At 58.4% G+C, this 54,682-nt stretch carries 60 protein-coding genes (2 of these 60 only partly in view); 24 read left to right on the top strand and 36 right to left on the bottom strand.

Annotated features, from left to right (window positions below):
* The 3 genes from AC2FJZ_RS08310 to soxR all read right to left on the bottom strand — a co-directional run.
* Positions 1 to 882, bottom strand: the 5' portion of a protein-coding gene (locus AC2FJZ_RS08310; protein WP_496776976.1) for a tetratricopeptide repeat protein. Its footprint begins 831 nt before the window's first position; only the first 882 of its 1,713 coding nucleotides appear in the window; its start codon is at positions 880 to 882; its stop codon lies off the left edge, out of view.
* Between the two features lie 104 nt (positions 883 to 986).
* Positions 987 to 2,633, bottom strand: a complete 1,647-nt coding sequence (locus tag AC2FJZ_RS08305; protein ID WP_050604030.1) for an electron transfer flavoprotein-ubiquinone oxidoreductase — start codon at positions 2,631 to 2,633, stop codon at positions 987 to 989.
* 136 nt (positions 2,634 to 2,769) lie between these two features.
* The gene (gene soxR / locus AC2FJZ_RS08300) at positions 2,770 to 3,225 is read right to left on the bottom strand and encodes a redox-sensitive transcriptional activator SoxR (protein ID WP_050604029.1); all 456 of its coding nucleotides are present in this window, start codon (positions 3,223 to 3,225) and stop codon (positions 2,770 to 2,772) included.
* Between the two features lie 83 nt (positions 3,226 to 3,308).
* Here soxR and AC2FJZ_RS08295 point away from each other — a divergent pair, with 83 nt between their 5' ends.
* The 3 genes from AC2FJZ_RS08295 to AC2FJZ_RS08285 all read left to right on the top strand — a co-directional run bounded on the left by AC2FJZ_RS08295 (position 3,309) and on the right by AC2FJZ_RS08285 (position 5,401).
* Entirely contained in the window at positions 3,309 to 3,689 is a 381-nt protein-coding gene (locus tag AC2FJZ_RS08295) for a VOC family protein (RefSeq protein ID WP_496776974.1), read from the top strand.
* Positions 3,690 to 3,920: 231 nt separating this feature from the next.
* Positions 3,921 to 4,391 (top strand): transcription elongation factor GreA, encoded by a 471-nt coding sequence (gene greA, locus AC2FJZ_RS08290; protein ID WP_050604027.1) that lies wholly within the window; start codon positions 3,921 to 3,923, stop codon positions 4,389 to 4,391.
* Positions 4,392 to 4,405: 14 nt separating this feature from the next.
* Positions 4,406 to 5,401 carry a hypothetical protein gene (locus tag AC2FJZ_RS08285; protein ID WP_496776973.1) on the top strand — a complete coding sequence of 332 codons (996 nt, stop codon included), beginning with the start codon at positions 4,406 to 4,408 and terminating at the stop codon, positions 5,399 to 5,401.
* Here AC2FJZ_RS08285 and AC2FJZ_RS08280 read toward each other — a convergent pair.
* The 5 genes from AC2FJZ_RS08280 to AC2FJZ_RS08260 are packed head-to-tail and all read right to left on the bottom strand — an operon-like array spanning position 5,398 to position 10,132.
* Positions 5,398 to 5,991, bottom strand: coding sequence for a GNAT family N-acetyltransferase (locus AC2FJZ_RS08280; protein ID WP_496668534.1), 594 nt, complete (start codon positions 5,989 to 5,991; stop codon positions 5,398 to 5,400). The two genes, AC2FJZ_RS08285 and AC2FJZ_RS08280, sit on opposite strands and share 4 nt — an antisense overlap.
* Positions 5,988 to 8,033, bottom strand: a complete 2,046-nt coding sequence (locus tag AC2FJZ_RS08275; protein ID WP_496668871.1) for a molybdopterin-binding protein — start codon at positions 8,031 to 8,033, stop codon at positions 5,988 to 5,990. Before AC2FJZ_RS08275 ends, AC2FJZ_RS08280 begins: the two co-directional genes overlap by 4 nt.
* Positions 8,034 to 8,053: 20 nt before the next feature.
* The gene (gene mobB, locus AC2FJZ_RS08270) at positions 8,054 to 8,545 is read right to left on the bottom strand and encodes a molybdopterin-guanine dinucleotide biosynthesis protein B (RefSeq protein WP_496668532.1); all 492 of its coding nucleotides are present in this window, start codon (positions 8,543 to 8,545) and stop codon (positions 8,054 to 8,056) included.
* A complete protein-coding gene (gene mobA / locus AC2FJZ_RS08265) occupies positions 8,542 to 9,198 on the bottom strand; it encodes a molybdenum cofactor guanylyltransferase MobA (protein WP_496776971.1) in 657 nt (218 codons plus the stop codon). Before mobA ends, mobB begins: the two co-directional genes overlap by 4 nt.
* Positions 9,191 to 10,132: a formate dehydrogenase accessory sulfurtransferase FdhD gene (locus tag AC2FJZ_RS08260; protein WP_496776969.1), complete on the bottom strand. Its 942-nt coding sequence runs from the start codon at positions 10,130 to 10,132 to the stop codon at positions 9,191 to 9,193. The genes mobA and AC2FJZ_RS08260 overlap by 8 nt, the downstream gene beginning before the upstream one ends.
* On the opposite strand from AC2FJZ_RS08260, the gene AC2FJZ_RS08255 reads away from it, so the two are divergent.
* On the top strand, positions 10,131 to 10,847 hold the full coding sequence (locus AC2FJZ_RS08255) for an AzlC family ABC transporter permease (protein ID WP_496776968.1): 717 nt from the start codon (positions 10,131 to 10,133) through the stop codon (positions 10,845 to 10,847). The genes AC2FJZ_RS08260 and AC2FJZ_RS08255 overlap by 2 nt on opposite strands.
* Positions 10,844 to 11,176, top strand: a complete 333-nt coding sequence (locus AC2FJZ_RS08250; protein ID WP_496776966.1) for an AzlD domain-containing protein — start codon at positions 10,844 to 10,846, stop codon at positions 11,174 to 11,176. Before AC2FJZ_RS08255 ends, AC2FJZ_RS08250 begins: the two co-directional genes overlap by 4 nt.
* On the opposite strand, the gene AC2FJZ_RS08245 is transcribed toward AC2FJZ_RS08250, so the two are convergent.
* The 7 genes from AC2FJZ_RS08245 to AC2FJZ_RS08215 all read right to left on the bottom strand — a co-directional run bounded on the left by AC2FJZ_RS08245 (position 11,165) and on the right by AC2FJZ_RS08215 (position 17,671).
* Positions 11,165 to 11,797 (bottom strand): hypothetical protein, encoded by a 633-nt coding sequence (locus AC2FJZ_RS08245; RefSeq protein ID WP_496776964.1) that lies wholly within the window; start codon positions 11,795 to 11,797, stop codon positions 11,165 to 11,167. The two genes, AC2FJZ_RS08250 and AC2FJZ_RS08245, sit on opposite strands and share 12 nt — an antisense overlap.
* Positions 11,798 to 11,814: 17 nt before the next feature.
* Positions 11,815 to 11,949 carry an aa3-type cytochrome c oxidase subunit IV gene (locus tag AC2FJZ_RS08240; protein WP_050604020.1) on the bottom strand — a complete coding sequence of 45 codons (135 nt, stop codon included), beginning with the start codon at positions 11,947 to 11,949 and terminating at the stop codon, positions 11,815 to 11,817.
* A gap of 89 nt (positions 11,950 to 12,038) precedes the next feature.
* On the bottom strand, positions 12,039 to 12,578 hold the full coding sequence (locus tag AC2FJZ_RS08235; protein ID WP_496668522.1) for a hypothetical protein: 540 nt from the start codon (positions 12,576 to 12,578) through the stop codon (positions 12,039 to 12,041).
* Positions 12,565 to 14,406, bottom strand: coding sequence for a glycerophosphodiester phosphodiesterase (locus tag AC2FJZ_RS08230; RefSeq protein ID WP_496776963.1), 1,842 nt, complete (start codon positions 14,404 to 14,406; stop codon positions 12,565 to 12,567). Before AC2FJZ_RS08230 ends, AC2FJZ_RS08235 begins: the two co-directional genes overlap by 14 nt.
* A 56-nt stretch (positions 14,407 to 14,462) precedes the next feature.
* The gene (locus AC2FJZ_RS08225) at positions 14,463 to 14,915 is read right to left on the bottom strand and encodes a DUF6173 family protein (RefSeq protein WP_496668518.1); all 453 of its coding nucleotides are present in this window, start codon (positions 14,913 to 14,915) and stop codon (positions 14,463 to 14,465) included.
* Positions 14,916 to 14,921: 6 nt separating this feature from the next.
* Positions 14,922 to 15,968, bottom strand: coding sequence for an MBL fold metallo-hydrolase (locus tag AC2FJZ_RS08220; RefSeq protein WP_496776961.1), 1,047 nt, complete (start codon positions 15,966 to 15,968; stop codon positions 14,922 to 14,924).
* Positions 15,968 to 17,671 carry an acyl-CoA dehydrogenase gene (locus AC2FJZ_RS08215; protein WP_496776959.1) on the bottom strand — a complete coding sequence of 568 codons (1,704 nt, stop codon included), beginning with the start codon at positions 17,669 to 17,671 and terminating at the stop codon, positions 15,968 to 15,970. Before AC2FJZ_RS08215 ends, AC2FJZ_RS08220 begins: the two co-directional genes overlap by 1 nt.
* 138 nt (positions 17,672 to 17,809) lie before the next feature.
* Here AC2FJZ_RS08215 and AC2FJZ_RS08210 point away from each other — a divergent pair, with 138 nt between their 5' ends.
* On the top strand, positions 17,810 to 18,760 hold the full coding sequence (locus tag AC2FJZ_RS08210) for an L-threonylcarbamoyladenylate synthase (RefSeq protein ID WP_496776958.1): 951 nt from the start codon (positions 17,810 to 17,812) through the stop codon (positions 18,758 to 18,760).
* Here the strand turns inward: AC2FJZ_RS08210 and AC2FJZ_RS08205 are convergent, their stop codons facing one another.
* On the bottom strand, positions 18,761 to 19,315 hold the full coding sequence (locus AC2FJZ_RS08205; protein WP_050604013.1) for a YqgE/AlgH family protein: 555 nt from the start codon (positions 19,313 to 19,315) through the stop codon (positions 18,761 to 18,763).
* A gap of 145 nt (positions 19,316 to 19,460) precedes the next feature.
* On the opposite strand from AC2FJZ_RS08205, the gene AC2FJZ_RS08200 reads away from it, so the two are divergent.
* Together AC2FJZ_RS08200 and AC2FJZ_RS08195 are read left to right on the top strand one after the other, a co-directional pair.
* Positions 19,461 to 20,273, top strand: a complete 813-nt coding sequence (locus tag AC2FJZ_RS08200; RefSeq protein WP_496776956.1) for a protein-disulfide reductase DsbD domain-containing protein — start codon at positions 19,461 to 19,463, stop codon at positions 20,271 to 20,273.
* A 4-nt stretch (positions 20,274 to 20,277) separates the two neighbouring features.
* Positions 20,278 to 20,697: an NUDIX hydrolase gene (locus tag AC2FJZ_RS08195; RefSeq protein WP_496776954.1), complete on the top strand. Its 420-nt coding sequence runs from the start codon at positions 20,278 to 20,280 to the stop codon at positions 20,695 to 20,697.
* Here AC2FJZ_RS08195 and AC2FJZ_RS08190 read toward each other — a convergent pair.
* The 6 genes from AC2FJZ_RS08190 to AC2FJZ_RS08165 all read right to left on the bottom strand — a co-directional run bounded on the left by AC2FJZ_RS08190 (position 20,694) and on the right by AC2FJZ_RS08165 (position 28,185).
* Positions 20,694 to 24,095, bottom strand: a complete 3,402-nt coding sequence (locus tag AC2FJZ_RS08190; protein WP_496776952.1) for an efflux RND transporter permease subunit — start codon at positions 24,093 to 24,095, stop codon at positions 20,694 to 20,696. The two genes, AC2FJZ_RS08195 and AC2FJZ_RS08190, sit on opposite strands and share 4 nt — an antisense overlap.
* A 5-nt stretch (positions 24,096 to 24,100) precedes the next feature.
* On the bottom strand, positions 24,101 to 25,549 hold the full coding sequence (locus AC2FJZ_RS08185; RefSeq protein WP_496776950.1) for an efflux RND transporter periplasmic adaptor subunit: 1,449 nt from the start codon (positions 25,547 to 25,549) through the stop codon (positions 24,101 to 24,103).
* A gap of 106 nt (positions 25,550 to 25,655) precedes the next feature.
* Positions 25,656 to 26,198, bottom strand: a complete 543-nt coding sequence (gene moaB / locus AC2FJZ_RS08180; RefSeq protein WP_496776949.1) for a molybdenum cofactor biosynthesis protein B — start codon at positions 26,196 to 26,198, stop codon at positions 25,656 to 25,658.
* A gap of 6 nt (positions 26,199 to 26,204) precedes the next feature.
* Positions 26,205 to 26,825 (bottom strand): LysE family translocator, encoded by a 621-nt coding sequence (locus AC2FJZ_RS08175; RefSeq protein ID WP_496668500.1) that lies wholly within the window; start codon positions 26,823 to 26,825, stop codon positions 26,205 to 26,207.
* A complete protein-coding gene (locus AC2FJZ_RS08170; RefSeq protein ID WP_496668498.1) occupies positions 26,822 to 27,421 on the bottom strand; it encodes a metallophosphoesterase family protein in 600 nt (199 codons plus the stop codon). The genes AC2FJZ_RS08175 and AC2FJZ_RS08170 overlap by 4 nt, the downstream gene beginning before the upstream one ends.
* Entirely contained in the window at positions 27,418 to 28,185 is a 768-nt protein-coding gene (locus AC2FJZ_RS08165) for a uracil-DNA glycosylase (RefSeq protein WP_496776948.1), read from the bottom strand. Before AC2FJZ_RS08165 ends, AC2FJZ_RS08170 begins: the two co-directional genes overlap by 4 nt.
* A gap of 83 nt (positions 28,186 to 28,268) precedes the next feature.
* On the opposite strand from AC2FJZ_RS08165, the gene AC2FJZ_RS08160 reads away from it, so the two are divergent.
* The 10 genes from AC2FJZ_RS08160 to AC2FJZ_RS08115 all read left to right on the top strand — a co-directional run bounded on the left by AC2FJZ_RS08160 (position 28,269) and on the right by AC2FJZ_RS08115 (position 34,810).
* Positions 28,269 to 28,883, top strand: a complete 615-nt coding sequence (locus AC2FJZ_RS08160; RefSeq protein WP_496776947.1) for a scavenger receptor class F, member 2 — start codon at positions 28,269 to 28,271, stop codon at positions 28,881 to 28,883.
* A 59-nt stretch (positions 28,884 to 28,942) separates the two neighbouring features.
* Positions 28,943 to 29,878 carry an aspartate carbamoyltransferase catalytic subunit gene (locus AC2FJZ_RS08155; RefSeq protein ID WP_050604003.1) on the top strand — a complete coding sequence of 312 codons (936 nt, stop codon included), beginning with the start codon at positions 28,943 to 28,945 and terminating at the stop codon, positions 29,876 to 29,878.
* Positions 29,875 to 30,393, top strand: coding sequence for a hypothetical protein (locus AC2FJZ_RS08150; protein ID WP_496776945.1), 519 nt, complete (start codon positions 29,875 to 29,877; stop codon positions 30,391 to 30,393). Before AC2FJZ_RS08155 ends, AC2FJZ_RS08150 begins: the two co-directional genes overlap by 4 nt.
* A complete protein-coding gene (locus AC2FJZ_RS08145) occupies positions 30,378 to 30,764 on the top strand; it encodes a hypothetical protein (RefSeq protein ID WP_496776943.1) in 387 nt (128 codons plus the stop codon). The genes AC2FJZ_RS08150 and AC2FJZ_RS08145 overlap by 16 nt, the downstream gene beginning before the upstream one ends.
* Positions 30,761 to 31,219 carry a hypothetical protein gene (locus AC2FJZ_RS08140; protein WP_496776941.1) on the top strand — a complete coding sequence of 153 codons (459 nt, stop codon included), beginning with the start codon at positions 30,761 to 30,763 and terminating at the stop codon, positions 31,217 to 31,219. The genes AC2FJZ_RS08145 and AC2FJZ_RS08140 overlap by 4 nt, the downstream gene beginning before the upstream one ends.
* The gene (pyrC, locus tag AC2FJZ_RS08135) at positions 31,216 to 32,496 is read left to right on the top strand and encodes a dihydroorotase (RefSeq protein ID WP_496776940.1); all 1,281 of its coding nucleotides are present in this window, start codon (positions 31,216 to 31,218) and stop codon (positions 32,494 to 32,496) included. Before AC2FJZ_RS08140 ends, pyrC begins: the two co-directional genes overlap by 4 nt.
* Positions 32,496 to 33,101: a glycerol-3-phosphate 1-O-acyltransferase PlsY gene (gene plsY, locus AC2FJZ_RS08130; protein WP_050603998.1), complete on the top strand. Its 606-nt coding sequence runs from the start codon at positions 32,496 to 32,498 to the stop codon at positions 33,099 to 33,101. Before pyrC ends, plsY begins: the two co-directional genes overlap by 1 nt.
* The gene (locus AC2FJZ_RS08125; RefSeq protein ID WP_496776938.1) at positions 33,098 to 33,373 is read left to right on the top strand and encodes a hypothetical protein; all 276 of its coding nucleotides are present in this window, start codon (positions 33,098 to 33,100) and stop codon (positions 33,371 to 33,373) included. The genes plsY and AC2FJZ_RS08125 overlap by 4 nt, the downstream gene beginning before the upstream one ends.
* Before the next feature lie 175 nt (positions 33,374 to 33,548).
* On the top strand, positions 33,549 to 34,025 hold the full coding sequence (locus AC2FJZ_RS08120) for a YHS domain-containing (seleno)protein (RefSeq protein ID WP_496776936.1): 477 nt from the start codon (positions 33,549 to 33,551) through the stop codon (positions 34,023 to 34,025).
* 248 nt (positions 34,026 to 34,273) lie between these two features.
* Positions 34,274 to 34,810 carry an outer membrane protein gene (locus tag AC2FJZ_RS08115; protein WP_050603995.1) on the top strand — a complete coding sequence of 179 codons (537 nt, stop codon included), beginning with the start codon at positions 34,274 to 34,276 and terminating at the stop codon, positions 34,808 to 34,810.
* A gap of 49 nt (positions 34,811 to 34,859) precedes the next feature.
* Here AC2FJZ_RS08115 and AC2FJZ_RS08110 read toward each other — a convergent pair whose 3' ends face one another.
* Positions 34,860 to 35,843 carry a quinone oxidoreductase family protein gene (locus AC2FJZ_RS08110; RefSeq protein ID WP_496776934.1) on the bottom strand — a complete coding sequence of 328 codons (984 nt, stop codon included), beginning with the start codon at positions 35,841 to 35,843 and terminating at the stop codon, positions 34,860 to 34,862.
* Positions 35,844 to 36,036: 193 nt separating this feature from the next.
* Here AC2FJZ_RS08110 and AC2FJZ_RS08105 point away from each other — a divergent pair, with 193 nt between their 5' ends.
* Positions 36,037 to 36,894 (top strand): DUF2189 domain-containing protein, encoded by an 858-nt coding sequence (locus tag AC2FJZ_RS08105; protein ID WP_496776932.1) that lies wholly within the window; start codon positions 36,037 to 36,039, stop codon positions 36,892 to 36,894.
* Between the two features lie 30 nt (positions 36,895 to 36,924).
* Here AC2FJZ_RS08105 and AC2FJZ_RS08100 read toward each other — a convergent pair whose 3' ends face one another.
* Together AC2FJZ_RS08100 and AC2FJZ_RS08095 are read right to left on the bottom strand one after the other, a co-directional pair.
* Complete coding sequence (locus tag AC2FJZ_RS08100) at positions 36,925 to 37,911, bottom strand: NAD(P)H-quinone oxidoreductase (protein ID WP_496776930.1); 987 nt, start codon at positions 37,909 to 37,911, stop codon at positions 36,925 to 36,927.
* A 61-nt stretch (positions 37,912 to 37,972) separates the two neighbouring features.
* Complete coding sequence (locus AC2FJZ_RS08095; protein ID WP_496668474.1) at positions 37,973 to 38,665, bottom strand: COQ9 family protein; 693 nt, start codon at positions 38,663 to 38,665, stop codon at positions 37,973 to 37,975.
* A 111-nt stretch (positions 38,666 to 38,776) separates the two neighbouring features.
* Here AC2FJZ_RS08095 and rpsU point away from each other — a divergent pair, with 111 nt between their 5' ends.
* Together rpsU and AC2FJZ_RS08085 are read left to right on the top strand one after the other, a co-directional pair.
* Positions 38,777 to 38,983 carry a 30S ribosomal protein S21 gene (rpsU, locus tag AC2FJZ_RS08090; protein WP_005614280.1) on the top strand — a complete coding sequence of 69 codons (207 nt, stop codon included), beginning with the start codon at positions 38,777 to 38,779 and terminating at the stop codon, positions 38,981 to 38,983.
* 295 nt (positions 38,984 to 39,278) lie between these two features.
* Entirely contained in the window at positions 39,279 to 40,433 is a 1,155-nt protein-coding gene (locus AC2FJZ_RS08085; protein ID WP_496776928.1) for a CAP domain-containing protein, read from the top strand.
* Positions 40,434 to 40,478: 45 nt separating this feature from the next.
* Here the strand turns inward: AC2FJZ_RS08085 and ppk2 are convergent, their stop codons facing one another.
* Positions 40,479 to 41,396 carry a polyphosphate kinase 2 gene (gene ppk2, locus AC2FJZ_RS08080; protein ID WP_050603989.1) on the bottom strand — a complete coding sequence of 306 codons (918 nt, stop codon included), beginning with the start codon at positions 41,394 to 41,396 and terminating at the stop codon, positions 40,479 to 40,481.
* A 290-nt stretch (positions 41,397 to 41,686) separates the two neighbouring features.
* Between ppk2 and AC2FJZ_RS08075 the strand changes: the two genes are divergently transcribed.
* Positions 41,687 to 42,526, top strand: a complete 840-nt coding sequence (locus AC2FJZ_RS08075; protein WP_496776926.1) for a CPBP family intramembrane glutamic endopeptidase — start codon at positions 41,687 to 41,689, stop codon at positions 42,524 to 42,526.
* A gap of 3 nt (positions 42,527 to 42,529) precedes the next feature.
* On the opposite strand, the gene AC2FJZ_RS08070 is transcribed toward AC2FJZ_RS08075, so the two are convergent.
* Positions 42,530 to 42,988 carry an Lrp/AsnC family transcriptional regulator gene (locus AC2FJZ_RS08070; RefSeq protein WP_050603987.1) on the bottom strand — a complete coding sequence of 153 codons (459 nt, stop codon included), beginning with the start codon at positions 42,986 to 42,988 and terminating at the stop codon, positions 42,530 to 42,532.
* 135 nt (positions 42,989 to 43,123) lie between these two features.
* Here AC2FJZ_RS08070 and ald point away from each other — a divergent pair, with 135 nt between their 5' ends.
* Entirely contained in the window at positions 43,124 to 44,239 is a 1,116-nt protein-coding gene (gene ald / locus AC2FJZ_RS08065; protein ID WP_496776924.1) for an alanine dehydrogenase, read from the top strand.
* A 188-nt stretch (positions 44,240 to 44,427) separates the two neighbouring features.
* On the opposite strand, the gene AC2FJZ_RS08060 is transcribed toward ald, so the two are convergent.
* Positions 44,428 to 45,240: a mechanosensitive ion channel family protein gene (locus AC2FJZ_RS08060; protein ID WP_371255968.1), complete on the bottom strand. Its 813-nt coding sequence runs from the start codon at positions 45,238 to 45,240 to the stop codon at positions 44,428 to 44,430.
* Positions 45,241 to 45,449: 209 nt separating this feature from the next.
* Here AC2FJZ_RS08060 and AC2FJZ_RS08055 point away from each other — a divergent pair, with 209 nt between their 5' ends.
* Complete coding sequence (locus AC2FJZ_RS08055) at positions 45,450 to 46,148, top strand: glutathione S-transferase family protein (RefSeq protein WP_496668462.1); 699 nt, start codon at positions 45,450 to 45,452, stop codon at positions 46,146 to 46,148.
* Positions 46,149 to 46,198: 50 nt separating this feature from the next.
* Here AC2FJZ_RS08055 and AC2FJZ_RS08050 read toward each other — a convergent pair whose 3' ends face one another.
* The 8 genes from AC2FJZ_RS08050 to AC2FJZ_RS08015 form a co-directional block, all read right to left on the bottom strand.
* A complete protein-coding gene (locus AC2FJZ_RS08050; protein WP_496776923.1) occupies positions 46,199 to 46,645 on the bottom strand; it encodes a YtoQ family protein in 447 nt (148 codons plus the stop codon).
* 81 nt (positions 46,646 to 46,726) lie between these two features.
* Positions 46,727 to 49,123: a phenylalanine--tRNA ligase subunit beta gene (gene pheT / locus AC2FJZ_RS08045; RefSeq protein ID WP_496776922.1), complete on the bottom strand. Its 2,397-nt coding sequence runs from the start codon at positions 49,121 to 49,123 to the stop codon at positions 46,727 to 46,729.
* A 78-nt stretch (positions 49,124 to 49,201) separates the two neighbouring features.
* The gene (locus AC2FJZ_RS08040) at positions 49,202 to 49,996 is read right to left on the bottom strand and encodes a CE1 family esterase (RefSeq protein WP_050603981.1); all 795 of its coding nucleotides are present in this window, start codon (positions 49,994 to 49,996) and stop codon (positions 49,202 to 49,204) included.
* 606 nt (positions 49,997 to 50,602) lie between these two features.
* Positions 50,603 to 51,676: a phenylalanine--tRNA ligase subunit alpha gene (gene pheS, locus AC2FJZ_RS08035; protein ID WP_496668452.1), complete on the bottom strand. Its 1,074-nt coding sequence runs from the start codon at positions 51,674 to 51,676 to the stop codon at positions 50,603 to 50,605.
* A gap of 71 nt (positions 51,677 to 51,747) precedes the next feature.
* On the bottom strand, positions 51,748 to 53,118 hold the full coding sequence (locus AC2FJZ_RS08030; RefSeq protein WP_496776921.1) for a glutamate--cysteine ligase: 1,371 nt from the start codon (positions 53,116 to 53,118) through the stop codon (positions 51,748 to 51,750).
* Positions 53,119 to 53,183: 65 nt separating this feature from the next.
* Positions 53,184 to 53,711 (bottom strand): hypothetical protein, encoded by a 528-nt coding sequence (locus AC2FJZ_RS08025; RefSeq protein ID WP_496668448.1) that lies wholly within the window; start codon positions 53,709 to 53,711, stop codon positions 53,184 to 53,186.
* The gene (locus tag AC2FJZ_RS08020; RefSeq protein WP_496776920.1) at positions 53,708 to 54,556 is read right to left on the bottom strand and encodes a GNAT family N-acetyltransferase; all 849 of its coding nucleotides are present in this window, start codon (positions 54,554 to 54,556) and stop codon (positions 53,708 to 53,710) included. Before AC2FJZ_RS08020 ends, AC2FJZ_RS08025 begins: the two co-directional genes overlap by 4 nt.
* A protein-coding gene (locus AC2FJZ_RS08015; RefSeq protein WP_496776919.1) for a 16S rRNA (uracil(1498)-N(3))-methyltransferase crosses the window boundary here: on the bottom strand, positions 54,556 to 54,682 show its 3' portion. It continues 599 nt past the right edge of the window; the window shows 127 of its 726 coding nt (coding positions 600–726); its start codon lies beyond the right edge, outside the window — the gene reads right to left on this strand; it ends in the stop codon at positions 54,556 to 54,558. Before AC2FJZ_RS08015 ends, AC2FJZ_RS08020 begins: the two co-directional genes overlap by 1 nt.

The following is a 54,682-nucleotide window of genomic DNA, read 5'->3' as shown; positions in this document are numbered from 1 at the left end:
AATGGCATCCACGTGACCTGGGCGCAGAAAACTGGCCAATCGTGTGTAAAGAAGAACATAGTCCGGCGACGCCTCAGCGTTCAGCGCGACACCAACGGAAAAGAAAACCTCGGCCATACCATCCTGAGCAGAACGGATATGGGTAAAGGGCAACGTTTCACCCGCCTCCAACTGGCTGGTATAGTTTTCGATGGTCGGGTCGCTGCCTGCGACGAAGACATCTTCTAGGAACTGAATTGCGTCTTCGTTCTGATCCAGTTGCGACAAGACCTCGGTTCGTGCCAAAGCCGCCCGACGCGTAAAGCGTGCAATCGCGCCGTCATTGGCTGCAAAGACCGCCTCGGCACCTTCAAAATCGCCGATTGAGGCCAAAGCCATAGCCTTGTGATACAGCGCAAATTCCGTCAGGCCCTCTTGCGTGGCAACGGCATCAAACTGCTCCATCGCCTTTGTCATCTCACCCTGCGCCAAGTGGGCCCAAGCGATCATCAACCCGTCCACCAATGGCCCGACACCCTGTGTTTCAGGGTCGCGGGCCAGAAGGACGTCATACTTGCCATCTGCAATCAGATTGGCCGCAATCACCATGCGTGCGCCCTGGCTGGGCAGGTTGGCTGCTTCGATCTGCTGGGCGATCGGCAATGCGCGTTCGATCTCGCCCAATGCAAGGCGCGCCACAACAACGCTTTCCAGCAAAAGGGGATTTTGGGAATCGAACTTCAGGGCTTGGGCATAATACCGCTCGGCTGCGGCATAATCACTTTCGTAGATTGCCTGTCGCCCGGCCAAATATGACCCTGCGCCCGAGTCTGAGTAAGCCGGTACTGCGACCGACGACATGAGCAGCACGGACAAAGCCGCGCGACGAACGAGGGAAACCACCGAAATCCTGCCTTGCTATCGTTGACTGACATTCAAGCTAGGGCTTTGGCTGGCAAGAGGCAATGGCAGAGCCTTCACGACCCTGCCAGTGCCCGCTTTTTCGCTTACATATTGGGGTAGTTCGGACCGTCCCCACCCTGCGGCGTTGTCCACGTGATATTTTGGCTGGGATCCTTGATGTCGCAGGTTTTGCAGTGCACGCAGTTCTGGAAGTTAATGACGAATCGCGGACCGCTTTCATCCTCCACCATCTCGTATACGCCCGCCGGGCAGTAGCGCTGCGCCGGTTCATCGAACTTGGGCAAGTTCACTTTGACCGGGATCTCGGGGTCGGCCAGCTTCAGGTGGCAGGGCTGGCTTTCCTCATGATTGGTCGCCGCGAAAGACACGTTGGTCAGGCGGTCGAAGGACAGCACACCATCAGGTTTCGGATAGTCGATCGGCTGGTGCTTGCTAGCATCCTCGGTCGACTCTGCGTCGTTCTTGCCATGGCCCAGTGTACCCAACACCGAGAAGCCCAGCGTGTTGGTCCACATGTCCATGCCGCCCAACACCAGTGAGGCGGTCAGGCCGTATTTTGACCACAGTGGCTTGACGTTGCGTACCTTCTTCAGGTCGCTGCCAATCGCGCCTTCGCGCACGTCGGCTTCATAGGCGGTCAGTTCGTCACCCGAACGATCGGCCTTGATCGCATCGAACGCGGCCTCGGCTGCGGCTTTACCGGACAGCATTGCGTTATGGTTGCCCTTGATGCGCGGCACGTTGACCATGCCGGCTGAGCAGCCCAGCAGCGCCACACCCGGAGCGACCAGTTTCGGCATCGACTGAAAGCCGCCCTCGGTGATCGCACGGGCACCGTATGAGACACGCTTGCCGCCTTTCAGCAGTTCGGCCACCATCGGGTGATGCTTGAAGCGCTGGAATTCCATGTAGGGGTACAGGTGCGGGTTCTTGTAGTTCAGGTGAACCACAAAACCGACATACACCTGATTGTTTTCAAGGTGATAGATGAACGACCCGCCACCTGCATTGCTGCCCAGCGGCCAGCCCATGGTGTGCGTGACACGGCCTTCCTTGTGCTTGGCAGGGTCGATCTCCCAGATCTCTTTCATTCCGACGCCGTACTTCTGCGGCTCTTTACCGGCAGACAGGTCATACTTGGCAATGACTTCTTTGGACAGCGAACCGCGCACACCTTCCGACAGGAAGACGTATTTGCCGTGCAACTCCATGCCCGGCTCGGTGTTGGGGCCGTAAGAGCCGTCAGCTTCCAGACCAAAGACACCGGCAACCACGCCTTTGACTTCGCCATTGTCGCCATAAACCATTTCCGAGCACGCCATGCCCGGGAAGATTTCGACGCCCAACTCTTCGGCTTGCTCGGCCATCCAGCGGCAGACATTGCCCATCGAGACGATATAGTTGCCGTGGTTGTTCATCAGTGGCGGCATCGGGAAATTGGGGATGCGAATCTTGCCCGCTTCACCCAGCATATAGAAGTTGTCTTCCTCAACTGGCACGTTCAGCGGTGCGCCTTTTTCTTTCCAGTCCGGGATAAGTGCATCCAGACCGCAGGGATCAAGAACCGCACCCGAAAGGATGTGCGCGCCAACTTCCGAGCCCTTTTCCAGCACCACGACGTTCAGGTCGGCATCCAGCTGTTTCAGACGAATGGCCGCAGACAGGCCCGCGGGGCCTGCACCCACGATCACCACATCGTATTCCATCGCTTCGCGTTCAATCTCGGCCATCGCGGGCTCCCTAGCTAACTTTCCGATTTGGCGCTGTCACCGCCTGATCTGCGCAATTTTGTTTCACGGCTGATTACATGCTCGGAAAGACTTTGGTCAATCGAAACACGGCGTAACAAGGGCGCTATTCGACACATCAGGCCTCTGGCGCATCCCCCATCAGGTATCTGGGACCGCTACCATGCGATTTTGCCCTGTCATCTGGGTTGTAGAGCGCACATTTCGGCAAGCTCAGGCACCCGCACCCGATGCAGCCATCCAGATTGTCGCGTAACCGCATCAGAGTATCGATTCGCTGATCCAGATGGGCGCGCAATTGCACACTAATGGCCTTCCAGTCCTGCGGCGTTGGCGTGCGACTTCCCGGCAGGCCCGACAAAACCTCACGGATTTCAGGCAGTGTCAGGCCAAACTGCTGCGCAATCATCACAAAGCTCAGCCGCCGGATGTCTGCCCGCTGATAACGCCGCTGCCCACCCGCGTTGCGCCACGGGGATATCAAACCCTGCGCTTCATAGTACCGGATGGCCGATACCGCCAACCCGGTGCGCCGGGCCAATGCGCCAATTGCAAGCCCCTCTGAAACAGCCATCAAAGCCTCAAAAAATTACCTTGACCTAAAGTTAGGTTTAGAAATTACGGTGAGTCGTGGCAAGCCAAAAAACAGGAGATCCCATGATGGCAACGCTTGAACATACCAATTTCACTGTCCGCGACCCGCAGGCTTCGGCTGCCTGGATGCAAAAGGTCTTTGATTGGAAAACCCGCTGGGAAGGCCCGGCAATTTCAGGCGGATACACTGTTCACGTCGGTTCCGCTCATACATATCTGGCACTGTACAAACCTGATGAGCCAAGACCGTCAGACGAAAGCAGCTATGATGTGATCGGCGGGCTGAACCACGTGGGAGTACTGGTCGAAAACATCGATGCCACCGAAGCCAAAGTGCGCAAAGCAGGATTCGAGCCCCACAACCATGCCGACTACGAACCAGGACGTCGGTTCTATTTCAGGGATGACAACGGTATCGAGTTTGAAGTTGTACAATATGATTGAGATGTTGTGGCTCAGCACCCCATCGCAGCGCTGGCGCAGGTCGCGGCATCCCGATCATCGCCGCAGGCCGCATCCCAAATCAAAACGGCGCGAAGTCGCGAATTGATCGCTGCTGACGCTGTCACCTCTTGCAATTCACGTGGCATTTGGGTCAGGTATTCGTCAACCTAACATTCGCCCCGACGCTTCTGTGCGGCGGGGCGACTCAATTTATGCGTGGACGTAGAGAGTATGGAAAAGATCCCAATGACGCCTGCGGGCAATGCCGCGCTCGCGGCTGAGCTGAAGAACCTCAAATCCGTTGAACGCCCGGCGATCATCGAGGCGATTGCATCGGCGCGCGAACTGGGCGACCTTAAGGAAAACGCTGAATATCATTCGGCTCGCGAAAAGCAGGGTTTCATTGAAGGGCGCATCAAGGAACTGGAAGGTATCCTTTCACTTGCCGATGTCATTGACCCGGCCAAGTTGACCGGCGCAGTCAAGTTTGGCGCAAAAGTTACATTGGTCGACGAAGACACCGATGAAGAAAAGACATGGCAGATTGTTGGTGAATACGAGGCCAATATCGAAAACGGCCTGCTGAACATCAAATCTCCCATCGCCCGCGCCCTGATCGGCAAGGACGAGGGGGACAGTGTAGAAGTACGCACGCCCGGTGGCGTGCGGTCTTATGAAATTCTGAGTATCGAGTACGCCTGACCGGAGCGCATGTCATGTCGGGGCCCAAACCTGACCCGGAAACAGAAAGACCGACCTCGCTGGGCATCTATGATCGCCCAAAGGCATCGGCTGTCACTGAAATTGAGATCGCCGCGTTGGTGCTCAGCCTGATCTGGCTGGTGGTGTCGGTTGTTTTTCTGGTGCTTCCGGAACAGGGTCAAAGCGGCGGCTTCATTGTCACCTTTCTGGCGATGTTCATGCCCGTGGCCATGATCTGGGTCGCGGCCACGGCAATGCGTGCCAGCCGGGTGATGCGCGAAGAAAGCGAACGGCTGCAAACGGCGATTGATGCCATTCGGCAGGCTTACGTTGCGCAGCAGCAGCGTGCCTCCAGCACCTATGAGCCTGCCGTGGCAAAAAAGCTGGACGAAATCGCAGCGGCCACCCGGAAAACGGAGAACGCACTGGCGACATTCTCAACCAAGCGCACCGCTCCGACGACCGCCTCGGCGCAATCCTCCGCTCCAGGCGACCAAACCTCGCTCGAACTGGGAACGCCTGCGGAGGAGATTGCGCCGCCGCTCAGCACCTCAGTTTTCATCCGTGCGCTGAACTTTCCGGAAACACAGGATGACACCGAAGGGTTCAATGCACTGCGCATTGCGCTGAAAGACCGCAAGACAGCGCAGATTGTCCAGGCTTCGCAGGATGTTCTGACCCTGCTGAGCCAAGAAGGCATCTATATGGATGACCTACGCCCTGATATGGCTCGGCCAGAAATCTGGCGTCAATTCGCCCAAGGCACACGCGGCCGCGCCGTCGCCGCGTTGGGGGGTGTCCGCGACAGGTCTTCACTGGCGCTGACAGCAGCCCGGATGAAACAGGATCCGATCTTCCGCGACGCGGCCCATCATTTCCTACGCCGTTTCGACAAGATGATGGCCGAGTTCGAACCCGCCGCAAGCGATGCGGAATTGAGCGCACTGGGGGAAACACGCACGGCGCGCGCGTTCATGTTGCTGGGCCGCGTGGCCGGAACCTTCGACTAGGAAGTTACGACCGGCCAGGACATCTTCGTCGCAATGCTGAAGCCGAACAGGTGTTTTAGTGGCCCGGTTTTTTCTTCACCAACAGGCCGAAACCCTTCACGCTCATACAAGGCACGGGCGCGGGGGTTTGTGTCAATCACATCCAGCTGAACCTCTGACATTCCTCTGTTGCAGGCCTCTTGCTTGACGGCACCCAAAAGGGCCGTGCCCACGCCCTTGCCACGTGCTTCGGCGGCGACAAAGATGCCATCCATCTGGAACACACCCGGTTTCAACTCACGCTCCAGCACGCTCAGAATAAGGGCGCGCCAAATGGCCCCAAACCAGCCATAGACCCCGGCGAGTTCAGACACGCTGCCTCCGGCCAAACCGCCAGCGCGCGTCTTGAACCCTGCCAGACCCAGCATCCGGCCCGTGTCATCCCGCGCAACCAGCGCAAAGTCCGGGTTCAATACAGTTTCAAAAAAGGCCAGACCCTTTTCGTCAGGGCCCATAACCTTGTTCAGTTTGGCCCGGAACGCCTGCCAGAACAGCGCCGCTGCCTGCGCGCGCTCTTGGTCAGCAAATCCGGGTGAAATTGCGATGGTCAATCACCAAAGCTCCCGTACGGTATGAAATGTACTGGGTCGCCCGGCTTGATGTGCCGCGCGCCATCTTCGATTTCGACCAAGCCTTCGGCCCAGCTGAGCCCACTGATCCGGCCCGATCCTTCCGAATGGAACACCTCGGCCCGCCCATTACGCATCCGGGCACGCAGGTATTCACGGCGGCCGGGTTTCTTGCGTTTCTCAAATGCGGCAGGCACCTCGAACCCTTGCGGTTCCACCCAACCTTCGCCCGACATCAGGCCCAGCGCGGGGCGTGCAAAGATCAGCGTGCAGACCATGGCAGCCACCGGGTTGCCCGGCAGGCCAAACACCGGCACGCCTGACCACAAGCCCAAGGCCAACGGACGTCCCGGCTTTAACGCAATCCGCCAGTGCTGCATCGCCCCCGCTTCACGCAACAGGGCGGACACGTGATCTTCGTCGCCAGCAGACGCACCTCCGCTGGTCAGAATCACGTCGGCCTGACCTGCGGCCTGGTCCAACCGGTCCCGCAAGGCATCCCGATCATCCGAAACACGCCCCATATCAACGGGCACGAACCCAATCCGCTCGATCAATGACAGCAACATCGGGCGGTTGGCGTCGAAAATCTGCCCTGGACCGGCAATGTCTCCGGGTTCGACCAGCTCATCACCGGTTGAAACCACCGCCACGCGCAGCGGCTTGCGCACATTTACCTCGGCGATTCCTACAGCGGACAGCAACGCAAGATCGGCAGGTGTCAATCGACGCCCGACGGGCAAAGCCATGTCACCGGCCGCAACATCTTCGCCCGCGCGCCGTGTGTTGGCCCCCTTTTTCAGCGGGCCATGGAAGGCAATATGGCCATCTTTGACCGTGACATCCTCTTCCAGAATAACCGTGTCCACCCCATCAGGCAGCGCCGCGCCCGTCAGGACACGCAAAGCCCGACCTTCGGGCACGTGACCCTCAAATGGAATCCCCGCCGCCGCGCGCCCGTCAACCAGAGGCATGACCTGCGTGCCAACTGGGACGGGGCCTGCGAACCCGAACCCGTCCACCGCAGTGTTGGGCTGGGGCGGGTTCGAACGCTGGGCGATCACATCCTCGGCCAGAATGCGCCCACTCGCCTTGGTCAGTGCAAGCGTTTCAACAGATGTGATCGGGTGCAATCTGTCGCGCAGAAAGGTCAAAGCCTCATCCACAGGTGTCCACTCGACCCCAGCGGGCAGCGCAAAGCAATCGTTGCGCAACGGGGGTGGGGCTATGTTCGGCTTGTCCTGAGCTACACCCAATATCCAACCTTCCTCTGCCGCTGAGACATTCAATTGCGCTTTCAACTCATTCTCTGACAGACGTGACAGAGTCAAGGCAACCTGTTCGACCTGCCAGGCATCCTTGATCCGCCCTGCTGGCGGCGCTCCAAGGGTCAGAGATGGCCAGATCTCTACAAAGGCGACGGGTGTTCCCAGCGGCTGGAAAGGCCAGGCCGCGACTTGCCCGGCAAAGCGATGACGCAGCCGATTCAGAACCGGTAGCCCCATCATCACCTGTCCACCAACAGCCCCCGCGCCTGCCATCTGCCAGCAGGTAAAGCTGCCCTTTGCCAGGGTTTCCACGACACGGCGGTCCGGGAAGGGGTTGGCATAGTCGGATTTCGTGCGTGGCAGACCGTCGATGTCACGACGCAGACCGTTCATCCAAAACGGGCCGTTGCCTCCGAAATTCAGGTTGATCTGACCTGCCAGATCAAAACGGTTGTTCGCCTTAGGCGTATCCTCAATATGCCGTTCGAACCAGTCCCACAAAGCCAGGGGATCGTCCGCACCCATCATCGCCCGGGCAAATCCGGCCGGATAACCAAACGGGAAATCGAACCCCAGAAACAGGCGGCGTCCTGCATCAAGCTCGGTGCGGATCAGGGCCTCAAGCCACTGTTCAGCAACTAACCTGTTTCGCAGGTATTCGGGTTCCAACAAGCACCCTTCGCGCACAATACAGGCCCAGATCGCATCTTTGCGCGGGGTCGGCCCGGTGTCGTTTCCGCCAGACCAATCCACCATCGCAAAGGTCTGGAACAGGTTCACAAACCGACTTCTTTCAGGATGAAGTCCGCAATTTCTGTGGTGTCATTCAGATCAATAACCGCGCGGTCCAAATCCAGCGGAGTGTCGCTGGCTACAGCACGTATGGTCGTGTTCTCGGGGGCCATTAGCGTATGGCCCGCCTCGACCCGAAACGCTTCGATCTTGGGGTGGTTTTCACGCTTGAAGCCTTCGATCAGCACGAGGTCGACCGGTGAAAGCCGTGACAGCAGTTCATCCAATGCAGGCTCTGGTGCACCGCGCAGCTCCTGCATCACGGCAATGCGCTGACCTGAGGCAAGCAGAACTTCGCTGGCCCCTGCCATCCGGTGGCGGTGACTGTCGGTGCCGGGCTGATCTACATCGACGCCGTGATGCGCGTGTTTAACCGTCGAGACCGTAAAGCCCCGGCCTGTGATCTCGGCCACCAATCGTTCCATCAACCCTGTCTTTCCGGCATTCTTCCACCCGGTGACGCCAAAGACCCTCATGCCTGCTCCAACAACATTCGGGCGCGGTCCAGATCTTCTGGCGTGTTGACATTGAAGAACGGGTCAAACGGGTCGGCATCGAACAACGCCTCTCGCCCGTCATGCTTGTCAGTCCACAGCACCACCTTGCGCAGCCCATCTGTCAGCGCCGCACGCAGATCGTCGCGCAGCGCCACGGGCCAGAGGCCGAAGGTCGGGTGTCGATTGACCCGCCTGCCCCCACCGGATTTCAGCGCCTCAGCTCCCGTGCGTGGGGTCGTGGCCAAAACCAGAGGATACTTCTGCCCTTCCACGGCCTCTTGCAGTCGCGCCACCAAGTCGTGCGGAAAGAACGGTGTATCAGCGGCAGCTGTCACAATGCAGTCCGCCCCCTGCTCTGCAGCCCAGTCCAGCCCGGCCAGCACACCGGCCAGAGGCCCGGCGAAACCTTCGATCGTGTCGGGTAGGATTGGCAGGTTCAGGTCGGCAAACCTTCCCGAGTCGCCATTGGCGTTCAGGGCAAGACCGTTTACCTGTGGGGACAGGCGGTCGATGACATGAGAAAGCAGGCTTTGCCGACCGATCTGCAGCAAGCCCTTGTCACCGCCGCCCATCCGGGTTGCCTGCCCGCCTGCGAGAATGATGCCGAGCGGTTTCTTGAGAAGGTTATTCATTGGCACTCTTCCGGCGATGTTTTTTGTCCTCACCCGCAACGGTTGACGGGTCTACGTCGCGCAGCAGGCGATCTTCGCCCGACAGGCAGACGAAGCGCTGCCCGCGCATCCGACCGATCAGCGTCAACCCAACCTCGCGCGCGATTTCGACACCCCAGGCGGTGAAGCCCGAGCGAGACGCCAGAACCGGAATACCCATCATTGCCGTTTTGATCACCATCTCGGAAGTCAGGCGACCGGTAGTGTAGAGAATCTTGTCCTCCGCCGTCTCATCCTCGGACAGCATCCAGCCTGCGATCTTGTCGACGGCGTTGTGGCGACCCACATCCTCCATGTAGACCAGCGGGCGATTTTCGCGGCAAAGGACCGTGCCGTGGATTGCGCCAGCCTCAAGATAAAGCGACGGGGTACGATTGATCTTGGAAGCAAGATCGTACAGCCACGAAGTACGCACCTGCACCTGCGGTAGCTGCACGTCCTCAAGCCCCTCCATCATGTCGCCAAAGACGGTGCCGACAGCGCAACCACTGGTGCGGGTCTTCTTCTTAAGCTTATCCTCATACGATGTCTCACGCGCTGTTCGCACAACAACGGTTTCAAGATCGTCGTCATAGTCCACGCGGATAATCTCATCATCCGCCAACAGCATCCCCTGATTGCGCAGGAAGCCCAAAGCCAGATATTCGGGATAGTCGCCGATGGTCATCGCCGTCACGATTTCCTGAGAATTGAGGAAGATCGTCAACGGGCGTTCTTCAACCACCGAAATCTGGCTGGCCTCGCCGTTCTGGTCCACACCTTCAACCGCCCGGGTAAGGCGGTCCGAGCCCGGTTCAGGGGCGATAAGATAGTCCGACAGGTCGAATTCCGTGGCCAATTGCAACCCCTTCCCAAGACAGATACTGCTGCTGGCATCACCATAGGATTTAGCCATGGCCTCTGCCACATCCAAGTCATACTTCTGGAAAGGTTTTCGGGACGGGACACCCTTTATCTTCGTCGCCGTGCCCTTTGGCCTGTTGTTTGGTGTATTCGCGACCGAAGCCGGGCTAACCATTGTTCAGACAATGGCTTTTACTTCGACCGTTTTTGCCGGAGCGGCACAGTTTGCGGCATTACAACTGCTGCAGGACAACACGCCGACGGCGATTATCATAATCTCAGCGCTGGCGGTGAATTTACGTATGGCGATGTACTCCGCATCGCTGACACCTTATCTGGGTGCGGCACCGATGTGGCAGCGCGCCTTCGCCGCCTATCTGACCGTGGACCAGTCTTATGCCTGCTCCATTGTGCGGTTCGAGAAAGAGCCCGACCTATCGGTGCCGCAACGCATGGCTTATTTCGTGGGTTCGGTCACGCCGATCACACCGCTCTGGATTCTTGCCACCTACCTAGGCGCAGTACTGGGCGCGCAGATTCCGGAAAGCTGGGCGCTGGATTTCGCCCTGCCAATCACATTTCTGGCCATGATCGGGCCGATGATGCGGACCTTTGCACATGTGGTCGCGGCGCTGGTGGCCATCGCAGTGTCGCTGTTGACGGTCGTAATCCCGTTCAATCTGGGCCTTCTGATCGCCGGGTCTGCGGGAATGATCGCCGGGGCACATGCGGAACTGATCCTAGAGCGCAGAAAGTTGCAACGATGACCCAGACCGATCCCGTCACCATCTGGACCATCATAATAGGCTTGGCCATAGGCAGCTATGCCTTGCGATTTGTCTTTATCGGCCTTGTAGGTGACCGCCCGATGCCGACCTGGCTGCTGCGTCACCTGCGGTACACGGCAGTTGCGATTCTGCCTGCATTGATCGCACCATTGGTTATCTGGCCCTCGGCGACCGAAGGGCAGCCTGACCTTCCCCGGATGTCAGCGGCAGCAGTTGCGTTGGTTGTAGGTGTGATCAGCAAAAACGTGTTGGCCGCCATCTTTTCCGGGGCCGCCACCCTCTACGGTTTGCTGTATCTACTGAGTTGAGACCCCGTCCAACTGGTTAAGGCGCGCATTGTTCGCGGCCAGACCTTTTTGCAGATCCGCATCATCGCTTTCCCGATACTCCTCGGTCACGACGCCCGGAATCTGCGCGAACTGATCCGACAGGTTTACCGGGTAAAAGGTGACATCAATCTGCTCGAATCCCGGCACCTGCTTCAATAGTTGCGAGGTGGAGTTGGTACAGAACGCACCGGCGACCGGACCGGATTGCTTAGCAAGCTGCAGGGCAATTTCAGCCTGCTGTGGGGTTACCTGAATGGTCTGGATGCGCGCGAAATGCGTCTCGCGCGCGTGAGAGCTGCGATAGGCTCGCTCGACAGCCGGAGTTATGCCGTAAAGCACATCGTCCTTCATCGGAACAACATCCGCCCTGAATGAGCCGGCAGGGTCAAAGATCACCCGCTCACTGCCCGAAATCATCAACGAGGTATGTGCCCCGGATCCGGTGCGCGTGTTGATCATTGTGTAGAGCGTCAGCGTGGAAGGTCCGGGATCACGATAAGATCTCGAGACGACCTCGGCCTGGTCAGCTTGTGGACGGTTAGAACCTGCACAGCCGGCAACGGTTGCTACCAAAAGGCAGGCAATCAGAATCCTGAGCAAGATAGCCCCCGAAATGCTTAGGAGGCGAAAACCGCCAGGAACAGACACAGAAAGGCAATCGCAACCACGCACCATGTGGTGGCTTTGATGAAACCGTTGAAAGTTTTGGTTTGGACGGTGATGTCCATTTCGCCGTGCTTGTGTTCAGCCATAAGTCTCAGAATCCCAGTTCGCGTGTTTGATCTGTTGGATAATAGAAAACCAGACGCCTGTCACCACGTCATTCGCGCGCAGGGCTTGCTTACCTGAGAACCGAGCATCCCGGATATCCAAACCCCCAACGCCAGGGCAAGCCGCTGCATGGCCCACCGCCAAATCGCACTGCACCATACATCGCATCCGCCGTGATCGCGTGTACGGTGCGAATCTGCTCGGGCGTCATATCGTAGCGGTCGGCATAGTCTTTGGCATAACGGTCTCCATGCTCCACCACGCAAGCGTGCAGAGCATCATCCGCAGCCAAACGGGCGTCATAACTTACGTCTGCCGACACCGCATCACCCGCGTTGTGGTAGGCTTGGTCATGGGTCACACAACAATATTCCCATGGCGGGTGCTCTTCATACAGCTCACCGACCTGTGGGAATTGTTTGGCCACCCAACGCCAACTGGTCGACAACCCGCCCGAACATCCATCTGTTTCAAACGCGGTCAATTCGGCACTTACGCTTTGATCTATAAGGGCACGGTGAGAGGGCATCTCAAAACTGCGCATCAGATCCTGAGACAATGCAGGCTGCGGCAGCAAAGACACAAACAATGTCAGTCTAAGGGCTGTCATCGCGCATTGCCTCGGTATCGACCTGCAATCCAAACGTCGTGGCCAGCCACAGCAACAGCCGCTCACCCGGCCCCATTTCAGCACGCACGCGCAAGACCTCATTGGCCATGGCCGGGCGATCCGTGATCAGACCATCCACACCCATCGATGCCATTTTGGACATCTGCAACGGATCATTCACCGTCCAGACATAGATATCCTTGCCCGCGTCCTGCACCTTGCGAATCAAACCTGGCGTCACCATCCCTGCATTGACCGCGACGAATTCGCCGTCCAACCCGGACAAATCCCCAACGGCGGTGGCCGCCAACACGCCGGACCGCCAGTCGGGGCGCAGCGTTTTCATCTTTTGCACCGCCGGATATTTCAGCGACATGGTGGCAATGTCGTCCTGCATCCCAAGCTCTTCCACCAGATTGATTACCCGATTTTCCAGATCGACATCGTGACCATAATATTTCAGTTCGATCAGAACCTTAGACTTGCCCTTGGCCGCTTCCAGCACCTCGCGCAGGGTCGGCGTGCGTTCCGAGGCGTATTCCGGGCCGAACCAACTGCCGATATCAATGTCGGCCACATCCGCCATGGTTGCATCCCAGACTTTCAGGTTCACCCCGGCCAGCTTCATGAAATCGCTGTCATGGGCCACGATGACTACATCATCGGCCGTTTCCTGCACGTCGATCTCGACCCAATCCGCGCCACCCTCGATGGCTTTCAGAACTGCAGCCATGGTGTTTTCAGGCCTTATGGCCGCAGCGCCTCGGTGGCCGATGACCTCGGCATGATCCGGAGCCTGCACACGTTCCAGCAGACCTTGACCGAACCAAATGCCGATGCCCAATGCAGCCAGAGCTGCTGCGACGGTTACAAACACGGGTGCGCGGATTTTGCGGGGTTCGGGATGGGCAATTTCCTTGGCTTCTGTATCGAAAAATCCATCCAGCAAAACCGCCAGCGCGCCCAGCGCAGTCGCCGCCAGAACCAACCCCGCCAGGGACCACAGCCCAGCGATTATCAGGCTGAGGATCATCGCGAACCTGAGGCTGCTGTCCGCCTGCATCGGCACCAGTGCAAACAAAAGGCTGGCCACCCCCGCGATCAAAGCCGCAACGACAAGGCGCATCGCCAGCCACAGGGCAAGTTCGATCTTCAATCGCCCACGCTTACCTTCCATCCTCTGTTCACTATTGGCGAAAGCCACACGTGGCGACGCACCTTCAAACAGAACCAGATGCAGGGCCAGCGCCCAACCGGATAGACGCCGGATCAAAACCCAGGCCAGGGCCAAAACGACCAATCCGATCAGTACGACCGCCACCTGAAAGGCAGGGGGGTGGAAGGTCAGGTAATAGTTGATGTCGTATTCCGTCAGCGTCCACCACGCGATCACCCCCGCAACTGCCACAAATGGCAGGGCAAGCAGCAAGACGCGCAGAATAAACCGCACAGCAAACCCGAACAGCGCCGGAAAGCGGGACAGGTTCAGCGTCAGCGCCGCACTGCCCGCGCGCCAGGGGTCGTGTTCGCCCATGCGCAAGGACCCGGCCATGACCGAGAACACAAAGACCTCAGCCAGCAATAACAGGCTGAGAACCGCAATACCTGCTATGAAGCCTGCCGGAGACAGCAGGAACATCGCAATGTCCTGATCTGTCAGCGCCGTTTGATCCGACAGAGAAACGGCCAGATTGACCGCCACTGCGACACCCGGCGCGATCATCGCCACCAGCAGCAGACGCACGGCAATATAGATCGGTACAAAGACCCTGCGCCGGGCCCAGGCCCCGGCATAGGCTTGTGAAACTTCTTGGAAAAATCTGCTCACGCGGTGGCCTCCGAAATGGTGCATTCATTCAAAGGCGCGCAAGCGTGAATTGCAAGTCAGCTGTCTTCCAGATCGGCCGCCAAACGGAATCCGATACGGTTGGCGGGTTTGTCTTCGACCGATTTGGGCAATGCGCGCAGCATCACGTTCAACTGGCTGACATGTTGCACCAATTGCGTCCGGGCCCCAGTTCCGCCCGAGCCATAGAAGGTGATCATATCGGGGTCAAAAAAACCCATGCCTTCGATCCGCATCACACCGGCATCACCACCGGTAAAGCCCATTGCGACCTCGTGATCGCCATCCAGCGTCTTTTCAAAGTTCTGGATGTACATGATCAGACGTTCATAGGCCCATTGTGCAGGGCTTTTGGTTTCAACCGGCTTGTTCAGCGGCTCAGGCAGGGTTTTGGTGCCGGATTCGGCCTTTGGGTCGGCATGAACCTCGTGGCAACGTGGCAAGGCGGCGGCTTCGGCGGCCTCGGCCGAGGTTTCGATCTGGTCCTGCATTCTTTTCTACCCTTTGCGCTGGTACAGCCAAGCTCCGTCCGCGCGCTGCGTCCGGGTCACAGCGTCAATGTGGTAGAGATGGTTCATATGTGCAACCGCCTCGACCAGCGCGAGCCCATATTCGCCCTCGCGGATCGTGCGTTTGAACAGGGGCAGGAAACAGTCGGCGGCAGCTTTGGGCTCGTCCAGATGGTCCAATAAACGCTCCAACGCGCTGTGGTGATTCTCGATCAGCTGCCTCATGCGCAGCGGCAGGCCGGTAAAGGGCAGCTTGTGCCCACCCAGAACCAGATGATCAGGCCGGGCCAGTGTCTGAAGTCGCTCGCACGCCTCCATCCAGGCCGAAACCGGGTCGGCCATGGGTTCTGTGGCATAAACCCCCAAATTAGGGCTGATCGAGCTGAGAATCTGGTCTCCGCTCAACACCAGATTGTCATCGCGGCTCCAGAAAGTGGCATGTTCCGGGGCGTGGCCATTGCCCATATGCACATCCCAGTCGCGCCCGCCCATGCGGATCACGTCATCTTGCTGTACCCGGGTAAAGCCCAGAGGCATGGGATAGACCGTATCCGCAAAGTTGAACGGGCGATCCTTCATCCGCGCATTCAGAACCTCGGGTGCCATGCCGGTGCTGCGATAGAAATCCAGGGTCTCTTGCGGCCATGTTTCTTGAACGTCCAGCGTCAACATCCGTGCAAACAGCCACGAGGTACGGCTGGTCACCAGTTCAGCCCCGTGATCTGACTGAAACCACCCGGCATTGCCGACGTGATCAGGATGGTGGTGAGTCACAACCACCCGCTTGATTGGTTTGCCCGCCAAGGGTCCATCCATCAAGGTTTGCCAGATGCGCCGCGTCTTGTTCGAGGACAGCCCGGTGTCGATAACCGTCCACCCGTCGCCATCGTCCAGAGCATAGATATTGACGTGATCCAGCGCCATCGGCAGGGGCAGGCGCATCCACAGAACGCCCTCGGCAACCTGAATGGCTTCGCCTGTCGCGGGCGGCTCGGCCCACGGATATCTGATTCCCAAAACGCGACCCCCGTCCATCAGGCTACCAACTCATCCGGGCTGAGCGCAAACAGGTCATCCGCCCCGCTTTGCGCCCGCGCCAGAAGGCCCGAATGTTCGGGCAACAAGGCATTGATGTAGTATCGCGCCAACTTGGCCCGTGGTCCATCCGGATCGGCCAGAGCTGCGGTCAGGTGGTAATGCCCGCCCAGTACCCGCGCAAACGCCTGTAAATAGGCGGTTGCACCTGCAAATCGGTCGTTCATGTCATTCTGCGCCACAAGCCACTCGGTCGCTTCGCGCAGGGTTTCCGTGGCCTCCCAGACCGGACCGGCCAAATCGGGCATCGTGGCCCGGGCGCGCTCGGCCTGATCTTCGATCTCGTCCAGAAGGTTCGATGCGGCCTCACCCCCGTCCATCATTTTGCGTGCAACAAGATCCATGGCCTGAATGCCATCGGTTCCTTCGTAAATCGCCGTCACACGAACATCACGGGAATACTGGGCTGCACCGGTTTCTTCGACAAACCCCATGCCGCCATGCACCTGCACCCCGGTTTCAGCCACGCGTATCCCGGTGCGGGCGCCAAAGGACTTGCCGATTGGCGTCAACAACGCCGCCCGCGCGGCCCAATCGGCATCACCTGTGGCTTTCGCCATGTCAATTGCGGTTGCGTTGGCCAACAAAATCGCACGCGCCGCGAAGATATCCGCGCGCATATCCATGATCATGCGGCGCACATCTGCATGATCGATGATGGTACCCGAGGGCGTCCGGCCCTGCTTGCGGTCCAGCGCATAGGCCAACGCGTGCTGATAGGCGCCTTCGGCAACGCCGACACCCTGCCCCCCCACACCCAGACGGGCGTTGTTCATCATGGTGAACATGGCGGCCATACCACCGTGTTCAGGGCCCACGAGCCAACCTTTGGCCCCGTCAAATTGCATCACGCAGGTGGGTGAGCCGTGCAGACCCATCTTGTGTTCAACCGAAACCACTTTCAGGTCATTGGACACGCCGGGATTGCCATCCGCATCAGGGATGTATTTCGGCACCAGGAACAACGAAATCCCTTTGGTACCCGGCACCCCATCCGGCAAGCGTGCCAAAACCAGATGGCAGACATTTTCGGCAAAGTCGTTGTCGCCCCAGGATATGAAAATCTTCTGCCCGGACACCGAAAATGTCCCATCGCCATTTGGCTCGGCCTTTGAGGTCAGGGCACCCACATCCGAACCGGCCTGTGCCTCGGTCAGGTTCATGGTGGCCGACCATTCACCAGATATCATCTTCGGCAAATACAGCGCCTTCAATTCATCGCTGGCGTGATGCTCCAACGCCTCGATCTGGCCTTGCGCCATCAGTGGCGCCAGCTGCAGCGACAGGCATGAGGCGCTCATCATCTCATTCACGGCGGTGGTGATGGTCATTGGCAGGCCCATTCCGCCATACTCAGGATCAGCACTGATCCCGACCCAGCCGCCTTCAGCAATCGCCTTCCAGCCATCATCATAGCCCGGAGAACTGCGCAGCACGCCATTCTCAAGCCGTGCAGGTTCCAGATCACCGGCACGTTGCAACGGTGCCAGAATCTCTTCACACATCTTGCCCGCCTCAGACAGAATTGCACTGACGACGTCCGCGCTGGCATCTGAGAAAGTTTCAGTGGCGGCGACCTGGTCAAACCCGACCACATGGTCCAGCAGAAATTGATAATCTGAGATTGGGGCGCGATAGGGCATGGCTTCTCTCGGGGTCTAACGGATCAGAATACATCGGCGGGCTTGGAATCAAGCGCAAGCACCGCTAAGCGTATGGGCTTGTACCGACTACGTACTCTTCCAGATGTTTCAAGCAACCAAAACGCGGCGTCATCAATTATGATCTCATCCGGCACTCAGGAATTGACGGCGGATCCCGACGGTATAGCACGGGCGGCGGACTTGCTGCGCCAGGGCCTTCTGGTCGCCCTGCCAACCGAAACGGTCTATGGCTTGGGCGGCGATGCCCGCAATGGGCAGGCGGTCGCGTCGATTTACGAGGCCAAGGGGCGACCCAGCTTCAACCCGCTGATCGCCCATGTCGCCTCGGTCAGTGCGGCGATGAGGTTTGTGCAATGGTCTGATCAGGCCGAACAACTGGGGCAAGCCTTCTGGCCGGGCCCGCTGACTCTGGTTCTGCCGCTGCGCGAGGGGCACGGAATTTCCTCGCTTGTGACGGCCGGGTTGAACACGCTGGCCGTTCGCGTGCCCGCACATCCCACCGCCCGTGCATTGTTGACTGCGTTCGATGGGCCGGTCGCTGCGCCTTCGGCAAATCCTTCGGGTCAGATCAGCCCCACGACAGCAGACCACGTGTGGTCGGGCCTGGGCGGCAAAATCGCCGCTGTACTGGATGCCGGGCCTTGCGGCGTCGGGCTGGAATCCACCATCGTCGGACTGGCCGGAGAGCCCACCCTGCTGCGCCCCGGCGGTATCGCGCTGGAACAGATCGAACAGGAACTGGGGGCGCATCTGCACATGCATCAATCAGGTGATCTGCTGACCGCCCCGGGACAACTTCAATCGCACTACGCGCCGGACGCCCCGGTCCGCCTGAATGCCAGGTCGCGTCAGAGCGACGAGGTCTTGCTGGGCTTTGGCACGGTGGAGTGTGATCTGAACCTGTCCGAGAACGGCAATCTGACCGAGGCCGCCGCAAACCTCTTTGCATCCCTGCATGAGCTGAACAAATCCGGGCGACCAATTGCGGTTTCTCCAGTGCCTGACGCCGGATTGGGCGCAGCTATCAACGACCGGCTACGCCGAGCGGCCGCGCCACGCGACAGCTGATCAGGCACGGCCAGCGCTGGCGGACAAAGTCAAAGGGTCTACGCCCAAAGTGGCCAGCGCGGCTTCCCATTTCTCATCATCGGTCACGTCAAAGACCAGCTTTGATGTTGCTTCGGTGGTCAGCCAGCCATTCATGGCAATTTCATCTTCAAGCTGGCCCGGACCCCAGCCGGCATAGCCCAGCGCGAGCATCGAATTCAGCGGCCCGGTTCCCGAGGCAAGGTCTTCCAGAACATCCAGCGTAGCGGTCATGCTGAATTCTTCAGAGATCTGCATAGAATGCAGGTTGGCCTCATAATCGGCGCTGTGCAGGACAAAGCCCCGCGACATTTCGACGGGCCCGCCAAAATGAACCAGCCGTTCGCCAACAACCGGAATGCGGCATGCGATGTTCAACTGGCCCAGCAGGGTCTTGATTCGCAGATCTGAGGGTTTGTTGACGATCAGCCCCATGGCACCGTCATCGCCATGGCTGCACATGTAGACCACCGAATGGTCGAATCGCGGATCACCCATGCCGGGCATCGCAATCAACAGTTTTCCGGTCAGATCCATGGGCCGTCATCTCTTTCTCAACCTATGTCAACAATGGCCCCGCCACCCCTGTGTTTGCAAGAGAACAACGGGTATTTCGACAGATTTCATTGCAGTGACCGGATCGTGACTTGGAATCCGTCCTCAGCCCGCGCATGTATGAGGTATGAAGATGCCTATGAAATCCGCCGCTGTTGCTGCACTTGCGTGCCTGCCTCTGTCCACTTCAGTTGCCGCGCAGGGTTTGGATGGCGTGGTGCAGCTGGATGTTCTGGATGGCGGTCGAACCGCAAACGGTACCTACCTGAGCGCCCTGAAATTGACCCTTAAAGACGGCTGGAAAACCTATTGGCGCGCGCCCGGTGATGCGGGCATCCCACCCCAGTTCGACTGGAAACGCTCTCAAAACGTTGGGCATGTGGACATCACTTGGCCCGCGCCCGAGATTTTTGACCAGAATGGCCTGCAGTCTATCGGCTATGAAAACCAGTTGGTTTTGCCGATCGAGATCACACCACGCAACCCCGCCAAACCCGTCCGCCTGCAAGGTGAGATGGATCTGGGCGTTTGCAAGGATGTTTGTATCCCAGAACGTCTGGATTTTGACCACACGCTGGACGGTGATGCTGGGCGCAATCCCGCAATTGCCGCAGCTTTGGCGCAACGTCCCTATTCCGCGCAGGAAGCCCGCGTGAGCAAAGCCACCTGTAATCTGACTCCGACACAGGACGGAATACAGATCGAGGCTCGGGTGACGATGCCCTCCGCCGGGGGGCGCGAGGTCGCCGTGATCGAACCTGGAAACCCCGTTCTCTGGGCGTCGCAGCCGGTCTCGCAACGCGAGGGGGATACGCTTGTGGCACAGGCCGAAATCGTCAACGCGTCCGGCGCGCCTTTTGCGCTGGACCGGTCCGAGATCCGGATCACCGTTCTTGGCACCAATCACGCGGTCGATATTCTGGGCTGCACTGCGGGTTGAGATTGTGACTCGAACTCCAAAGATCGGTGCCTTGGCGGTTGTTCTGCATCAGGATCAGGTGCTGCTTGTGCAGCGCAGCAAACAGCCGGATGCCGGGCTGTGGGGTTTTCCGGGTGGCCATGTGGAATGGGGTGAGACCGTTCTGGAGGCCGCACATCGCGAATTGTTCGAGGAAACCTCGGTGATCGCAGAACCGTCGCATTATCTGAAGAATTTGGATCTGCTGCGACACGATCCAAAGGGTCAGGTCCTGTCCCATTACCTGCTGGTTGGTGTCGCCTGTCAGTACCTTTCTGGCACGCCCAAAGCGGGTGACGACGCGCTGGATGCGCGTTGGTTTCCGATCGACCAGATACGCAAAGGCGACCTGCCGATGAGCGCTCAGGTTGTCGATCTGATGGAATACGCCGTACGCGCGGGTTAGGCACCTGCTGACCGGGCGATCCGGACATAAAGCAAGCCAGACACCAAAACGCTCAGCGCCACAATCGGCAAGGCTCCGGCCAGGAATGCGCCCAGCCCCATTTGCAAAGCCGCGATACCGTCCGCGCCGGGGTAGAGACCCTGCAACGCCTCAATCGGCGCGCCGGTGACTGCGGGCCAGATCATCGTCAGACCAAACCAAATCGCCAAGGCGGCAACAGTGCCCATCAATGCCGCCCGAACCACTCGGTCCGGCGCGCGCGCGGCCCGGCGCATGGCAGTCATAGGGCGCGCAAAATCGTTGAGGATCGCTAGCAGAGCAGGCACGAGGATCAGGACCAGCAACATCCCAAATCCCAGCCCATAGACCAGAGTGATCACGGTCGGCTTAAGGAACTGCGCCTGTTGCGAACCCTCATAAAGCAGCGGCGCAAGCCCAAGAACCGTGGTCAGCGTGGTCAACATCACGGGCCGTAGCCTGTCAGCCGTGCCCTCGACAATCGAAGGAACCAACCCACGGTCCTGCTGATACCCATCTATTGTGGTCACCAGAACAATCGAGTCGTTGATAATGATCCCGGTCATGCCCAGCAAGCCAACCACCGTGAACATGCTCAGCGGCACATCCCAGATGTAATGGCCCCAGATCGCCCCCACCAGGCCAAAGGGGATTATTGCCATGACCACCAAAGGTCTCGACCAGCTTGCAAACACCCAGGCCAGCACAAGGTAGATTCCGGTCAGACACAGGATCAGCCCGGTGCGCGCCTCGGCCAGGAACTCGTTCTCCTGCTCACTCAGACCGGACATGCGCCACTCGACCTGGCGTTCCGCAGCGATGTTGGGCAGAATCTCGTCTTGCATCACGCGTTCGATTTCAGCCGCACGCGCCGGGTCATCCTCGGAAATATCGCCCATGACCGAAACCACCCTCAGGCCGTTCTCACGCCGAACAGTCGAAAATCCCGACTTACGCTCGACCGAAACGATGTCGGCCAGTGGCACATAGACCCCATCGGGTGAGCGCATGAGCGTGCGCTCAAGGAAATCTGCCGTTAGCTCACCTTCGGGCAGTTCCACACGGATCTCGGCACTGCGCGGCCCGTCGGGGAATGTTGCCGCCTCGATACCGTTCAACCGATTGCGTAACGCCCGCCCCAATGTTTCAATCCGAAAGCCCAGCGCTTGTCCCTGTGCGGTCAGGTCCAGAAGAAATTCTTCCTTGTCATAAGCCAGAGTGTCCTCGAGCGCCGAGACTTCAGGGAACTTCGAAAGCTCGGTTTGCAGGTCTTCTGACGCGGCCTTCAAAACATTCACGTCAGAGCCGTAAAACTGCACATCGATGGCATCGCCCCCAGGCCCGGAGCGCCACCCCCGAAAGCTGATTACTTCGAGTTTGGGATGGCGTGGCGCAAATTCCTGCAACTCTCCCACAAACTCAAAACTTGAATAAGGACGCAGATCAGCATCGATCAACTCGATCGAGATCCCCCCCAACAAAGTTCCATCCTTACCATCCGCGGCGGCCAGCTGTCGGCCTGCGTTGCCGCCAACCTCGGCGAGGACGTAGTCAATCGGATTGCGGCCATGACGCTCTTCATAGATCTGGCCCAGCTCGTTGGCCGCTTCCTGCACCATGCGCATCATTTCAAGCGTATCTGAACGGGTCGAGCCTTCGCGCATGATAAAGCCGCCACTCACCGAACTACGTTCGGGTGCATTGAAAAAACGCCAGTTCACATCACCGCGAATGAACAGCGCGACTTGGCTGGCCAACACAACGATCATCATTGCCACAACCACATAGCGCGCCCAAATCACCCAAGCGATAAGAGGGCGGAACAGGTGGTCCCGAACCCAACGGAAACCGCGATTGACGACACGATTTGGCAAGTCATACCAGTGTTCCTTGGCCGAATGCGCGATGGCGTGCGCCATGTGATTGGGCAAGATCAGGAAGCATTCGACTAGCGACGCGATCAGAACTGCAATGACCGTAAAAGGAATATCGCGGATCATCTCTCCGAATCGACCGCCCACCAAGGTCAGGCCAAAAAACGCGATCACGGTTGTCACGGTCGCTGCCAGAACGGGCATCGCCATGCGCCGGGCCGCACGTTCAGCGGCCACCACAGGCGCTTCGCCCAGACGCCGGGCACGGAAATCGGCATGTTCACCCACCACAATGGCGTCATCCACCACGATACCAAGGGTAATGATCAGGCCAAACAGCGAAACCATGTTCAGCGACAGCCCCCCCAGATACATCAGCGCAATGGCCGCCGACATCGCCACCGGGATACCCGCTGCAACCCAAAAGGCGATGCGTGCATTGAGGAACAGAAACAACAGGCAGACAACAAGGCCAAGGCCCATCAAGCCGTTATCCACAAGGATGTTCAATCGATCAGTAATGGCCTGTGCTCGGGTACGGATCAGATCGATTTTCACACCTTTAGGCAAGCTGGCCTGCATCTCACGTGCAACGTCTTCGACCGTACGCTGGATCTCTATCGCATCGCCCAGATTTGACCGGTCTACCCTGATGGACATGGCCGGGTCGTCGGCCACAAAGTAACTGCGGTACCGCGTTACCCCTTCGACCCGGATAGTTGCTACGTCCCCGACCTTGAGTTTCGATCCGTCGGCATTTGTCCGCAGTGCAATTCCTTCGATTTGTTCGGGAGTGCGTTTTTCAGTCCCAGCCCGGATACGCGCGCCCGCGCCCTCCACTGCTCCGGCAGGATCAGTATTTACCTCGGCTCCAATCGCTGCTGCTATATCTGCCATTGAAATGTCGTTGGCGATCAACTGCGCCGTGGTGACTTCGACAACGATCCGCGGTGCCGCAATGCCCCGGATTGTCGTGCGAGTTACACCGGCAGTGAACAAACGATTGATCAGCTCGTCCGTCATCTTCGCCAATTGGTTGGTATCAGAGGGACCGCTGATGACAAGATCCGTTACTCGATCCCGCCATGCACCGCGTTTGATCTCGGGCTCTTCGGATCCTTCCGGCAGGTCCGACACACCGTCTACGGCGGTTCTGACATCCTCAACCGCGCGGGACATGTCCCAGTTTGGCTCGAACTCCAGTCTGACACGGGTCCATCCCGGATGTGAGCTGGCCTCGGTGCTGGTCACCCCTTCAACAGCCAGCAGCGCAGGTTCCAGCAATTGCACAATACCGGCATCCATGTCCTCCGGCCCGGCACCATCCCACGTGACGCTTACATCGACACGTTCCAGAATAACGTCCGGAAAGAATTGTGCCCGCATGTTAGGGATTGCTGCAGCACCCAGGACCAGCATCACCAGCAACAGTAGATTGGCAACGGTCCGATGGCGCGTGAAATAACTGAGAATACCACCCGCTGCGCCGGGTATTTCACGCATCATGGCGTTCAGCCCCCAGCCTTGGTTTCAAGGCGACGCACCAGCGAGGCAGGCACACGCGCTTCCTGCAATTGGCCCAGCAGCTGTGATTTTTCGTTCTGCGGCATGGATTCACTGGCTTCGACCTTCGCCACAAGCGCGGCCCGTTTCGAGGGGCTTAACTCAACCATGTCCGGATCTACCCCGGCTTCAACGCGCAACGGCCGCACCCGCACGCCGGAACCCAGAAGAGGCGTGCGCCCAATGACAACTTCGCGTCCTTCCAGCCCGTCGCCCCGCAACAGAACCTCGTCGCCTTGCCTGCGGATCAATTGCACAGGCAGGCTTTCCAGCCGGTCATCCGCGCCAAGCACCAGTACAGTGTCAGATGCATCGAGAACCGAAGACGGCAGGCGATAGACATTTGCGACCGGCTGCTCCTGAACCGAAACGGTCACAAAATCGCCGGGCTTGAAGCCTGACGCCTCTTGCAGGCGGGCATAGATCAAACGCCCGGTCTGTCCTTCTCCGGCAGAGCCGCTGTCGCGGCTGATCTGACCCGTCGCGCTCAAATCTGCGCCGGTGACTTCCAGCGACACCGTAACTGGTCCGTTAATCAGGCGGTCGTTTCCATCCAACAGGCGGACAAACTGTGCCGTAGAGACCCGGAACGCGACTTCAAGGGCGTTGGGATCGACCAGTTCGGCCAGCTTTTCATTGGCTGATACCAATCGCCCTTCCACCAGAGTCACATCGGTCAAAGTGCCGCTAAAACCCGCCCGAACTGTCATATCCTCAAGGTCGCGTTCCGCGGCTTCCAATGCGATCACCGCGCGGGCCTGCAATGTCATGGCCTGATCAACACGAGATTCTGCCTGCGCCAGCGCGATACGGCGGGCCAGAACCGCCTGCTGTGCCGAAGTCGCGGCCAGTTCGGCCTCTTCCACGCTGGCAGCGGCACCGACACCCCGGGATTGCAGGTCACGCTGACGTTGCAGCGCCCGTTCACGCAGGTCTGCCTGCGCTTCGGCCGATTTCAACTCGTCCTGCGCCAGCAGCAAAGAGCGTTCGGCATCGCGCTCTTCAAATTGAGCATCCAAAAGATCGGATTTGACCCGATCCAGAGCAGATTGTGCATCCGCAGGGTCCAGTTCGACCAATACCTCACCCGCCGAAACCGAACCGCCGTCCTCAAAATCTTCGGCTAGGGCAATCACGCGCCCGCCCAGCGCTGCGCGCAGTTCCAGCCTGCGGCGGCTTTGGACCTCTCCGAATGCCTCAAGATAGGGGGTTACGGTTTCTGCTTCGGCCTGACGCACCGCAACCGCAAAGACCCTCTCGCGCGAAGGGGGTGTTGAATCTTCCCGTGTCAGAACATCCTGCACCGCGCCCAAAATGATCTGCGCGGCAACAAACAGCAAAGCCAGCGTCAGAAACGCCAGAAAAACACCGACAAGACTTTGCCGCAGAAATCGCATCAGTCAGTTACCCCGGTTGCACCAAGCTGCCGTTCCCAACATGTAGCTGGATTACGAATTATGCCAAGCCACAAAGCAGTTATACGGAATTGAACGTACGACCAGTCTACTTCCGTCGCAGATGTTCGTCCAATCTGGGCATTATTTCCACAAAATTGCAGGGGCGATGGCGATAATCGAACTGTTTTTCGAGTATCCCGTCCCACGCATCCTTGCAGGCCCCCGGGCTGCCCGGCAATGCGAACAGGTACGTGCCACCGGCAACGCCCCCCGTTGCACGGGATTGCACCGCAGAGGTGCCGATTTTTTCCATCGAGACAATCGTAAAGACGGTGCCAAAGGCGTCGATCTCTTTCTCGTAGACGTCCCGATGGGCTTCGACGGTCACGTCGCGCCCTGTCAAGCCTGTGCCCCCGGTCGAAATCACGGCGTCAATCTGATCATCCGCCACCCAGGCGCGCAGTTGATCGGCAATCTGATTGCGTTCGTCCCGGATGATCTTGCGATCAGCCACCACATGGCCCGCCTTTTCGATCCGGTCCACCAGTGTCTGGCCCGAGCGATCCTCGTCCATCGACCTTGTATCCGAAACGGTCAGGACGGCGATTTTGACCGGGATAAACTTTTTGCTTTCGTCGATGCGTGACATCTTGCGTCAGGCCCTTTCCAAAATGGCAAGCCGGACTGCAAGCGCGGCAAAAATACCACCTGTAATCCAACCAATAACACGTGAGGCGCGCGGGTTGCCGATCAATACTCTGCCAGCGCGCCCGGCAAAAATACCAACCAACCCATTCACCAAGAACCCGCCAAACGCGATGATCAGGCCAAAGATCAGGAACTGCAGCAGGACCGAACCCGCAGTCGGATCGACGAATTGTGGCACAAAGGCCAGGACGAACAGAATGACCTTGGGGTTGGTCAGGTTGACCAACATCCCGTCACGAAAAGCTAATCGTGTCGATCGCGCAGGTGCTTCCTCTGCCGAAGCGCCGTTTCGGACAGCACCCCAAGCCAGATACATCAGATAAGCTGCGCCCAGCCATCGGATCACTTCAAAAAGCCAAGGCAGAGCAGACACCGCAGCCCCAAGCCCAAGACCCGCAAGCAGGACATGAATCATAGAGCCCACAGACACCCCGGCGCTTGCCGAGACAGAGGGCCAGGCACCCGACCGTAGACCCTGACCTAAGCAGAACATCATATCAGCGCCGGGCGTCAGGCTCAGCGCTAAGGCAGCTGGAACAAAGACCAGCAAAGTCTGGAGCTCGATCACGTATTCACCTCAAACCAACTTGGAGTCGGGCCCAGATTGGCCAAGCACGTCTGGCCCAGTGATCCGCGATAGCCCCAGCTTTCATGCACATGACCAAAAAACGCGAACCCGGGCTGCAGACGTTCAATCGCATCTCGCACAGCTTTCGATCCGACCGACAGGCCTTGCGATGTCTGGTCACCATAGCCTTTGGGCGGTGAATGCACGATCAGGATATCGGCCGCGTCACACCTATCGAGCATCTCGGCGGCCGCGCCTTCGGTCAAGTCACAGGACCAATCGCCAAACGGCGTGGGGGGCACGCCATAGCCCAGGCCAAACAGGCGTAACCCGTCGATGGTCATACCAGACCCGTGCAAGACATGGACACCTTCCGGGGCAGCATCGCCCAGTTCTTCTGCACTTTCGGCATTTCCGGGGATCAGGACCAACGGCGCTGCAATCCCCGAAAGCATCTGCATCGCTTCATCCAGACCCTGCCGCATATTGCAATAATCGCCTGCGCCAATGACCAGATCAGCCTCGGTGCTGGCCGCAACCAGATCGGCTGCCCGGTTACGTGCCATGTGCAAATCGGAAAAGGCCAGAACCTTCATGATGCTCCTCGCAGCCGCGCTTTCAACTCTAGCAGATCCGCCCAGGCCTGCCGCTTCATCTGCGGCTGACGCAACAGATAGGCCGGGTGGAACATCGGGATCACCGGCAAATCCATCGCCTGATCCCAGTTGCCGCGCAAACGGGTAATGCCGCGTTTTCCAAGCACCGCCTGACAACTGATATTGCCCATCACGACCAGAACCTCGGGCTTGGCCAGCGCCACGTGGCGTTCGAGGAAAGGTTTCATCATCCCGATCTCTTCGGGTTTGGGATCCCTGTTCTGCGGCGGTCGCCATGGCAGCACATTGGTAATGTAGACGTTCTCACGACGATCCAGATCTATCGCTGCCAGCATTCGGTCCAACAATTGACCTGCGCGACCAACAAAGGGTTTCCCTTCGCGATCTTCTTCGCGCCCCGGAGCCTCGCCAATGATCATCACCCGCGCACCCGGAGTGCCGTCGGCAAAGACAAGCTGCCGTGCCCCGCGCTTTAGTTCACATTGCTCGAATGCCTCCATCGCGCTGCGCAACTGGTCCAGCGAACTTGCCGCCTGCGCGACTGAGCGGGCAGTTGCCACGGGGTCAACTGCCTTGGGCTTTGTCGGAGCGGCAGTCGCGGCTTTTGCTTTCTTGGGCTTGGGCGACGTATCCGGCAACGCATACCGGTCAACCGGTGCATCCCCGATAGCTTCGGTCGCGCCCAGTTCGATCTGCCATTCCAGCAGCGCCCGCGCAGAATAATAGTCCAAGCCTGATTCCATACGGATAATTTACCTGCCTGAGGGCTGAGGGAAAGCGAATAGGGCTTGATCGGTCGCTCTGTCGCGCCGACCATCGGGGTGTGATGCTCAGAATTTTGCGATTCCTCCTTGTTGGATTGGTGCTGGCAATCACCGGTGATCCGGCATTGGCCACGTTTCACGACAAACACGGGCAGTGCCGTGCGGGTCAGTTCAAATGCGGCAATACCTGTTGCTCGGGTGGACAAAGATGCAGCTTTGATGGCCACTGCATTCCGCAGGGCGGCACGTATTGCGGCGGCGGTCGCACCTGTGGTCCATTCGAACGCTGCGTGGCCGGTGGAACCAGATGTGCGCCCGCAGGCCTGAACAAGTGCACATCACGTCTGGATTGCCCGGGCGGCAGTTTCTGCAACGGGCGTGGCGAGTGTGAACGGATCGCACCCGAACTGGACACAACGCCACCAACCACATGCGATGATGGTAGAACCTGCGCGCGCGGTTCATCCTGCCTGCCTGGCGGGGGCTGTTCCCGTCCGGGATGGTTCTTGTGCGAAGAAACCGGATCGCAATGCCGCCCCGGCTTCAAATGCTCGACCCATCAGGGCTGCGTCCCGATCAAAGCCATCGACTGCGGCTATGGCAAATGGTGCAAACCGGGTGAACAATGCCTGCCCGGGGGTGGCTGCGAAAAACTGCCAGAGGGCACGGAACCTTAGGTTGCCTTGCGCCGCACAGCTTTCTATAAGCGGCGCGATTGTCAGACAGGAGCCCGCCCATGCGTTTCGCCCATCGTCACCTTCTTGGCATCGAGCATCTGTCCCAATCCGATATCACCGAAATTCTGGATCTGGCCGAAACCTATGTCGCCATGAACCGCCAGTCGACCAAGCATTCCGATGTGCTATCGGGGCTGACCCAGATCAACATGTTCTTTGAAAACTCGACCCGGACACAGGCCAGTTTCGAACTGGCGGGGAAACGTCTGGGTGCGGATGTGATGAACATGGCAATGCAGGCCAGCTCGATCAAAAAGGGTGAAACCCTGATCGACACTGCAATGACATTAAACGCGATGCATCCTGATCTGCTGGTGGTCCGGCACCCCCATTCGGGTGCGGTCGATCTGCTGGCGCAAAAGGTCAATTGCGCCGTTCTGAACGCGGGTGACGGCAAACATGAACACCCCACGCAGGCCCTGCTGGACGCCTTGACCATCCGTCGCGCCAAAGGCCGTCTGCATCGGCTGAACATCGCCATTTGCGGCGATGTTGCGCATTCCCGCGTTGCCCGTTCTAATCTGATCCTGCTGGGCAAGATGGAAAACCGCATTCGCCTAATCGGCCCACCCACGCTGGTACCGTCACAGTTCGCTGAGTTCGGGGCCGAGATTTATGATGACATGAACGAGGGTCTGAAGGACGTTGACGTTGTCATGATGCTGCGTCTTCAGAAAGAGCGGATGGATGGCGGGTTCATCCCCTCGGAACGCGAATACTATCACCGCTATGGTCTGGATGCCGCGAAGCTGGCACAGGCCAAGCCAGACGCCATCGTCATGCATCCCGGCCCGATGAACCGGGGGGTTGAGATCGACGGCACGCTGGCCGACGACATCAACCGTTCGGTTATTCAAGAACAGGTGGAAATGGGCGTGGCCGTCCGCATGGCAGCGATGGACCTGCTGGCCCGCAACCTGCGAGAGGCCGCATGAGAGATCTGACCGTCGCCCCCCATGAGCGCGGCGTGATCCGCCTGTTTGCGCTGGACATGCGCCCGGAAGAGGCAAAGTTCCTGCGCGAACCGGGTGCCGCCGATCAGGTACTTGGGGTTGACGGGCTGGACCCTGACCACATCGATATTTTCCCGGTGTCCGACCTCGAGGACCTTGGGCTTTATGGCTACCTGACCGAAGGGTGCGGCGTGTCCGCAGATCAGTTGGACCGGGACGCTCTGGCCGCAATCGAAGGCTGGGTCATGATCCTGCGCAGCGCTGCTTTCAAAGAGCGCCCCGCAACGCTGAGGCTGGACCCCCGTCTCCGCTTGATCGGCCTGTTCACGGAAGAGACCACAAACTGGACCGGAGGGGCCATCGAAACCGAAAGCGCCAAACCCTTCTCGGGCCCGCAAGCTACCCCAACGAATGACCAACCCCGCCGTATCGGGTCAGCCATTCTGGCACTTGTAGCGCTTTTGGTCCTTGGAGGCATCATATGGCTAATTCTGTGATCTTCGCCCCGGACAAAGGGTCCTATATCCGCACCAACGCGTGGCTGGCCGCTGTGGCCATGGCCGGTGCCATGCTCGTTCTGTGGCTGTTCGGAAATCCTTACATTTGGACAGGCGCCCCTGCAGGTCTGGTCGCCATTGGCATCCGCGCAGGGTATCTGGCCTCGGAAGAGTTGGTTGCCAACTGGGAGATGTCAGACACCACCCTGACCGGCCCTGGCCCGCGCAAGGTGCCGCTGAACCAGATCGAGAAGATCAACACCATGGGCAGCTTTGTCCAGATCGTCACCAAGAGCGGCGACAAGCATCTAATCAAGTATCAGGCGGACCCGGTGGCCACCAAAGCCGCAATCGAAAGGGGTGTTCGATGAGCGAGAAAACAGAATGGTGGCGGGCTCGCATCCCGGATGGCGAAAACGTATTATGGGTCGGAAGACCGGATCAGGGGTATTTCCCCCCTCGTCTGGCCCTGCTGTATTTCGTCACGATTGGTTTGTTGATCGGTATCTGGATCACCAGCCCATGGCTTGTGGAAACGACCAGAGGGCTGTGGAAGATTCTGTTTGTCACATTCGGATTTGCATTTTTCCTGTGGGCCGACCGCTTTCTTCGCACTCAACGTGTGTATGTAGTAGCCACATATTACGCGCAGCAAATCAACAAGATAGGAAAATCCAAAAAACTGGAGATCAATCAGTTCCTGAATTTTTCCGTTACCCGGAGGCGTTTGTCGTTTGACCGTCATCCTTTCTTTTCTTTCGACCATCTTTCCGATCCCGACGACGCTCTGAAAGCACTGGAGCAAGCCCGCGAGGCCTTAAAATGACTGCTGTTCTCTTCACCAATGCCCGCTTGATCGATCCCGAAGGCGGAACAGACACAACCGGGTGGCTACAGGTATCCAACGGTCGGATCGTTGCACGTGGAGAGGGCAACGATCCGGATTCTGACCAGCAGATTGTGGATTGTGGTGGCAAGTGTCTGGCACCGGGCATCATCGATATCGGCGTCAAGGTCTGCGAACCCGGTGAGCGCCACAAGGAAAGTTACAAATCGGCTGGTCTTGCCGCTGCGGCCGGAGGTGTGACCACCATCGTTACGCGCCCTGACACCAGCCCCGCCATCGATACGCCGGAAACACTGGAATTCGTCACCCGCCGGGCACAAGCCGACACGCCGGTCAATATGCTGCCGATGGCCGCTCTGACCAAGGGGCGTGAAGGGCGTGAGATGACCGAAATCGGATTCCTGCAGGACGCGGGCGCTGTTGCCTTTACCGATTGCGATCATGTCATCACGAATACCAAGGTGTTTTCCCGTGCGCTGACCTATGCAAAATCCTGCGATGCGTTGGTGATCGCCCACCCTCAGGAACCGGGACTCAGCGCCGGTGCGGCTGCAACCAGCGGCAAATTCGCAGCCCTACGCGGCCTGCCGGCCGTGTCGCCAATGGCGGAACGTATGGGCCTGGACCGCGACATTGCTTTACTGGAGATGACCGGGGCAGCCTACCACGCCGACCAGATCACCACTGCCCGCGCCCTCCCCGCGCTGGAACGGGCCAAGCGCAATGGGCTGGATATCACCGCTGGCACCTCGATACACCATCTGACTTTGAACGAACTGGACGTGGCCGATTATCGTACCTTCTTCAAGGTCAAGCCACCGCTGCGGTCCGAGGAAGACCGGCAGGCGGTGATCGAGGCTGTGCGATCCGGTCTGATCGACATCATCAGCTCGATGCACACCCCTCAGGACGAAGAAAGTAAGCGATTGCCATTTGAAGAGGCGGCCTCGGGTGCCGTGGCCTTGGAAACGCTGCTGCCCGCCGCGTTGCGCCTCTATCATGCAGCTCAACTAGACCTGCCAACCCTGTTCCGGGCCATGGCGCTCAATCCCGCAAAACGGTTGGGGCTGGACAGCGGCCGCCTGTCCGATGGCGCCCCGGCAGATCTGGTTCTGTTCGACCCGGATGTGCCATTTGTGCTTGATCGGTTTGCGCTAAAATCAAAATCACAGAACACGCCATTTGACGGCCAGCGGATGCAAGGTAAGGTCATTTCGACCTATGTGGCAGGTAAAGAAGTGTTCCGGAGTTCCTGATGCCCCCGATCGACAACTCGACCAGCGAACTGCTCCAATGGGCGGTGGTTGGATATCTAATGGGCTCCATTCCCTTTGGCCTGATCCTGGCTAAGATCATGGGTCTGGGCAATCTGCGCGAGATCGGGTCCGGCAATATCGGGGCCACGAATGTGCTGCGTACCGGCAATAAGGCCGCTGCGGCCCTGACTCTGCTCTTTGACGCCGCCAAGGGGGCTGTGGCAGTTCTGGTTGCGCGCGCCTATGCGGGCGAAGATGCAGCCCAAATTGCGGCCCTTATGGCCTTTCTGGGCCATTGCTTTCCGATTTGGCTTGGCTTCAAGGGCGGCAAAGGTGTGGCAACCTTTCTGGGGCTCTGGCTAGCGCTGGATTGGCGCGTTGGTGTGGCCTGCTGCCTGAGCTGGTTGGTCGCGGCAGCGATCTGGCGGATTTCTTCGGTCGGCGCACTGGCCGCGGCTGCACTGTCGACGACCTGGGTGCTGGTGCTCACAAACGGATCGACCTTTATCCTTGGGATCATCCTAACGCTTCTGATCTATTGGCGTCACGGCTCGAATGTGGCGCGGATCAAGGCCGGAACGGAACCGAAAATCGGGAAACCGTGACAGCCACCGACGCATTTCTGGCCGCGTTTCTTGCACTGCCAGAGGGCAGTTTCATCGGTACTTCGCACGGTCGAAGCTATGTTGTTGTGGGTCAAAGCATGGCGGGTGGCAGATCGCACAAGCTGGTGGCCCATGAACGCGGCGGTCCTGATTATATCAGCCTGAACCTGTACCAGACACGCAAAAGCGGCACTTTGCTGCGGCCCTGTGAAATGCCCGCCAGTAAAGTCATCGCGTTTGTGCTGGATCTTGTGCCTGACGCAATCAGCTAACTCTGCATTTTTGAACAGTACATCTTTGCTGCTGCACAATCACAATTCATTGTTTTGAACGTGATCACCTCATTTCCCAGATCGCTTTCGTGACGGTCAATTACGGGCTGCACAGGACAACAACCGGGGCCTGCGCTCTCACTCTGACGAGGCTCCATTCACGAAAGGTGAAGCAATGAACACTTTTAAATCTCTGATCGGCGGCGTCGCCCTGTCTGTCGCGCTGGCAACTTCGACCCTGGCCGCAGGCGTGGAAATCAACGCAAGCTCGACTGGTCTGGCGATGCAGGGCTATGATCCGGTTGCCTATTTCACCGCTGGCGAAGCAACCAAGGGCGACTATCGCATCACCACACTGCACAACGACGCGATGTACCGTTTCTCGTCGGAAGAAAACAAAGCTGCCTTCGAAGCCAACCCGGAAGCGTACTTGCCTGCCTACGGCGGTTACTGTGCCTTCGGTACAGCCATGGGCTTCAAGTTTGATGGCGACCCGAACCACTGGAAAATCGTTGACAACAGGCTGTACCTGAATCTGTCGCAAGACATCCAGGAACGCTGGGAAGGCGACATCCCGGGCTTCATCGAAAGCGCAAGCGCAAACTGGGATGACATTTCTGACAAGACCCCCGCGGAACTGCAAGAGCAATAATCCGCTGAAAATATCAGGCGTGTCGGCGGCGGAATGTTCCGCCGCCGCATGTCGTTTGAAGATCCCTCATCTCTTCCTACCTTTTCAGTATCAAATGCGCCCTGGTTTTTGAGGACGTCGACGTTTCCCAACAGTCAGAAACGTAGGGGTGCACATTTTGAATGATCCGACGCCCCACCAGGATCGTATCCACCTTCATAAGTGAGCAATGTCTCACTGGAGCAGAGCGATAACCGAAAGGATATGAGATGACATTGAAGAAACTGGCTCTCATCACGACCGCAGCGACCGTTGTTGCAGGATCGGCCATGGCGCAATCCTCGGGCAACTGGACAGGGTTCTATGGCGGTCTGCAACTGGGTTACGCCGACGTGGACACCAACGTGGCCGGCGTCGACGGCGACGGCGTAATCGGCGGTATTATCCTGGGCTATGACTATGATCTGGGTGACTGGGTTGTCGGTGGTGGTTTCGACTATGACTGGTCCGACGTGGATCTGTCTGGTGCCGCTACGGTTGAAGATGTCTGGCGTTTGAAGGCTCGCGCAGGATACAAGGTGAATCCGCAAGGTCTGCTTTATGGAATTGCCGGGTATGCTGAAGCAGGAACAGACACTCTTGGCAGCGACGATGGCTGGTTCATTGGCGCAGGCTACGAGCAGATCGTGGCTCCTAATGTGAGCATCGGTGGAGAGTTGCTTTACCACGAATTCAGTAATTTCAATGCAAGCGGCGTCGATGTTGACGCAACAACACTACAAATCCGGGCCGCTTATCGGTTCTGACGCTCATCGATTGAGCAGATTGGACCCGGCTTTTCAGCCGGGTCGCTTTTCAGGTGTGCAATATTGTGCTGCCGGTTGTCTGCCGGGCCTCAAGGGCACGATGCGCATCAGCAACTTGATCAAGCGCAAAGCGTTGATCCACATGGATCTTGACCTCTCCTCCTTCAACCTTACCGAAGAGACGGCGCGCCATCGCCTGGCACACCGTATGATCCGCGATATGTGTGAACAGAGTGGGGCGTGTGATCTTAAGCGATCCTTTCTGGCCCAGAACACCGATGTTGAAAGGTGGCACCGGACCTGAGGCATTGCCGAACGAAATCATCATGCCCAGCGGTTTCAGACAATCCAGCGACCCTTCGAATGTGTCCGCCCCGACAGAATCCATCACCACGTCCACGCCCTGCCCTTTGGTGATCTCAGCCACACGCTCGGCAAAATCCTCGGTTCGGTAATTGATGCAATGCGCTGCGCCATTGAACCGGGCCAGACTGCATTTATCATCCGTTCCTGCCGTCCCAATCAGGGTGATCCCTTCGGATTTTGCCCATTGGCAGGCAATCAGCCCTACTCCGCCTGCTGCTGCGTGAAATAGGACCGTATCCCCGCGCTTCAGCGGAGTGGTCCTGTGAAACAGGTATTCCACGGTCAAACCCTTCAGCATCATCGCCGCAGCGGCTTGAAACGTGATGTCATCTGGCAGCGGGCAAACCTGCGCCGCTGGCATCACACGTGCCTCGCAATAGGCCCCCGGCGGCGCAGAGGCATAAGCGGCCCGCTGCCCCGGTTGCAGATGTGTAACCCCTTCTCCCACAGCTTCCACAACACCCGCTGCCTCCATGCCCAAAGCATGAGGAAGATCGAGCGGGTACAAACCAGTGCGTTGATATACATCGATAAAATTCAAACCGCAGGCTTCGTGTCGAATACGGATTTCGCCCGGTCCGGGGTCGCTCAGTGACCTGTCTTCGATCCGCAGAACTTCGGGCCCGCCGAACTTATGAATTACAACCGTTTTCGCTGTTTGCTGCATCCTGACCTCCTCTTGCCTGCCCTCAAGCTAACATGACTGCGATACAGGGCAATCCGTCCGGTGCCACAGTATTGATCGGGATTCCGCGAAACTGTGCTATAATGTCGCCAGGCGTTGCCGACTGGTCCGGCCACGGGCAACTTGGTGCCGGATCCGCCCCGCGGCGCAGTTTTCGCCAGGGAAGGGGAGCAAAATGGCCAAAACAATCGGAAATCCGATCAGCTGGACCGCCCGAAATCTGGGGGCGGCCGGTGATCATGTTACTGAAAGCGTCTCGCGCCTGGGCAGCGAGGATGCCAAAGAGCTGCCGATGGTGCAGACCTTGACGCTGCAAGACCTTCGCGCCTGTCTGCGCGCGGGGTATAACGACTTTATCGAAACCCGGGCGGATGCTGTGTTCATCATCCTCATCTACCCGATCGCCGGGCTTTTGATGTTCGGGTTTGCCCTGAATATGAACTTGGTGCCTCTTTTGGCCCCTCTGGTCGCGGGCTTTGCCCTGATCGGACCTGTCGCCGCTGTGGGCTTGTACGAGATCAGCCGCAAACGCGAGCAGGGCAAACCTGTGCATTGGTTGGACGCGTTCGGCGTGTTCAGATCACCATCTTTCGGCGCAATTCTTGTGCTGGGGTTCTATCTGGTCATGCTACTGTTGGTCTGGCTGATGGTCGCACAGACCATTCACACCTACATTATGGGTCCTGACATACCGGCAACACTTGGCGCTTTCGCCGAGCAGGTATTCACCACCGCTGCTGGATGGACGATGATTGCCGTAGGAACCGCAGTGGGCTTTGTGTTTGCTCTTTGCGCACTGGCGGTCAGCGTTGTCAGCTTTCCTTTGTTGCTGGACCGCAAAGTGGGGCTGCCGGTGGCGGTTGTGACTTCGTTTCGCGTTCTGCGTCAGAACCCTGGCGTCATCCTGAGCTGGGGGTTCGTCGTGGCCGCCCTTCTGTTTCTGGGCGCCCTGCCGATGCTGTTGGGTCTGATCGTGGTGATGCCGATTCTGGGTCACGCCACATGGCATCTGTACCGCCGTGCCGTGGCGTGAAGACGCGGGACAAGCCCGCGCATTCAATACTTAGCCCGCAACGTTGAGGACGATCTTGCCGATATGGCCAGAGCTTTCCATGCGTGCATGGGCAGCAGCAGCCTCGGCCAGATCAAATTCGCTATCCATAACGGGCGCGACCTTTCCTGCCTCCAACAGAGGCCAAACGGCCTCGCGCAGGTCCTGCGCAATCCGGGCCTTAGCCAAATCGCTCTGCGGGCGCAGGGTGCTGCCGGTCAAGGTCAGACGTTTGACCATCATCAGGGCAAAGTTCAGCTCGACCACCGGTCCTTGCAGGAAAGCAATCTGAACCAGACGCCCATCCTCAACCAGCGCCTTGACGTTGCGCGGTATGTAATCGCCGCCCACCATATCAAGGATCAGGTTCGCACCGCCCTCGGCACGCATGGCTGCCACGAAATCCTCATCGCGATAATTGATTGCTTTCTCTGCGCCCAGCTTGACGCAAGCCTCACATTTCTCGTCCGACCCTGCCGTCGCAAAAACGCGTGCACCAAAGGCATTGGCCAATTGGATTGCCGTTGTACCGATCCCGCTGGAGCCGCCATGGACCAGAAACCGCTCGCCCGCCTTCAGACCACCACGCGTGAACACGTTGGACCAGACAGTAAAAAAGGTCTCGGGCAGGCAAGCCGCTTCTTTCAGCCCCATGCCCGCAGGGACCGGCAGGCAATGAGTGGCGGGCGTAGCCACGTATTCGGCATAGCCTCCGCCCGGCAGCAACGCACAAACCTGATCGCCGACCGACAGCCCTTCGACCCCCGCACCGACCGAGACCACCTCTCCTGACGCCTCAAGCCCCGGAAGGTCGCTAGCACCCGGCGGCGGATCATAGGCCCCTGCGCGCTGCAGCGCATCAGGACGGTTCACCCCGGCATAGGCCACTTTCAACACCACCTGTCCTTCACCCGGTTTGGGAACAGGACGCTCGGTCAGTTGCAATACATCCGGACCACCCGATTCGGTGATCTCAACAGCGCGCATCATCTGGGTCATAGGCACCTCCTTTGCGCAATGCCTAGCAGGCATCAGGGCCAAGGCCCAGCAACAAGGCGCGCTACTTTCGGGGGTTCAACATGCCAGGAAGATCGGCTCGCATTTTCACGGGCGCTTTCACCTGACCCGCCAGCCAGTTCGGAACCGCTAGAAACGGCTTCAAGACCGGATTGTCGCGCACCTGTGCCTTGAGCTTCTCGAACTCCATGACATTTGCGATTCGACGATCCAGAAATTCCCACGTCAGCTGATGGTCGGGGCTATCATCGCCCAGCCAGAACAACAAAGTCGAGGAATAGACACCCGACAGTGTGGCCCGTTTCGTGTACCAGTTCACGTCATCCGAAGTATCGCCCAGCGTGTCCCAGATCAGATCGCAGGTCTGCCAAACAGCCTTGGCACCGTCTGCCGCATGGGTTGGCAGGGAAAACAGCGTCATACCGCGGCGCACCAGCTCCTTGTCCTCGACCGCCTGCAACCGGAACCGAACCGCAGCAGCAATCTTGTCGCGGAATTTCAATCCGCTCAGGTCTTCGGACTTGATACGGTCCAGCATCGCTTGATCGCCGCGCGCATGATAGGCCAGTGCCAGATCAACCGCCCCACGTGGACAAATCGCGCGGGCCAAACCGTCATCCAGGCTACAGTCGGAAATGGAAGCGCGAAAACTGGTTTCCGACCAGCCATCGAAGGGAACATGGATCAGCATCGCATCCAAAAGCTGCTGTTTTGCATCTTCATATGTGGTCGTCATGGCAGTTCTCCGGTTGTCGGGCCCAGTACTAGACAAGATACACCGGCTTTGCTATACGGCCAATTCCTGCAATTTCCTTGCAACTCTATCTAGAAAGGTGGTGACAACCACATGCAGGTTAGTGTTCGCGACAATAACGTCGATCAGGCGCTTCGTGCCCTGAAGAAAAAGCTGCAGCGCGAAGGCGTGTTCCGCGAAATGAAGCTCAAGCAACATTTCGAGAAACCGTCCGAGAAAAAAGCGCGCGAGAAAGCTGAAGCGATCCGCCGTGCCCGTAAACTGGCACGTAAGAAAGCACAGCGCGAAGGTTTGCTCTAAAACCTCACTCGTCCAGCTTTGGATGACACTATTTGACGACCCCCGAGGCATCGCCCGGGGGTTTGTCGTTTCAGGGCTCGGATTTAATCCGCCGACTCGTCCTGTTGGGTGTGCGACAAGCCGCCATTTCAACACCAGCAACATTTTGCCCGGCATTTTACAGCGCAGCGAATCCCGTATTGGTAGCATCGTCCCGCCAGAATTCGCCTAAAACTTCAGCACCCCTATCTGATCTCTACAAGCCGCATGTAACTGGCCTCGTCCAATCAGACGACACCAAAAAACGGAGGCTACCATGTCGACTGCAAGTTCAATCGAGCAAGAAATGCTGACACTTATCAATGCTGAGCGTACCGCTCGCGGTCTAAACACGCTACAGCTGGAAACCCAGTTGAATGACTCGTCCGAAGATCACAGTACGTGGATGCTGAACACAGACACGTTCAGTCACACGGGTTCGGGCGGTTCCAGCGCGACACAGCGGATGGAGGCGGCAGGCCTTGATCTGGAAGGCAACTGGCGTACTGGCGAAAACATTGCCTGGCAATCGGAACGCGGCGCACCCGGCATCAGCGATGACGTCGCCCAGTTGCATCAGAACCTGATGAACAGCCCGGGACACCGCGCGAATATTCTGAACCCCGACTTCGAGTACATCGGCATCGGTATTGAAACCGGCGACATGCAAGGTTTCGACGCGGTAATGGTCACTCAGAACTTTGCTGCAACCGACGCAGCCGTGATGTTGGACAACGGCAACACTCCAGTTCCGCCTGTACCAACACCCCCCACTGAAGAGGTTGTCGAACCGGAAGAACCGGGAACCGAAACGCCAGACACCGATGTCGCAGAGCCGGAAGAACCCGGAACCGAAACACCTGACACCGATGTCGCGGAACCGGAAGAGCCCGGAACCGAAACGCCAGACACCGATGTCGCGGAACCGGAAGAGCCCGGAACCGAAACACCTGACACCGATGTCGCGGAACCGGAAGAGCCCGGAACCGAAACGCCTGACACCGATGTCGCAGAGCCGGAAGAACCCGGAACCGAAACGCCAGACACCGACGTCGCAGAGCCGGAAGAACCCGGAACCGAAACGCCAGACACCGACGTCGCGGAACCGGAAGAACCCGGAACCGAAACGCCAGACACCGATGTCGCAGAACCGGAAGAACTGGATAGCGGATGTTTCGACCTAGCTGCCTTCCGCGCCGAATTGGAGGCGTTCATAGAAGAGCTTCAGACGCGCTTCGATGAATTCGACTGGGAAGAAGAGGACATGGTTCCAACCGATCCCGCCGAAGACGACATGGATGTTGTTGTGGTCGAAGACACAGGCCCGGTCGAAGAAACCGTCGATGCCTGCCCTGTCGCAGCAGAAGAAGACACCGGTGACACCTACGTGTTCAACTTTTACGATTTTGGCTGCATGATGGAAGCGGCCTGACAAAATTCCGGATCGGGGCAGATACACTGCCCCGATCCATTGCCTTCAGTAAACCTTTGGCACGTATAGCTCATCTGGCAGAACACGGCGCTCGTATTCCGGGTTATACCGGCGATCAGGCAGATTGACCTTTTCCTGCGGCACATCCGTGTAGGGAACCTTGGTCAAAAGGTGCTCGATACAGTTCAGCCGCTCGCGCTTTTTGTCATTGCCTTCGACAATGTACCAAGGGGCTTCGGGAATATTGGTTCGGAAAAGCATATCCTCTTTCGCTTTGGTATAGGACTCCCAGCGGATGCGGGATTCCAGATCCATCGGCGACAGCTTCCACTGTTTCATCGGGTCGTGAATACGCATGAGGAATCGCAATTGCTGCTCTTCATCGGTGATCGAGAACCAGTATTTCAGCAGAATAATCCCTGATCGTACCAGCATCCGTTCGAATTCGGGAACGTCCTGAAAGAACTGTTCGACCTGATCCTCGGACGCAAAGCCCATCACCCGTTCGACCCCGGCGCGGTTGTACCATGACCGGTCGAACAACACGATTTCACCCGCTGCGGGCAGATGCGGCACGTAACGCTGGAAATACCACTGACTCTGTTCGCGGCGGCTGGGTGCCGGCAAGGCGACCACGCGCGCGACACGCGGGTTCAGGCGCTGGGTGATCCGCTTGATCACGCCCCCCTTGCCTGCGCTGTCACGGCCTTCGAACAGAATACAGACCTTGGCCCCTGTATGCTGAACCCAGTCCTGAACCCTGATCAGTTCAGCCTGCAGCCGCAGCAGATTGCGGAAATAGACCTTGCGATCCAGCATATCCGGGTGTTGTTCCCGATAGATCTTCCTTACTTCCATAGAAAGCATCGGCTCGCTGAATTCGATCTCGAAATCTTCGTCCAGCGTGTCTTCCAGTTCGGCTTCAAGCCAGTCTTTGGTGCCACCGTTGTTTTCGTAAGCCAAGGTCAGCTCCTTTTTCAGTCATCGGGTTCGAACCATATCGGGCCTGTGTAACCGCCTGATGTCATCAGATAAATTGATGCAAAGGCGATAACGCCCGCAGCTGCCAAAACGTCCGCAAATCCAGACAGGCACGGGTACATGGTCTTTCCCTAAATGTGAACGCCCGGCCCAGAGGATACAAGCGTAAGATTTGACGCAAGGCAGCATCCTAGCGCGCGCGTTCTGTTGAATGCTTGCATTGCCTCGATTTTGTGCGGCAAGACTGTCTGGACCTACAGGATACATGGCCCGTGACATTCTTTCTCTCTTTGTTGCCAGCAACATGGCCTTGGCTGATCCTGATTGCAGCTCAAGTGACCGCTCTTTTGGGGCGCACAGCCATTGCGTTGTCCCTGCTGGTTCTGTTTGCAAGCATTGCCGCGGCAACCGGACTGATGACGCCTGTGGCAGTCGCAGCTGTGGTCTGTGGGCTGGCCGGAGCCGCCTTGCTGCCGCATCTGAAAAGTGGGGTTGCACTTGTCGGACATACGCTTTTGATCCTGTGGTGTCTGGCCATGGGGGCGCATCTTCTGCCCGGATTTCAAAACCTGAAAGTGCTGGATCAGGTGCAGGCTGGTGCTGGTAGCGTCGGTTTCACACTGCACCTGAATCTGGACAAACCGATGGTCTTCTTCGCCGTTCTACTGGCGTGGCCCGGGATGCTTCATTGCGCGATTCAGTCAAAGACTGGTCCTTTGGTCGCAGGGCTTCTGCTATTACCCGGGCTGTTTCTTTTGTGTCTTGCCCTCGGCGCGGTACAGCCAGAGTTTTCGATCCCGCCCTGGTGGCTGATCTTTGTCCTGTCCAACCTGTTTCTGACCTGCCTCACAGAAGAAGCCTTCTTTCGCGGATACCTACAGTCCGCCATCGCGTCACGTTTGGGCGCCGTGGGTGGAGTGGTTACGGCCAGTTTGCTGTTCGGACTGGCCCATTTCGCCGGAGGTCCGGCACTGGTGGTCTTTGCCTCCATCCTCGGGTTGGCGTGTGGATTGGGGTATTATGCAACCCAAAGGCTTTGGGTGCCTGTTGCGATGCATTTCGGCTTCAATCTGGTGCATCTGTTGTTTTTCACCTATCCCGGCCCCGCCTGAAGATCAGACCGGCAAAGCGGTGGTCTTGAACACAGTACGCAAAGCAAATGAGCTTTGCATCTGCGCCACCCCGGGCAATCGCGACAGGTATTGCCGGTGGATACGGGCAAAATCCTCAGTGTTTTCCGCCACCACCTTCAGGATATAGTCCGCCGTCCCGGCCATCAGGTGACATTCCAATACGTCAGGAATGCGCGCCACTGCTTTTTCAAACGAATCCAAAACCTCCTCGGCCTGACCTTGCAGCGTGATCTCGACAAAGACCGTTGTTGGCACGTTCATTTTGCGCGCATCCAGCAGTGCTACGTAGTTGCGGATAAACCCATCAACCTCAAGACGCTGTACCCGCCGATGGCAGGCAGATGGGGACAGGTTGACCTGTTCCGACAATTCCGAATTCGACATCCGGCCGTTTTTCTGAAGCGCCGCCAGAATCTTTCTATCAGTCGTATCCAAGCCCATTGGCGCAAGTCCTTTGCAAATTTTTCGTAGTTTACAGGAAATTCTTCCAAAGAAAATTCAGAAGGCACGTTTTCTTTCACAGAAATTGCGCCGCAAACTGCACATAATTTAGGCAGTTTATGAACGGAGAACCCCATGAAAATCGGTTGCCCCAAGGAAATCAAACCTCAGGAATTCCGCGTCGGTATGACGCCTAACGCCGCTCAGGAAGCGGTTGCACGTGGTCACGAAGTGCTGATCGAAACCGGTGCAGGCATTGGTGCCGGTTTCGACAATGACGCCTATGTCGCAGCAGGCGCGCGCATCATCGACACCGCGGAAGAAGTGTTCGCCACAGCTGACATGATCGTAAAGGTCAAAGAACCTCAGGCTGGTGAACGCAAGATGCTGCGCGAAGGCCAATTGCTGTTCACCTATCTGCACCTGGCACCCGACCCGGATCAAACCCATGACCTACTGGAATCCGGTTGTACCGCAATTGCGTATGAAACCGTGACCGACTCCAACGGCGGTCTGCCGCTGCTGGCGCCGATGTCAGAAGTTGCGGGCCGTCTGGCTCCTCAGGTCGGTTCGTGGACTCTGCAGAAGGCCAATGGCGGCCGCGGCGTCCTGATGGGCGGCGTTCCCGGTGTGGGCCCGGCCAAAGTCATCGTGATCGGCGGCGGCGTCGTTGGTACGCACGCAGCCAAGATCGCTGCCGGTATGGGTGCTGACGTCACCGTTCTGGACCGCTCTCTGCCGCGCCTGCGTTATCTGGACGACGTGTTCGGCGGACAATTCAAGAACCAATACTCGACTGCCGGTGCCACCGCTGAGCTGATTCAGGACGCCGACATGGTCATTGGTGCGGTCCTGATCCCGGGCGCTGCTGCTCCGAAGCTGATCTCGCGCGAGCAGCTGTCGACCATGAAGCCTGGCGCGGCTCTGGTAGACGTTGCAATCGACCAGGGCGGCTGCTTCGAAACCTCGAAAGCCACCACGCACGCCGATCCGGTTTACGAAGTGGACGGCATCATGCACTACTGTGTTGCGAACATGCCCGGCGCGGTTGCGCGCACGTCCACTATCGCATTGGGCAACGCGACCATGCCGTTCATGTTGTCGCTGGCAAGCAAGGGCTGGAAACAGGCCTGTAAGGACGACGCACACCTTCTGGCAGGTCTGAATGTCCACGCCGGCAAGCTGACTTACGAAGCGGTCGGTGCTGCCCTCAACATCGATGTGGTCGACCCGACAACGCTGCTTAACTAAGAGCGTTCCAGCCTCTGACTGCGCCTTTCTCTCGGGGCACCTTACAGACCAAATCACAGCGTCGCGCCCCAAGCGCGGCGCTTTTTTTGGCTCAACCTCGGCTCACAAAAAAAGGCACCGCGCATTGCGCGGTGCCTGACCCAAAGGGAGGAGGGCATTTCCAATGCCCGATCGACGGGCGGGAGCCGTCACCCCTGTTTCTGAATTTCCACCGAATGGGGATAAGGGATCGAGATATTCTTGTCGTCAAAGGCTTCCTTGATCGCTTTGGTAATCTCGAATTTGACGTCCCAATAATCAGCCGCATCGCACCAAAGCCGCGCAGTCAGATCCACTGAACTGTCACCAAGGTTCGTAACCCGGACCCATGGTTCAGGATCACCGTGAATACGGCTGTCAGCTTTGGCCACATCCAAAATGATCTGCATGGCCTTGTCGGCGCTGTCGCCATAGTCAATGCCGAACACCAGATCGACACGTCGCGTGTCATGCGCCGAGTAGTTGGTGATGATCGAACCCCACGACTGACCGTTGGGAACAATGATCTGTACGTTATCAGGAGTTACCAACTCGGTGGTAAACAGATTCAGGTCTTTAACGGTCCCGGCCGTGCCGCCAATATCCACATATTGACCCAGCTTGTAGGGCCGGAAGACAACCAGCATGACCCCGGCCGCCAAATCGCTGAGCGTGCCCTGTAGCGCCAGACCAATGGCCAGTGACGCGGCACCCAGAATGGCGACGATACTGGTGGCTTCGATCCCGAAAATTCCCAGTACGGCGACCAGCACCATGGCCAGAATGACCCACTTGACGAGGCTCGCCACAAAATTCCCGAGTGTGGGATCGATATGCGGAGTCGAGTTGATCCGGCGGCGCACCATGCCACCGATTGCCCCAGCGACAATCCAACCCAGAATCAGAACGACAAGCGCCTTGACTGCATTTATGATCAGCGGGGCATATGCTCCCACCTGTGTTACGACCTCATCCACGCCCATCTCCTTTCAACAGCAAGAAACCCGCGAAGTTTTCGCGGGGGTCGGCAAATTGTGATCCAAGTTTACCTCCAGGTCTAGGTGCGAGTTTTTGCGGTTTTCCCCGTTGTTCATCAAAAAACACGGCCTGACCGGATATGCACATTCCAAAGGGCTTACAAGATTGCGGGTTGACCCCTAACTTTGAAAAATCATCCAATCAGGAGCACCCCATGCTGGACACCAAACCTCATCCGATCATGGCCCGCTGGCCAGCCCAATCCCCGGACAAGATCCAACTGTACTCCTATCCGACCCCAAACGGCGTCAAGGCGTCGATCATGCTTGAGGAAACCGGCCTGCCCTATGAGGCTCATCTGGTGACGCTGGCTGATGCCGATGTCAAAAGCCCCGAGTTTCTGTCGCTGAACCCCAACAACAAAATCCCCGCCATCATCGATCCCAACGGTCCGGACGGTGAACCACTTGCCCTGTTCGAAAGCGGCGCGATCCTGCTGTATCTGGCCGAGAAGTCAGGCAAGTTGCTAGGCCAAAGCGCAGCAGACAAGCATCGCATCACCCAATGGCTGATGTTCCAGATGGGTGGAGTTGGTCCCATGCTCGGCCAGCTAGGCTTTTTCTACAAATTTGCGGGCAGCGAGATCGAAGATCCCCGCCCGCGCGACCGCTATATCAACGAGGCCAAACGCCTGCTGAACGTGGTCGACACCCAGTTGGACGGGCAAGACTGGATCGCAGGCGAGTTTTCCATCGCGGATATCGCCCTTGCCCCCTGGCTGAACGCATTGGATTTCTACGGTGCAAAAGAGGTTGTCGGCTGGGACGACTACGCCAATGTCGTCGCTTATGTCGACCGTTTCATGGAGCGTCCGGCGGTTCAGCGCGGCAAGACCATACCCGCCCGCGCTTAAGCGGTTTCGCGATCGAAAGGGTGCCGAAGCGGGCACCCTTTTATTGCGGCTTAGCTCGGCAGCGCGCCTGTCAGCACGTAGCGCAGGATTTCGACTACCTGAGCGGGCTCTTCGGCCACGGCCAGCGCGGCTGCATCAACTTCTTTCAGCGCGTGTTGATGGTCGGGGCCGTGCAGCACGATGATGGATTTCCCGAGCGCGGCTGCGTAGCCCGCGTCAAAGGCGGCGTTCCATTGTTTGTATTTGTCGCCGAACCGGACGACCACCACATCAGCATCCGCGATACCCTTGCGCGTACGGATCGCATTCACCATCGCACCTTTGTGGTCGTGCCAATACTTGTTAGGTTCAGCCCCCAGTACAGCAACACCGCAATCGTCGCTGGCGTCATGATCGGTCACGGGGCTGTTGAATGTCACATCCAACCCCTGAGCCCCATCAATGATCTGTTCCCGCCAATCAGTGTGTATTTCGCCAGAGAGGTAAACGTTCAGCATCTTTCGTCCTCCGCAAACACGGAAGGGGCACCATCGCCCCTTCATCTTCTCTAAAATACTCCCGCCGGAGGCGGTCCGACATCAGCCTCGCAACACGCCGCCGGTGGCCTTGGTGACCTTGGCGATGATCTTTTCGGCCACCGCTTCGATGTCTTTTTCCTTCAGTGTCGCATCCGTCGGTTGCAGGCGCACGGTGATGGCCAGAGATTTCTTACCCTCGCCCAGGCTGCCGCCAATGAATTCGTCAAAGACACGTACGTCCTCGATCAGCGCTTTGTCGGCACCCGCTGCAGCATTCACCAGCGTCAGCGCCTCGACACCCTCGTCAACCACAAAGGCAAAGTCACGCTCGACCGCCTGAAGGTCACGCAGCTCCAGCGCGGCACGGGTTGCACCGGATTTACGGGGCAGAGGCACCTCGTCCGGCCAGACGGTAAACGCCATCGCCGGGCCTTTGATATCCATCGCTTGCAACACACGCGGATGCAGTTCGCCAAAGACGCCCAGCACCTTTTTCGGACCCAGGCAAATCTTGCCGTGACGCCCCGGATGCCACCATGCATCCCCATCGCGCAGAACCTGGACCTTGGCAGGTGCGCCAATGGCTGTCAGGACAGCCTCGGCATCCGCCTTGGCATCGAACACATCCACCGACCGCGAAGCGCCGTGCACATCCTTTGGACCAGACCGTCCCACCAGCAGTCCGGTGATCTGGGTTTTCTGGTCGCCGGGCTCGCCATCATGGAAGACCGGGCCAACCTCGAACAGGGCCACGTCCGCATAGCCGCGTGCCTGATTGCGGGCAGCGGCCTGCAACAGGCCGGGCAATAGATCAGGGCGCATATGGCTCATCTCAGACGAGATCGGGTTTTCCAGTTGCGTGGCTTCATCGCCTCCACCGAACAACGCCGCCGAGGCCTGATCAATGAAGGTATAGCTGACGCATTCGTTGTAGCCCAGCGCTGCACAGGTACGGCGTGCCATGGACTGACGGCGCTGTGTCGGTGTCATCACCGGCTTGGGAATACCATCGGTGACACGCGGCAAAGGCTTGCCCTGCAGTTTAGTCAACGAGGCGATCCGCGCGACCTCTTCCATCAGGTCGGCCTCGCCCATGATATCGGGGCGCCAGCTGGGAACATGGGCCATCTCACCCTCAAGGCGGAAACCCAGACGGGTCAGGGTCTGACGCTGTTCGCTTTCCGGAATGTCCATGCCGACCAGAGACTGCACCCGTGCCGCATCCAGCTTGTAAGCCCTCCCGTGGTTCGGAGCCTTGCCAGCTTCGACCACGTTAGATGCTTCACCCCCACAGATATCCAGGATCATCTGGGTTGCGTGTTCCAACCCTTCGCGGGTGTACTCCGGGTCGACACCGCGCTCAAAGCGATAGCGCGCATCCGAATTGATCTTGAGCGCACGCCCGGTCAACGCAATCTGCACATGATCCCAAAACGCGCTTTCGAGGAACACGTTCACGGTCTCTTCGGTGCAGCCGGTTTCCTCGCCCCCCATGATACCGGCGATGGATTCGGCGCCTTCGTCGTCCGAAATCACCATCATACCGGGCTGCAGGGTGTATTCTTTCTCATCCAGCGCCACCAGCGTCTCGCCACCTTTGGCGCGATGCACTCGCAGGTTTCCTTGCACCTTATCCGCATCGAAAACGTGCAGAGGGCGATTTTGATCAAAGGTCATATAGTTGGTGATGTCCACCAAGGCCGAGATCGGACGCAGGCCAATAGCTTTCAGTTGGTCCTGCAGCCACTGCGGGCTTGGACCGTTCTTGACACCCCGGATCAAACGACCCGTGAAATGCGGCGCGCCATCCAGAGTGTCTTCGTCAATGCTGACCTTGATCGGGCACTCGAAATCCCCCGGAACCGGCACATAGTCACGCTGCTTCAAAGTCCCGATCCCACGTGCGGCCAGATCACGGGCAATCCCTTCGACACCCAGCGCATCCGGGCGGTTGGGAGTGATCGCAATCTCGATCATCGGATCGACCTTCGACGGGTCATTCTCGGCCAGCCAGTCGACAAAACGGTCGCCGACCTCGCCTGAGGGCAGCTCGATGATACCGTCATGCTCCTCCGACAGCTCCAGCTCACGCTCGGACGCCATCATGCCAAAGCTTTCGACGCCCCGGATCTTGCCGACGCTGATGGTAATATCCAGACCGGGAATATACATGCCGGGTTTGCAGACCACGACGGTGATGCCTTCGCGCGCGTTGGGGGCACCGCAGATGATCTGCAGATCGCCCTCATCGGTCTCAACCGTGCAGACGCGCAGCTTGTCGGCGTCGGGGTGTTTCTCGGCGTGCTTCACATGGCCCAACGTAAAACCAGCCAACCGGTCCGCCGGGTTCACGATCTCTTCGACCTCAAGGCCAAGATCGGTCAGCGCCTCGGCGATCTCATCAACCGAAGCGTCAGTATCGAGGTGGTCTTTGAGCCAGGACAGTGTGAATTTCATTGCAAGCGGCCTTCTTGGGCAAACATCCGTTTGGCACAGGCAATGGCAAAGAATGAGCCGGGGTGCAAGCGCTGCGCGTCACGGATAGGTGGGGGTGCGGCCCAAAAGCTCGTCCAACTGCCGCCCGATCCAGCCGTGGGGGATGAAATGCCCGCCCGGATGGGTGTCCAGTACCACATGCCCCTGCGCGCAATCCGTCCATTCCACCCGGCTGAGGGTCAGGATCGGCACCACGCTCCACTCACCACGCGGCGTGGCATCGTGGCAGTCATAGGCCGCGCGCCACAAGGCGACCGGATAGGTCGTGTCACCATTTGCGCCATAAGGGAAGTCCATCACCGTATCGCTGAGACCATGCACGTGACGCACCTCGCGCGGGGCTTCGGGGCAGTCTGCCGTCTGACGGATCGAACCTGCAACGGCCAGCAAGGCAGCAACGTCGTTGCCAGACTGGCACACATAGCGCCACGCCATCGCACCGCCGAAGGAATAGCCCGAGACATAGATACGATCCGGATCAATCGGATAACGTTTCGCTACATCCTCAAGCACCCGATCCGCAAAGGATACATCGCCGGTGTCCGAGGTCCAGAAATCCCAGCTTTTACCCAATCCGTTCGGGGCTACCAGCAACACACCGCGCAGCTTGGTCGCCCCGGCGATGCGTTCGTGATTCACCACCACAGTCCCCTGCCGCGCCCAGCCGTGGAAATGCAGCAACACCGGCAGAGGCGTTTCTCCGTCCCAGCCATCAGGTTCCAGAACGTGGTATGAACGGTCGCCGACCTGACAGGCGGTATCGCCGTGGCACGTGTCCACGGCGGCGGCTTGGGTTGCGGTCAGCAGAAGAAGGCAGAGCAGTCGGTAAATCATCCACCGAAACCTAGCGAGCCTGCGCCCGCTGTCACGTCACAACCCCGTGGGAGATTGTGACAAGCCGCGCTATCGCCAGACCGTGGGATGGCGATCTTCCAGTTGTGATGGGCAGTTTATGGTGGCCATGTCCGTGTATCGTTCAAACGGAGCGCTTGCAGGGACAAATCGCCAGCCCGTGCGGGCGGTGCCGTCCATTGGGCTTGAACCAATGGCGCCGCAATGAATGACCGATAGCGCGGCGACCTATCGGCCTTTGCTCCGTGCGGGTCAGATTACCTACCGGTCACCACCACTTCCAAAATCCGCTGTTTCGATTTTTCACCAAGTCTTGAGTTTTTTCTCTTTGGAATCTGTCACGCATTTGAAAAGCGGCTGGCCGTAAGAACTCGAGACCGGCGATAATAATTCCGGGCAGAAACAGCAGTGCCGAGCCGATGAATGCAATCAAGACGTTAGCCGGGTGACTTTTCCAAACCCAGGATGCAAACATTGGCGGCACAAAAAAAATGAGAAACAAACCCAGAAACCAAAACAGTGGATGCTTGGAGGTCTTTAGTTTCCACCAATCGCTATATGCTGCCAGCCTTTCGTCCAATTTTCTCACTATCGCGACAAGCCACCATGCAGGTTCGGCATATCCAGCGCCGCGAACCCATAGTGCCGCAGCCACCGCAGGTCGCTGTCAAAAAACGCCCGCAAATCCGGGATACCGTATTTCAGCATCGCCAGACGGTCGATGCCGATGCCAAAGGCAAAGCCCTGATAGACCTCGGGATCAATTCCACCGGCGGCGATCACCTTGGGGTGGACCATGCCCGAGCCCAGAATCTCCATCCAGTCGTCGCCCTCGCCGATCTTCAGCTGGCCGTTGTCCCAGGAACAGCGGATATCGACCTCGGCCGACGGTTCGGTGAAGGGGAAGTGCGAGGCGCGGAAGCGCAGTTCGACGTCATCAACCTCGAAGAAGGCCTTCACGAACTCTTCCAGAACCCATTTCAGGTTCGCCATCGAGATGTCCTTGTCGATGGCCAGCCCCTCGACCTGATGGAACATCGGCGTGTGGGTCTGGTCATAGTCGGCGCGGTACACACCGCCCGGACAAATGATGCGGATCGGCGCGCCCTGTTTCTCCATCGAGCGGATTTGCACCGGAGACGTATGGGTGCGCAGCACATGCGGCGGGCGGTTATCGCCCTCGGCGCGGTGCATGTAGAACGTGTCCATCTCGGCCCGCGCGGGGTGGTGGCCGGGGATGTTCAGGGCGTCAAAGTTGTGCCAATCGGTCTCGATCCGCGGGCCTTCGGCGACAGAGAAGCCCAGTTCGGCAAAGATCGCAGTCAGTTCCTCGGTCGCCTGGCTGACCGGGTGGATCGAGCCCTGACGGCGTGCGCGGGTCGGCAGGGTGACGTCCAGCCACTCGGTGCGCAGACGCTCATCCAGCGCGGCATCAGCCAAAGCAGCCTTCTTGGCGGACAGAGCCGAGTTGATCTCATCCTTCAGGGCGTTCAGGGCGGGGCCTGCAACCTGGCGCTCTTCGGGTGTCATCTTGCCCAGCTCGCGCATCTTCAGCGCGACCTCGCCTTTTTTGCCAACAGCCGCGACACGGATCGCCTCAAGTGCGTTTTCGTCGCCAGCTTCGGCGATTTGGCCCAGGTATTTTGCCTTAAGATCGTCCATGACGGCCCTCTGAATTTGGTCGAGAACCTGCTATCGGCCCCGCCCTGCGAATGCAAGCGGGACGGTGCGGATCAATAGCTGTATTCCGGGAAAATCCGGGTCAGGTCGCCATTCCAGTCACCATTGTAGTGATCCAGCAACTCATCAGCGGGAACCTTGCCGGTGTCGATGCTTTCCTTGAGCGCGTTCAGGAAATGCGTCTCGTCCGGGACCAGACCGCCCGCACCGGGGAAGGCGCGGGATTTAAGGCCCGCCTCAGAAATCGCTACGACCTCACGCGCCAGATCATGCATGTTGATGTCGCCGACCTGCGCCTGAAGGCCATGAACCGCGGCCTGAACACGCAGTTCCTCGCGCGTTTCAGCGTCCCAGCCCTTGACCAGATCCCAGGCCGCATCCAGCGCGCCCTGATCGTAGGTCAGACCAACCCAGAAAGCAGGCAGCGCGCAGAGACGACGCCATGGGCCACCATCGGCGCCGCGCATCTCCATGAATTTCTTGATCCGCGCTTCGGGGAAGGCGGTGGTCAGGTGATCGGCCCAATCACTGAGGGTCGGCGTTTCACCCGGCAGGGCTGGCAGCTCACCTTTCAGGAAATCGCGGAACGACATGCCCAGCGCGTTGATATAATTGCCATCGCGATAGACAAAATACATCGGCACATCGAGCGCATATTGCACATAGCGCTCGAACCCGAAGCCGTCTTCGAACACAAAAGGCAGCATCCCGGTGCGCGCATCGTCCAGATGCCGCCAGATATGGCTGCGCCAGCTTTTCTGACCGTTGGGCTTGCCCTCGAAGAAGGGCGAATTGGCAAACAGAGCGGTCGCCACCGGCTGAAGCGCAAGTGCAACACGCAATTTCTGCACCATGTCGGCCTCGGACCCAAAGTCGATATTGACCTGCACGGTGCAGGTGCGCCGCATCATGGCGCGGCCCATGGTGCCGACCTTCTCCATATAGTCGTTCATCAGCCGATAACGCCCCTTGGGCATCAACGGCATTTCCTCGTGGGTCCAGATCGGGGCGGCACCCAAGCCGATGAAGCCAACGCCAATCTCATCGGCGATATCCTTCACCTCACGCAAGTGGGTGTTCACTTCATCACAGGTCTCGTGGATTGTCTCCAACGGGGCACCTGACAGCTCCAGCGCGCCACCCGGTTCCAGACTGACATTGGCACCATCTTTTTCCAGACCGATCAGCTTGTCGCCTTCGCGCACCTCGCCCCAACCATGGCGGTCCCGCAGACCTTCCAGCACAGCCACAATCGAGCGTTTGCCCTCAAAGGGCAGCGGCTTCAGCGTGTCTTTGCAATAGCCGAACTTTTCGTGCTCGGTGCCAATGCGCCAGTCTTCTTTGGGTTTGCAGCCTGATTCCAGGTATTCGGCCAGTTGTTCATGGCGTTCGATCGGACCGCCGCCGGACTGAGGGATGGACATGAACCGTGCTCCGATCCTGATGTATCTGTCTTGAAGGTCAGTCGTGGTCTTAAATGACGCTAGTGTCAATGCAACCGCAAATGCGCTGGGCGCGACGGGGTGCGTTCCCAGATAACCACGGGATGCCGCGATTTGCCGTTGAGTTCTGACAACATCTGTTCCGTTTTCAGCCCAGGCAGGCTGGAAAACACGTCAAACAATGCCTCGGCCCCTTCTGCATTCACAGGAATGTGAAGCGCCGGCTGTCCCGACTGATCCAAAACCCAATGCGCGGGGCTTGAGGTCGGGTCGAGCGCAAGCCTTTCAATTTCGCGAGTCGCAACAATACCGCCATCCAGAGGGCCGAGATAGGTAATTTGCCCCTCGTCCACCGTCACGACGCCCTGCCCGCCTGCGCCGGTTCTGAACCGGGCGCGCTGCACGCCAATCACGGCCAGCGCCGCAGACACCAAGATCAAGACCCAACCCAACCATGCCAGCAACCCACCCGGCCCGCTGACCCAGCTAAGGCCCAGGATCAGGACAAAGACTGCAACCAGAACTTCGCGCCAACGCCAAAGTGCCAGTTTTGCCTCGGGTCTAATAAAGCTCATGAAACGGACTCCGTTTGATCGTTGAACAGAACCAGTGAGAATGAACCGGCTGGAGCGAATCCAATCGCTATGTAAGCACGAGCGGCTGATTTTGAAGCGGCAAACAAGACGGCTCTGCTCACACCTGCTTCGTGTGCCTCTTTCAAATGCAACGCGACAGCAGTGCGTGCATATCCCCGCCCGCGCAACTCGTGAGGGGTAAATACACCACCTATCTGAACCACTTCCGGCAGTACCGAATTGAAGCCTGTCATCGCAACTGGCTGTCCCTTGTGAAACAGGGCTCTGTGACTGTCACGCTCCAGATAACGTTCCACATCTTCTCTGGCCTGCTTGTCCAGATCCTTGTGAATCAATCCCGGCGTTTCCTGCAGGTATTGCTTCCGCCAGGCAATCGCCAGATTGCGATCCACTCCGGCCAACGAAATAAGGCGCACATCTTCCAGCCGAGGAATTACTAGGTTGTTCAGATTTAGCGAGAAAGACGGCTCATCGTCGTTGAAACCAGTCGGCCTGTCTCGCCAACCTGCAACATTAATGAGCTTTCGAACCTGCGCCGTTTCACCGATGATTCCCAAGATCTCTCTGTTGCGGATCAGATCACAGGCTGCAGAAAGCTCTGTATCCGTCAGGCCAGGACATTGCGGGAAAACCATTCCTTCATTGGTGACACCCAGGACACCGCTCAGCGGATTTTCCAGCAACCAAAACGACATGCCGCGAGGGTGGGAACCTCCCAGGCCGAAATCTTGCAAATTACCCAAAGGAAACATCGAGCTTTGGACATGGAGAAACAAGAACCGCTGAATTTCCGGAACGTCCTTCTGTAGCGCTGTGCGCCACATTAAGACCAATCCCCCAGCGCCTGCTGCCACATCGTCAACGCAGCCACAGCCGCCGTATCCGCCCGCAGGATGCGCGGACCCAGGCTGACAACATGCGCATAGGGCAGAGCTGACAGGCGGGCGCGC

This window comes from Ruegeria sp. CDSA079 (assembly GCF_059612245.1).
Note: the sequence above shows the minus strand (reverse complement) of the source record. Positions and strands in the feature narration are given on the sequence as shown.

Bases quoted from the DNA above. Each gene is read 5' to 3' on its own strand.
- AC2FJZ_RS08305 (WP_050604030.1), bottom strand. From the start codon at position 2,633: ATGGCCGAGATTGAACGCGAAGCGATGGAATACGATGTGGTGATCGTG.
- soxR (WP_050604029.1), bottom strand. From the start codon at position 3,225: ATGGCTGTTTCAGAGGGGCTTGCAATTGGCGCATTGGCCCGGCGCACC.
- AC2FJZ_RS08295 (WP_496776974.1), top strand. From the start codon at position 3,309: ATGATGGCAACGCTTGAACATACCAATTTCACTGTCCGCGACCCGCAG.
- greA (WP_050604027.1), top strand. From the start codon at position 3,921: ATGGAAAAGATCCCAATGACGCCTGCGGGCAATGCCGCGCTCGCGGCT.
- AC2FJZ_RS08285 (WP_496776973.1), top strand. From the start codon at position 4,406: ATGTCGGGGCCCAAACCTGACCCGGAAACAGAAAGACCGACCTCGCTG.
- AC2FJZ_RS08275 (WP_496668871.1), bottom strand. From the start codon at position 8,033: ATGGTGGATTGGTCTGGCGGAAACGACACCGGGCCGACCCCGCGCAAA.
- mobB (WP_496668532.1), bottom strand. From the start codon at position 8,545: ATGAGGGTCTTTGGCGTCACCGGGTGGAAGAATGCCGGAAAGACAGGG.
- mobA (WP_496776971.1), bottom strand. From the start codon at position 9,198: ATGAATAACCTTCTCAAGAAACCGCTCGGCATCATTCTCGCAGGCGGG.
- AC2FJZ_RS08255 (WP_496776968.1), top strand. From the start codon at position 10,131: ATGGCCTCTGCCACATCCAAGTCATACTTCTGGAAAGGTTTTCGGGAC.
- AC2FJZ_RS08260 (WP_496776969.1), bottom strand. From the start codon at position 10,132: ATGGCTAAATCCTATGGTGATGCCAGCAGCAGTATCTGTCTTGGGAAG.
- AC2FJZ_RS08250 (WP_496776966.1), top strand. From the start codon at position 10,844: ATGACCCAGACCGATCCCGTCACCATCTGGACCATCATAATAGGCTTG.
- AC2FJZ_RS08240 (WP_050604020.1), bottom strand. From the start codon at position 11,949: ATGGCTGAACACAAGCACGGCGAAATGGACATCACCGTCCAAACCAAA.
- AC2FJZ_RS08235 (WP_496668522.1), bottom strand. From the start codon at position 12,578: ATGACAGCCCTTAGACTGACATTGTTTGTGTCTTTGCTGCCGCAGCCT.
- AC2FJZ_RS08225 (WP_496668518.1), bottom strand. From the start codon at position 14,915: ATGCAGGACCAGATCGAAACCTCGGCCGAGGCCGCCGAAGCCGCCGCC.
- AC2FJZ_RS08220 (WP_496776961.1), bottom strand. From the start codon at position 15,968: ATGGACGGGGGTCGCGTTTTGGGAATCAGATATCCGTGGGCCGAGCCG.
- AC2FJZ_RS08215 (WP_496776959.1), bottom strand. From the start codon at position 17,671: ATGCCCTATCGCGCCCCAATCTCAGATTATCAATTTCTGCTGGACCAT.
- AC2FJZ_RS08210 (WP_496776958.1), top strand. From the start codon at position 17,810: ATGATCTCATCCGGCACTCAGGAATTGACGGCGGATCCCGACGGTATA.
- AC2FJZ_RS08205 (WP_050604013.1), bottom strand. From the start codon at position 19,315: ATGGATCTGACCGGAAAACTGTTGATTGCGATGCCCGGCATGGGTGAT.
- AC2FJZ_RS08200 (WP_496776956.1), top strand. From the start codon at position 19,461: ATGAAGATGCCTATGAAATCCGCCGCTGTTGCTGCACTTGCGTGCCTG.
- AC2FJZ_RS08190 (WP_496776952.1), bottom strand. From the start codon at position 24,095: ATGATGCGTGAAATACCCGGCGCAGCGGGTGGTATTCTCAGTTATTTC.
- AC2FJZ_RS08185 (WP_496776950.1), bottom strand. From the start codon at position 25,549: ATGCGATTTCTGCGGCAAAGTCTTGTCGGTGTTTTTCTGGCGTTTCTG.
- moaB (WP_496776949.1), bottom strand. From the start codon at position 26,198: ATGTCACGCATCGACGAAAGCAAAAAGTTTATCCCGGTCAAAATCGCC.
- AC2FJZ_RS08170 (WP_496668498.1), bottom strand. From the start codon at position 27,421: ATGAAGGTTCTGGCCTTTTCCGATTTGCACATGGCACGTAACCGGGCA.
- AC2FJZ_RS08165 (WP_496776948.1), bottom strand. From the start codon at position 28,185: ATGGAATCAGGCTTGGACTATTATTCTGCGCGGGCGCTGCTGGAATGG.
- AC2FJZ_RS08160 (WP_496776947.1), top strand. From the start codon at position 28,269: ATGCTCAGAATTTTGCGATTCCTCCTTGTTGGATTGGTGCTGGCAATC.
- AC2FJZ_RS08155 (WP_050604003.1), top strand. From the start codon at position 28,943: ATGCGTTTCGCCCATCGTCACCTTCTTGGCATCGAGCATCTGTCCCAA.
- AC2FJZ_RS08150 (WP_496776945.1), top strand. From the start codon at position 29,875: ATGAGAGATCTGACCGTCGCCCCCCATGAGCGCGGCGTGATCCGCCTG.
- AC2FJZ_RS08145 (WP_496776943.1), top strand. From the start codon at position 30,378: ATGGCTAATTCTGTGATCTTCGCCCCGGACAAAGGGTCCTATATCCGC.
- AC2FJZ_RS08140 (WP_496776941.1), top strand. From the start codon at position 30,761: ATGAGCGAGAAAACAGAATGGTGGCGGGCTCGCATCCCGGATGGCGAA.
- pyrC (WP_496776940.1), top strand. From the start codon at position 31,216: ATGACTGCTGTTCTCTTCACCAATGCCCGCTTGATCGATCCCGAAGGC.
- plsY (WP_050603998.1), top strand. From the start codon at position 32,496: ATGCCCCCGATCGACAACTCGACCAGCGAACTGCTCCAATGGGCGGTG.
- AC2FJZ_RS08120 (WP_496776936.1), top strand. From the start codon at position 33,549: ATGAACACTTTTAAATCTCTGATCGGCGGCGTCGCCCTGTCTGTCGCG.
- AC2FJZ_RS08115 (WP_050603995.1), top strand. From the start codon at position 34,274: ATGACATTGAAGAAACTGGCTCTCATCACGACCGCAGCGACCGTTGTT.
- AC2FJZ_RS08110 (WP_496776934.1), bottom strand. From the start codon at position 35,843: ATGCAGCAAACAGCGAAAACGGTTGTAATTCATAAGTTCGGCGGGCCC.
- AC2FJZ_RS08105 (WP_496776932.1), top strand. From the start codon at position 36,037: ATGGCCAAAACAATCGGAAATCCGATCAGCTGGACCGCCCGAAATCTG.
- AC2FJZ_RS08100 (WP_496776930.1), bottom strand. From the start codon at position 37,911: ATGACCCAGATGATGCGCGCTGTTGAGATCACCGAATCGGGTGGTCCG.
- AC2FJZ_RS08095 (WP_496668474.1), bottom strand. From the start codon at position 38,665: ATGACGACCACATATGAAGATGCAAAACAGCAGCTTTTGGATGCGATG.
- rpsU (WP_005614280.1), top strand. From the start codon at position 38,777: ATGCAGGTTAGTGTTCGCGACAATAACGTCGATCAGGCGCTTCGTGCC.
- AC2FJZ_RS08085 (WP_496776928.1), top strand. From the start codon at position 39,279: ATGTCGACTGCAAGTTCAATCGAGCAAGAAATGCTGACACTTATCAAT.
- AC2FJZ_RS08070 (WP_050603987.1), bottom strand. From the start codon at position 42,988: ATGGGCTTGGATACGACTGATAGAAAGATTCTGGCGGCGCTTCAGAAA.
- ald (WP_496776924.1), top strand. From the start codon at position 43,124: ATGAAAATCGGTTGCCCCAAGGAAATCAAACCTCAGGAATTCCGCGTC.
- AC2FJZ_RS08060 (WP_371255968.1), bottom strand. From the start codon at position 45,240: ATGGGCGTGGATGAGGTCGTAACACAGGTGGGAGCATATGCCCCGCTG.
- AC2FJZ_RS08055 (WP_496668462.1), top strand. From the start codon at position 45,450: ATGCTGGACACCAAACCTCATCCGATCATGGCCCGCTGGCCAGCCCAA.
- AC2FJZ_RS08050 (WP_496776923.1), bottom strand. From the start codon at position 46,645: ATGCTGAACGTTTACCTCTCTGGCGAAATACACACTGATTGGCGGGAA.
- pheT (WP_496776922.1), bottom strand. From the start codon at position 49,123: ATGAAATTCACACTGTCCTGGCTCAAAGACCACCTCGATACTGACGCT.
- AC2FJZ_RS08040 (WP_050603981.1), bottom strand. From the start codon at position 49,996: ATGATTTACCGACTGCTCTGCCTTCTTCTGCTGACCGCAACCCAAGCC.
- pheS (WP_496668452.1), bottom strand. From the start codon at position 51,676: ATGGACGATCTTAAGGCAAAATACCTGGGCCAAATCGCCGAAGCTGGC.
- AC2FJZ_RS08030 (WP_496776921.1), bottom strand. From the start codon at position 53,118: ATGTCCATCCCTCAGTCCGGCGGCGGTCCGATCGAACGCCATGAACAA.
- AC2FJZ_RS08025 (WP_496668448.1), bottom strand. From the start codon at position 53,711: ATGAGCTTTATTAGACCCGAGGCAAAACTGGCACTTTGGCGTTGGCGC.
- AC2FJZ_RS08020 (WP_496776920.1), bottom strand. From the start codon at position 54,556: ATGTGGCGCACAGCGCTACAGAAGGACGTTCCGGAAATTCAGCGGTTC.